Annotated in this window: 46 protein-coding genes (2 of these 46 cut by a window edge); 11 read left to right on the top strand and 35 right to left on the bottom strand. The window is 69.4% G+C overall.

Going from position 1 to position 57,671, the window contains the following annotated elements; translation table 11 throughout:
• From ABZU25_RS08695 to ABZU25_RS08660, 8 genes are all read right to left on the bottom strand, one after another.
• Positions 1-2,044, bottom strand: the 5' portion of a protein-coding gene (locus ABZU25_RS08695; RefSeq protein ID WP_355028713.1) for a hypothetical protein. The gene continues 1,205 nt to the left of window position 1, outside the view; only the first 2,044 of its 3,249 coding nucleotides appear in the window; its start codon is at positions 2,042-2,044; its stop codon lies off the left edge, out of view.
• Positions 2,045-2,046: 2 nt separating this feature from the next.
• Positions 2,047-2,301: a hypothetical protein gene (locus ABZU25_RS08690; RefSeq protein WP_088989350.1), complete on the bottom strand. Its 255-nt coding sequence runs from the start codon at positions 2,299-2,301 to the stop codon at positions 2,047-2,049.
• A gap of 44 nt (positions 2,302-2,345) precedes the next feature.
• Complete coding sequence (locus tag ABZU25_RS08685) at positions 2,346-2,774, bottom strand: hypothetical protein (RefSeq protein ID WP_282303740.1); 429 nt, start codon at positions 2,772-2,774, stop codon at positions 2,346-2,348.
• 17 nt (positions 2,775-2,791) lie between these two features.
• Positions 2,792-3,961, bottom strand: a complete 1,170-nt coding sequence (locus tag ABZU25_RS08680; protein ID WP_355028712.1) for a hypothetical protein — start codon at positions 3,959-3,961, stop codon at positions 2,792-2,794.
• Between the two features lie 79 nt (positions 3,962-4,040).
• Entirely contained in the window at positions 4,041-4,982 is a 942-nt protein-coding gene (locus tag ABZU25_RS08675) for a hypothetical protein (protein WP_355028711.1), read from the bottom strand.
• A 70-nt stretch (positions 4,983-5,052) separates the two neighbouring features.
• Entirely contained in the window at positions 5,053-5,217 is a 165-nt protein-coding gene (locus ABZU25_RS08670) for a hypothetical protein (protein ID WP_355028710.1), read from the bottom strand.
• Positions 5,218-5,358: 141 nt separating this feature from the next.
• Positions 5,359-5,724 (bottom strand): barstar family protein, encoded by a 366-nt coding sequence (locus tag ABZU25_RS08665; RefSeq protein WP_355028709.1) that lies wholly within the window; start codon positions 5,722-5,724, stop codon positions 5,359-5,361.
• A gap of 80 nt (positions 5,725-5,804) precedes the next feature.
• A complete protein-coding gene (locus tag ABZU25_RS08660; RefSeq protein ID WP_355028708.1) occupies positions 5,805-6,254 on the bottom strand; it encodes a ribonuclease domain-containing protein in 450 nt (149 codons plus the stop codon).
• A 747-nt stretch (positions 6,255-7,001) separates the two neighbouring features.
• Here ABZU25_RS08660 and ABZU25_RS08655 point away from each other — a divergent pair.
• Complete coding sequence (locus ABZU25_RS08655) at positions 7,002-7,727, top strand: hypothetical protein (RefSeq protein ID WP_355028707.1); 726 nt, start codon at positions 7,002-7,004, stop codon at positions 7,725-7,727.
• Between the two features lie 142 nt (positions 7,728-7,869).
• On the opposite strand, the gene ABZU25_RS08650 is transcribed toward ABZU25_RS08655, so the two are convergent.
• From ABZU25_RS08650 to ABZU25_RS08620, 7 genes are all read right to left on the bottom strand, one after another.
• Positions 7,870-8,229, bottom strand: coding sequence for a DUF559 domain-containing protein (locus ABZU25_RS08650; protein ID WP_355028706.1), 360 nt, complete (start codon positions 8,227-8,229; stop codon positions 7,870-7,872).
• A 45-nt stretch (positions 8,230-8,274) separates the two neighbouring features.
• On the bottom strand, positions 8,275-8,811 hold the full coding sequence (locus tag ABZU25_RS08645) for a hypothetical protein (protein ID WP_355028705.1): 537 nt from the start codon (positions 8,809-8,811) through the stop codon (positions 8,275-8,277).
• Positions 8,812-8,957: 146 nt separating this feature from the next.
• Positions 8,958-11,093 carry a DEAD/DEAH box helicase gene (locus tag ABZU25_RS08640; RefSeq protein WP_355028704.1) on the bottom strand — a complete coding sequence of 712 codons (2,136 nt, stop codon included), beginning with the start codon at positions 11,091-11,093 and terminating at the stop codon, positions 8,958-8,960.
• Between the two features lie 14 nt (positions 11,094-11,107).
• On the bottom strand, positions 11,108-12,421 hold the full coding sequence (gene brxD, locus ABZU25_RS08635) for a BREX system ATP-binding protein BrxD (RefSeq protein ID WP_355028703.1): 1,314 nt from the start codon (positions 12,419-12,421) through the stop codon (positions 11,108-11,110).
• Entirely contained in the window at positions 12,418-15,147 is a 2,730-nt protein-coding gene (gene pglZ, locus ABZU25_RS08630; protein WP_355028702.1) for a BREX-2 system phosphatase PglZ, read from the bottom strand. The genes brxD and pglZ overlap by 4 nt, the downstream gene beginning before the upstream one ends.
• The gene (locus ABZU25_RS08625) at positions 15,144-18,872 is read right to left on the bottom strand and encodes a hypothetical protein (protein ID WP_355028701.1); all 3,729 of its coding nucleotides are present in this window, start codon (positions 18,870-18,872) and stop codon (positions 15,144-15,146) included. Before ABZU25_RS08625 ends, pglZ begins: the two co-directional genes overlap by 4 nt.
• A 102-nt stretch (positions 18,873-18,974) precedes the next feature.
• Positions 18,975-19,622 (bottom strand): hypothetical protein, encoded by a 648-nt coding sequence (locus ABZU25_RS08620; RefSeq protein WP_355028700.1) that lies wholly within the window; start codon positions 19,620-19,622, stop codon positions 18,975-18,977.
• Between the two features lie 476 nt (positions 19,623-20,098).
• Between ABZU25_RS08620 and ABZU25_RS08615 the strand changes: the two genes are divergently transcribed.
• A complete protein-coding gene (locus ABZU25_RS08615) occupies positions 20,099-21,709 on the top strand; it encodes a hypothetical protein (RefSeq protein ID WP_355028699.1) in 1,611 nt (536 codons plus the stop codon).
• A gap of 30 nt (positions 21,710-21,739) precedes the next feature.
• On the opposite strand, the gene ABZU25_RS08610 is transcribed toward ABZU25_RS08615, so the two are convergent.
• The gene (locus ABZU25_RS08610) at positions 21,740-21,955 is read right to left on the bottom strand and encodes a hypothetical protein (RefSeq protein ID WP_355028698.1); all 216 of its coding nucleotides are present in this window, start codon (positions 21,953-21,955) and stop codon (positions 21,740-21,742) included.
• A gap of 18 nt (positions 21,956-21,973) precedes the next feature.
• Here ABZU25_RS08610 and ABZU25_RS08605 point away from each other — a divergent pair, with 18 nt between their 5' ends.
• Entirely contained in the window at positions 21,974-23,479 is a 1,506-nt protein-coding gene (locus ABZU25_RS08605) for a helix-turn-helix transcriptional regulator (protein ID WP_355028697.1), read from the top strand.
• Positions 23,480-23,518: 39 nt separating this feature from the next.
• Here the strand turns inward: ABZU25_RS08605 and ABZU25_RS08600 are convergent, their stop codons facing one another.
• From ABZU25_RS08600 to ABZU25_RS08575, 6 genes are all read right to left on the bottom strand, one after another.
• The gene (locus tag ABZU25_RS08600) at positions 23,519-23,848 is read right to left on the bottom strand and encodes a hypothetical protein (RefSeq protein WP_355028696.1); all 330 of its coding nucleotides are present in this window, start codon (positions 23,846-23,848) and stop codon (positions 23,519-23,521) included.
• A 65-nt stretch (positions 23,849-23,913) separates the two neighbouring features.
• Positions 23,914-24,534 (bottom strand): hypothetical protein, encoded by a 621-nt coding sequence (locus ABZU25_RS08595; protein ID WP_355028695.1) that lies wholly within the window; start codon positions 24,532-24,534, stop codon positions 23,914-23,916.
• Between the two features lie 80 nt (positions 24,535-24,614).
• The gene (locus ABZU25_RS08590) at positions 24,615-25,865 is read right to left on the bottom strand and encodes a hypothetical protein (protein WP_355028694.1); all 1,251 of its coding nucleotides are present in this window, start codon (positions 25,863-25,865) and stop codon (positions 24,615-24,617) included.
• Positions 25,866-25,921: 56 nt separating this feature from the next.
• Positions 25,922-27,151 (bottom strand): hypothetical protein, encoded by a 1,230-nt coding sequence (locus tag ABZU25_RS08585; protein ID WP_355028693.1) that lies wholly within the window; start codon positions 27,149-27,151, stop codon positions 25,922-25,924.
• Entirely contained in the window at positions 27,148-30,741 is a 3,594-nt protein-coding gene (gene pglX / locus ABZU25_RS08580) for a BREX-2 system adenine-specific DNA-methyltransferase PglX (protein ID WP_355028692.1), read from the bottom strand. Before pglX ends, ABZU25_RS08585 begins: the two co-directional genes overlap by 4 nt.
• A 72-nt stretch (positions 30,742-30,813) precedes the next feature.
• Positions 30,814-31,053: a winged helix-turn-helix domain-containing protein gene (locus ABZU25_RS08575; RefSeq protein ID WP_355028691.1), complete on the bottom strand. Its 240-nt coding sequence runs from the start codon at positions 31,051-31,053 to the stop codon at positions 30,814-30,816.
• A gap of 367 nt (positions 31,054-31,420) precedes the next feature.
• Here ABZU25_RS08575 and ABZU25_RS08570 point away from each other — a divergent pair, with 367 nt between their 5' ends.
• Complete coding sequence (locus ABZU25_RS08570; protein WP_355028761.1) at positions 31,421-31,660, top strand: DivIVA domain-containing protein; 240 nt, start codon at positions 31,421-31,423, stop codon at positions 31,658-31,660.
• Positions 31,654-31,959 carry a hypothetical protein gene (locus tag ABZU25_RS08565; protein WP_355028760.1) on the top strand — a complete coding sequence of 102 codons (306 nt, stop codon included), beginning with the start codon at positions 31,654-31,656 and terminating at the stop codon, positions 31,957-31,959. The genes ABZU25_RS08570 and ABZU25_RS08565 overlap by 7 nt, the downstream gene beginning before the upstream one ends.
• Here the strand turns inward: ABZU25_RS08565 and ABZU25_RS08560 are convergent.
• From ABZU25_RS08560 to ABZU25_RS08550, 3 genes are all read right to left on the bottom strand, one after another.
• Positions 31,921-32,745 (bottom strand): hypothetical protein, encoded by an 825-nt coding sequence (locus tag ABZU25_RS08560; protein WP_355028690.1) that lies wholly within the window; start codon positions 32,743-32,745, stop codon positions 31,921-31,923. The genes ABZU25_RS08565 and ABZU25_RS08560 overlap by 39 nt on opposite strands.
• A gap of 164 nt (positions 32,746-32,909) precedes the next feature.
• On the bottom strand, positions 32,910-33,593 hold the full coding sequence (locus ABZU25_RS08555) for a hypothetical protein (RefSeq protein WP_355028689.1): 684 nt from the start codon (positions 33,591-33,593) through the stop codon (positions 32,910-32,912).
• Between the two features lie 341 nt (positions 33,594-33,934).
• Positions 33,935-34,825, bottom strand: a complete 891-nt coding sequence (locus tag ABZU25_RS08550) for a hypothetical protein (protein WP_355028688.1) — start codon at positions 34,823-34,825, stop codon at positions 33,935-33,937.
• Between the two features lie 478 nt (positions 34,826-35,303).
• Here ABZU25_RS08550 and ABZU25_RS08545 point away from each other — a divergent pair, with 478 nt between their 5' ends.
• Positions 35,304-36,476, top strand: a complete 1,173-nt coding sequence (locus ABZU25_RS08545) for a Shedu anti-phage system protein SduA domain-containing protein (protein WP_355028687.1) — start codon at positions 35,304-35,306, stop codon at positions 36,474-36,476.
• A 28-nt stretch (positions 36,477-36,504) separates the two neighbouring features.
• Here ABZU25_RS08545 and pglW read toward each other — a convergent pair whose 3' ends face one another.
• From pglW to ABZU25_RS08515, 6 genes are all read right to left on the bottom strand, one after another.
• On the bottom strand, positions 36,505-40,926 hold the full coding sequence (gene pglW / locus ABZU25_RS08540) for a BREX system serine/threonine kinase PglW (protein WP_355028686.1): 4,422 nt from the start codon (positions 40,924-40,926) through the stop codon (positions 36,505-36,507).
• 53 nt (positions 40,927-40,979) lie between these two features.
• Entirely contained in the window at positions 40,980-41,642 is a 663-nt protein-coding gene (locus tag ABZU25_RS08535; protein ID WP_355028685.1) for a PH domain-containing protein, read from the bottom strand.
• Positions 41,643-41,963: 321 nt separating this feature from the next.
• Complete coding sequence (locus tag ABZU25_RS08530; RefSeq protein WP_355028684.1) at positions 41,964-42,527, bottom strand: hypothetical protein; 564 nt, start codon at positions 42,525-42,527, stop codon at positions 41,964-41,966.
• Between the two features lie 56 nt (positions 42,528-42,583).
• The gene (locus ABZU25_RS08525; protein WP_355028683.1) at positions 42,584-43,315 is read right to left on the bottom strand and encodes a restriction endonuclease; all 732 of its coding nucleotides are present in this window, start codon (positions 43,313-43,315) and stop codon (positions 42,584-42,586) included.
• Between the two features lie 224 nt (positions 43,316-43,539).
• Positions 43,540-44,163, bottom strand: a complete 624-nt coding sequence (locus tag ABZU25_RS08520) for a TMEM175 family protein (protein WP_355028682.1) — start codon at positions 44,161-44,163, stop codon at positions 43,540-43,542.
• Between the two features lie 73 nt (positions 44,164-44,236).
• Entirely contained in the window at positions 44,237-46,015 is a 1,779-nt protein-coding gene (locus ABZU25_RS08515) for an ABC transporter ATP-binding protein (protein ID WP_355028759.1), read from the bottom strand.
• Positions 46,016-46,109: 94 nt separating this feature from the next.
• Here ABZU25_RS08515 and ABZU25_RS08510 point away from each other — a divergent pair, with 94 nt between their 5' ends.
• Together ABZU25_RS08510 and ABZU25_RS08505 are read left to right on the top strand one after the other, a co-directional pair.
• The gene (locus tag ABZU25_RS08510; protein ID WP_355028681.1) at positions 46,110-46,541 is read left to right on the top strand and encodes a MarR family transcriptional regulator; all 432 of its coding nucleotides are present in this window, start codon (positions 46,110-46,112) and stop codon (positions 46,539-46,541) included.
• Between the two features lie 235 nt (positions 46,542-46,776).
• A complete protein-coding gene (locus ABZU25_RS08505; RefSeq protein WP_355028680.1) occupies positions 46,777-48,561 on the top strand; it encodes an N-acetylglutaminylglutamine amidotransferase in 1,785 nt (594 codons plus the stop codon).
• A gap of 51 nt (positions 48,562-48,612) precedes the next feature.
• On the opposite strand, the gene ABZU25_RS08500 is transcribed toward ABZU25_RS08505, so the two are convergent.
• Both ABZU25_RS08500 and ABZU25_RS08495 read right to left on the bottom strand, forming a co-directional pair.
• Positions 48,613-49,746, bottom strand: a complete 1,134-nt coding sequence (locus ABZU25_RS08500; protein WP_355028679.1) for a glutamate--cysteine ligase — start codon at positions 49,744-49,746, stop codon at positions 48,613-48,615.
• A 69-nt stretch (positions 49,747-49,815) separates the two neighbouring features.
• On the bottom strand, positions 49,816-49,956 hold the full coding sequence (locus tag ABZU25_RS08495) for a hypothetical protein (protein ID WP_355028678.1): 141 nt from the start codon (positions 49,954-49,956) through the stop codon (positions 49,816-49,818).
• Positions 49,957-50,280: 324 nt separating this feature from the next.
• On the opposite strand from ABZU25_RS08495, the gene ABZU25_RS08490 reads away from it, so the two are divergent.
• Positions 50,281-51,603, top strand: coding sequence for an FAD-dependent oxidoreductase (locus tag ABZU25_RS08490; protein ID WP_355028677.1), 1,323 nt, complete (start codon positions 50,281-50,283; stop codon positions 51,601-51,603).
• 112 nt (positions 51,604-51,715) lie between these two features.
• Here the strand turns inward: ABZU25_RS08490 and ABZU25_RS08485 are convergent, their stop codons facing one another.
• Entirely contained in the window at positions 51,716-54,352 is a 2,637-nt protein-coding gene (locus ABZU25_RS08485; protein ID WP_355028676.1) for a discoidin domain-containing protein, read from the bottom strand.
• A 226-nt stretch (positions 54,353-54,578) separates the two neighbouring features.
• Positions 54,579-55,778, bottom strand: coding sequence for an ROK family transcriptional regulator (locus ABZU25_RS08480; RefSeq protein ID WP_355028675.1), 1,200 nt, complete (start codon positions 55,776-55,778; stop codon positions 54,579-54,581).
• Between the two features lie 238 nt (positions 55,779-56,016).
• Between ABZU25_RS08480 and ABZU25_RS08475 the strand changes: the two genes are divergently transcribed.
• Complete coding sequence (locus ABZU25_RS08475) at positions 56,017-57,315, top strand: sugar ABC transporter substrate-binding protein (RefSeq protein WP_355028674.1); 1,299 nt, start codon at positions 56,017-56,019, stop codon at positions 57,313-57,315.
• 70 nt (positions 57,316-57,385) lie between these two features.
• Positions 57,386-57,671: the start of a sugar ABC transporter permease gene (locus ABZU25_RS08470; RefSeq protein WP_355028673.1), read on the top strand. The gene runs 707 nt beyond the window's last position; the window shows 286 of its 993 coding nt (coding positions 1-286); it begins with the start codon at positions 57,386-57,388; its stop codon lies beyond the right edge, outside the window.

Below are 57,671 nucleotides of genomic sequence, written 5' to 3'. Positions count from 1 at the left end.
GCCGCTCGCGCAGCCCCTGCAGCTCGGCGTAGTCGGTGAGCTGGGAGACGATCAACCGCTCGAAGATCGGCGCGTACCTGTCGAAGTGGGTGATCCGCGCGTCGATGCCGGTCCGCGAGCTGAGCAGCAGCTGCACCAGCATGGCCTGGCTGCCGACCATGAACAACTGCCCGACGGCGCCCTTGACGGCGGGGCTGAACGCCTGGACGAAGTGCAGGTTCCAGGACGCGGACGAGTCGATCCAGCCGCCCTGGATCCGGGCGAAGTGCTCGGGCTGGCGGTAGCGGTCCATCACCAGTTGGGCGAGGTGGTCCAGGCGGGGCACCACCCCGGCGAGGTGGCGCAGGAACTGCACGGCGGGCGACGCGACCGGCCGGAAGTCCAGCGGGCCGAGCCCTCCGGAGCCCTGCGGCACGGGCCGGGTGAACGCCTCCCGCTCGGCCGCGCCGACCAGCAGGCTGATCGCCGCGGCCCGCCCGCGCAGCATGGCGGCGGCCTGGAGGCAGAAGTTCGCCGGGTAGCGGCACGGCTCGCCCATCTGGAGCCGGAACGCGATGTCGTCCATCAGCCGGCGCAGCTCGTCGCCGTCCGGGCCGAGCGCGGCCAGTTCGGGTTCGCCGTTGAACGGGGCGCAGGCCCGCAGCTCGGAGTGCTCGCCCGCGACGGCCGGAAACCGTCGGCCCTCGACGCCGGGTGGGGCGCTGGGGCTGCTCGGGTCGAAGACGAACCCGCCCCGCCGAGGCCCGCCGGTGCCGTCCCCACCGACGCCGCCGCCGCCGGAACCGGTGCCCGTGCCATCGCTGGAACCGGTGCCCGTGCCACCGCCGGTACCGGTGCCCGTCCCATCGCCGGTACCGCCCGGTCCGCTGCCGGTGCCACCGCCCGACCCGCTGCCCGCGCCGGACCCCGTGCCGGTGCCGTCGCCGATGCTGCCGCCGGGTGGGGCGTTCGAGTCCGGTGGCGCCGCCGGTCGCTGCTCGACACTGATCGGCAGGAGGTTGGCGGTACCGGTCCAGTGCAGCGTGGCGTCGGTCTCCTCGGTGCCCACCAGCAGCAGCGACACCCCGCCGATGCTGACCGTCACCAGGCTGGTCGGCAACGCCCCGCCCACCGACGCCAGGATCCCGTCGACCCGCCGGGTCACCTCGGCGTCGACGGCCCGCTCGATCTGCGCCTGGTACTCCTCGACGCTCGTCGTCTCGCCGCGCGGCTGGGCGGTCCGAAGCCGCTGCCGGATGTCGGCGCTGAGTTCCTCGTCCACCATGGCCACCAGCGCCGCCCGGTCGGCGACCGGCCGCCGCTGCACCGTCCCGGGCTGGGGGCTGGGCACCCGCGCCTCCACCTCGAAGTGCGGCTGCGGGGTGGCCCGGAAGACCGTCTCGCCGAACGTGTCGAAGGTCAGGTACGACAGCGGGGTGGTGGTCACCATGACCAGCCACACCTGCCGGCCGGTGGGGTCGATGACCCGGGCGATGACCCCCTGCGGGGTGCCCGACGGCAGGCCACCGTGCTGGCGTACCGCCTCGCGGGCCAGTTCGGCGAAGTGACCGACCAGGTAGGTGACCGGCCGCAGCAACCACTGGTGGGTGACCGGGGGCGGTTCGTCGCCGTCCACCGGCACCTCGGCGGCGTCACCACCGTCGTCGTAGGACGGCACCCGGTAGACGGCCAGCAGGTGACGCATCCGAGCCGCGTCGAACACCTCGGCCGCCGGCCGGCTCAGCGGCGCGGCCACCCCGGCGGGCAGTCCCGGGTCCAGCCGCGCCGAGGCGATCACCTCGTCGATGCGCCGGCGCAGCCGGGCCTCGAAGGCCCGCCGGTCGCCCGGGGACACCCGCTCGCCGTCCGCGCCGGTCCACCGGAAGGTCGGCGCTTCGGGGCGTACCTCCAGGTAGCCGCCGCGGGGCGCGACCACCTCGCGGCGGGAGTGTTCCAGCGCGCGGGCCAGGGCCGCCGCGAGCGCCTCGGTCACCACCTCCGGACGTTCGGTCACCGACCGGGCGTCCAGCCGGACCCGCACCGGCACGTGCACCGAGATGGCCACCGTCAGAACCGCCCGTCCAGATGCTCGGCGAGGCGGGCGAGCGCGAGGTCGGCGAGCGCGTCGGCATCGAGGGCGCCGCCGGCCGCGACCACCTCGATCTCCACCGGGAAGTGGTACGCGATGACCGCGCGGTCGTCCTCGGCCACCTGCTCGGCCTCCGCCTCGCTGCCGGCCGCCGGCAGCACCAGCTCACCCGCGTGCACCAGGGCCAGCCCGGTACGGGTGACCCGGGCGGCACGGCCAGCACCGGTCGCCATCTGTTACCTCCGGTTGATCGTTGGCGGGTTGTCGTCCGGCCCGGTCAGGGCAGCACGGACGGGTCGCCGGTCTTCGGGTCGACCGAGGCGGCCAGGCTGAAGCCGCTGAAGGTGGCGGCGGGCGCGCCGGAGATGGTGGCGGTGGTCGGCGTGGCGCTGGTGATCAGGCAGTCCCGCAGGACGAAGGACGAGAACGCCCAGTCGTCGCCGGTGTGCTCCAGCAGCGCGATGTCGAACAGTTCGCCGTCGAGGGCCAGCTTGGTGAGCCGGCCGGCGACGTCCCCGATCGCCTTGACGGTCATCGTGAAGTTCATCGACACCGGCGCGTGGATGACGCCCAGATGGGTCACCTCGCACGAGTGCAGCGCCTCGACGTTGAGCGAGAAGGACGGGCTGAACGAGTCGATGGGGCTGATCAGCACCGTCTCGGTGCCCTTTGTGTACTGCACCGCGAGGCGGGTCTTCCACTCCATGGTCTGGTTCCTCCGGGTCAGAACTTGGCCACGAGCGTGACCAGCAGGCGGCTCACGGCCGGGCCGTACGTGACGGTGACGACCAGGTCGACGGTGCGGTCGGCCCGGGCGGCGGTGACGATCGAGGTGTCGGTGGCGGTACGCGCGACCTCGGGGATGGTGAGGATGTCCAGCACCGGGATCTCGATGCGGTAGTCGTCGATCACCGCCTGCCGCTTGAGTGGGCCGAGGATGCCGTCAACCTGGGTCTTCAGCAGCGTCATCCCCGGTTTGGTGATCCGGGCGTCGCCGACCAGGCCGATCAGGCCGGCGCGCAGCATGAACTCGATCTGGTCGAGGGTGCGGACCAGGTCGACGTGCAGCAGGCTCGCGTCGCTCGTGAACAGCCGCCCGTCGGCGAAGTGCAGGCTCTCCCCGGTGATCAGCGTCGGGTCGATGATCGGCGTGAGGTTGGCCTCGGAGAGGCCCTTGATCTCGGCCGGGCTGTACTGCTTGGCCACCGGGATGGCCACGCCACGGATCTTCTTGAGCACGATGCTGTGGTGCACCGGCAGCCCGGCCACGGCGGCCATCGCGGCGGTGGCGGCGTCGCCGTCCGCGCCCCGGGCGGCGATCAGCACCATCCGGCTGGTGCTGCTCTTGAGCGGGTTCGCGGCGGTGGTGATGTCCGCGACGTAGGTGGGGCCCTTCTCGGTGGCCGGGTTGACCATGGCGAAGCCGATCCGCCGCTGACCGGCCGCCGACATCGTCTCGACGTGCGCCTTGAGCGCGTGCAGCCCGGTGGGCGCGCCCGCACCGGCCGGGTTGCCGACGCCCGACTCGTTGGCCAGCGACACCATTGTCACGTCGTCGGCGGCCTCCAGACCGCCGAGCGCGGCGGCGTAGTCGTCGCCGGCGACCTTGACCCCGTACACCTTGGCCGGGCGTGGGTCCTGCAGGAACGCCAGTTCGAGGGAGTTGTAGAGGGCGTTGCGGACCACGTTGCCGGCCTGCCGGCGGGCGAAGTTCGTGACCGCGTCGTCCAGGGTCTCGATCCGCACCGGCGTGTTCGCCGGCGCCGAACCGCCGTCGGCCGTGGACGGCGCCTTGCCCACCACGGCGATGACGCCCGGTGAGCGCTGGGCCAGCGGCGCCGGTGGCGGAACGATCCGGACCTCGATGAACGGGAATGCTGCTGTCGGTGCCACGGGTCCTCCCGGACGAAGTTGCTGCTGCGGTCGTTGGGCGGCTCCCGCCGCTGCGGTCGTTGGGCGGCTCCAGGCCGTCTCAGGTCGTCAGTGCGGCCAGTCCGATGCCGCTGCGGGCGAGCCACTGGCCGGCCCGCGCGAAGCGGGCCGCCCGCTTCTGTGCGTCGGTGCCGGTGTCGCCGCCGGGCCAGCCGTCGTCGTCGAAGGTCTCGATGGGGACCACCCACACCGCGACCACCCGGTGTCGTCGCCGCACGTCGTCCGGTGCTGGCACATCGAGCCCCAACTCCTCGGCGCGGGCCCGCACCAGCCGGGTCTCGACGAGCAGGTCGGCAAGGGAGAAACCCTTGTCGCGGATCAGCACGGCGGCGGCGAACGGCAGCGGTCGCGGAGTGGGCGGCGCGGCCGACGGCGCGGCGTAGCGCAGCTTCACTGTGGCCCCGGCCGCCTGCCCGCGCATCCGCGTCACCAGGTCACCGGCGTTCACCGCGCCGACGCCTGCGAGCAACCGGTCCAGGTGCGCGTCGGTGAACGCCGCCGGTTGGTGCAGCCCGGCCCGCAGTCGGGCCACCAGCCGGCTCCGCCGCTCGGTCTCCAACTGCGCCGGGTCGGACGGCAACGCGCCCAGATCGGCGATGATCTGCGGGTCGACGTCAAAGGCGGGCACCGCCACGTCGAGATCCTCGACGTGGTCCCGGGCGGCGCTGGTACGCACCACCAGACTGCCCCGCCACAACGCGTCGATGCGCAACGCCGAGCCGCCGAGCCCGTGCAGGCGGATCCGCAACTCGCTGCGGGTGGTCCCACCGGACGCCAGCCACTCCCCCTCGGCCACCGTGACGGGCGCGGCGGCGAAGCCGAGGGTCAGCTCGTCGAAGACCGCCGCGTAGGGCGGCGCGACCGGCATCGCCTCGGTGTCGTACGCGGCCTCGACCAGGTGCGCCAGCGACGCGTCGTCGAAGAGCGCGGCACGGGTGCCCGGATCGGCCAACCGCACCAGCACCCCGTCGACGAAGTCCACCGCACGGCCTCCCCGCTGCCCGCGCCGATGCACCCTGCCCCGGCTCGGCCCGAGGATCGCGAAGGGTCCGTCACCGGACCGTCACCACCACCGTCACCGTGCCCCGGCACCGCCGCGACTGTCGGAAACTGAGCACCCACACAGGCTCGATCCGGCGCGGCGCGGGCTGGCAGCGCGGCGCGGGCAGCGCGGCGGGCTGGCTGGGTTGCTGACGAGCGATATACCTCAGAGTCATCTTTATACCTCTGAGGTATATCGCTCATCGGACTATGTGCCCCCGGACGCCGTCACCCACCGTGAGACCTCATCGACTATGCGGCCGGCAACCGGCTCACCGCGAAGCGGGGCGGGCGGGGAGGGTGTGCGGGGTGAGCGGTCAGAAGGGCGGGGCTTCGCTAAGGACGACGCGCAGCGGGTGGGGTGCGGTGGTGGCGAGGTCGCCGAGCACGGTGAGCAGCAGGGCGTACTGATCGGCCGGCTCGTCGGCGAGCAACTGACCGGCGTCGCCGACAAACAGGGTGAGCGGCCCGGCGTCCAGCCGGTCCCGGAGCGCGTCGGCGAGGGCGTCCCAGGTGTGTCCGAGGTGGGTTGGCAGGGTCAGCGCGTCGGCCATCGCGGCGAAGAGCGCGGGCCGGGTCCGGGTCGCCGCGCCGGCCAGCACCACCGCGCCCGGCGCTTCCTGCGCGTCGTCACGGCACACTGTCAACCAGTCCGGCCATCGTCCGTCGTCCTCGTCGGCCATCACGTGTCTCCTGGTCTGTCGGGCACCGAAACCGCAGGGCCGGCCAGCCGCGAGGCCGCGACCGACCGACCCGGGATCGGTCAGAGCCGGTAGAAGTCGGTGTAGTGGTTGGGTGAGAACCAGGTGACCCCGGTGCTGCGGTTCACCACGATCCGGTACGCGTCCCGGGCGGCGCCCTGGGTACGCGGGTAGACGTCGTACTCGTAGTAGGTGGCGTTGGTCGGCAGTTGACCCTCGTAGTTGTAGAAACGACCACCGGCGAAGTTCGACAGGCCGCCGCTCCACGAGTACCAGGCGCGGCTGGTCGGGAACCCCTTGGCGGCCCACCCGGAGCGGGCGGTGCGGGCGTCGGCGCAGCGGCTGACGGTGCAGGAGCTGTAGACCGCCGCCGAGGCGGAGTCGGCCAGCCCCGGAGCCACCACGGACGGGCCGACAAGCGCGGTGGCGACCATGGTGAGCAGCAGGGCGAGGGTGGTGGTACGCCGGCGGATCGCGCCGAGCGTGGCCAGCGGGGACACGAGGGTGGACACAGGCTGCCTCCAGACCAATCGGGTCATCGATCCGCGTCACTATCGGATCGAACCCAGTCTCACCGTTGCCGGTCGACGACGACAGCCCTCGTCGCCCCAACCGCACCACAATGCTCGGTGAACCCCCGGTGCTCCTCCCCGGGTCGGCGCACCCGGTCGGGAGCAGCGCGAGCATGCCGACGCTGACCCACACGTACGCGTTGGCCCCCACGAGGCCCAGCGGCCCGGCCGACCCGTTGGCGAAGACCCAGACCAGCCCGCTGCAGAGCACGACGTACCCGGCGATGCCGACACGCGCCCGCCGGCGGGCCGCCGCGTCGACCGGCGGCCACGGCAGCGTCGACGCGGCGAGCACCACCAACCCTGGCACCAGCCACACCAGGTGGTGCACCACCCCGACCGGCAGGGCGCCGGCGGCCAGACCGGCCGACGCCAGCAGCGTGGCACCGGCTCCCCCGAGCAGCCGGTACGCGACGACGGTCGGCAGTGTGCGCACCCGGGCAGGATGTCGTCCCCGACTGACCGGCACACGACGCACCGACCATCAGCAAGCGACGACGCGGTGTCGGATGGGTCCGGCCCGTCCCGCACCGGCGTGGCGGCGGACATACCGGTCACCGGTTGTTAGCGTGGTTTGCGGATCCGTGACCGTGGAGGGGTGCCATGACGGACGCCCCCGATGGGAGGCCGAGGCCCGCGGACCAGTGGCGACACCGAGGCGTCCACGGGCTGACCGTCGCCCGCGACGTGAGTGTCCGCGGGTGGCGGTGGTGGGCGCGGAACTGGGATCGGCTGGTCGCCGCCCTCCAGGACGAGGCCCCCGTCGGCTCCGCGGCCGACCCGTCGCCGTCCGGCCCGCTCGTCGAACAACGCGACGCGCCCCGGCTGATCGCGGTGCCCGCGCGAGGCTACGTGTACTCGTTCCACATCCGCGCCACGTTCGCCTGGTCGTCGCCGGTGAGCCTCCGCTCCGAGGTGCTGAGCTGGTACGTGCGGTACTTCCAGCCCACCGCCGTGCAGCGACTGACCCGGCTCGCCGCCGACGCCGCCCGGGACCTACCGCCGCACCGGGCGGGTGACCTGGAGGTGGCGTTGCAGCAGGCGCTCGCCGACGAACCAGAGTGGACCTACCAGCGGGGTGACCTCGTCATCACCTGCCGTCCCGACGCCGCCGTCCGCCTCGACGAGCGGATCATGCCGGTGCTCCAGCCGCACGTCGACCGGATGCTGAAGCTGGAGTACCAGTTCGACGAGCAGCTACGCAAGGCCCGCTACGCCGAGGAACTGAGCCGCCAGTGGGCGACGATCCTGAGCGCCCACGCCGAGGACCAGGACATCGCCGACGCCCGCGACCACCTGCTCAGCACCCAGCGGGAAGCCGCGAGATGGATCACCGAACTCCTCCACCACCACCACGCCGACCCGTCAAGCGCACCGCCAACCCCACCCCACCAACGCCCCACCCCCACCTAACCCCCACTTGCTCCCTGTCCCCGCCCCCGCCCCGCCCCGCCCCGCCCCGCCCCGCCCCGCCCCACTGCATTTCATGATCAATTGATGAAAAGTAGGTCTGAAGCGCTCCTGGGACCTACTTTTCATCAACTGATCATGGGGATCAGGAGCGTGCGGCGAGGATGGCGAGGGTTTCCCGGCGGACCTGGGCCGGTTCTGTGGTGAGCCGGCGATGCGTGAACCGGACCACGAGGATCCCGATGGTCGCCAGAAGGGCGTCGCGGCGGAGGTCGATCTCCCGCTCGGCCGGATCGCCGTGGCTGGTGGCGCCATCCAGCTCGATGTCAACTCGCTCCGCTTCGGCGAACATGTCGAGATAGACGGTTCGGGCCCCGACCCGCACCCGCGCCTGCCGAATGAACGTCGGCATACCAGAGCCGGTGAAGACGTGGTCGTGGCCCCAGATCTCCAATGGGCTGCGGCAACCAGCGGCGAGCCGATCGAGCAAACTCCGCAACGTCACGCGGTCGTTCATCCTCGGTACTTCGGCAAGGGCGGTGACGAGGCGCTACGGGGTGGTCAGCCGGTCATTGACCGCACGGATGAGCGGGCCCGGTCGGTCGACCGGTTCGAGCAGCGGCCAACAGTCCACCAGAGTCCGCTCGAGCCGGGTAACCGGCACTCCCATCCGGGTCACCACCTGCGGCGGTGCAATCGCAAAGTCGGAGCGATGGCGTACCACGAGGTGTGGCCGCTTCCGCAAGCCTGACCCAATGGGGAGGTCGAGATGAACCGGCTCCCCAGGTGGTTGGCGGCGGAAGCCCCACACGTCGAGGGCGGTGAGGCGACTGAGCGCCGCTCGCCCACCGGCATACGCCAGAGCCGCCCGGCGGGCCAACTCGGGCTCAACTCGGGCCAGCATTGGCAGGTCGGCGTCCCAGTCGCGGATCAGCGCGGCGTCAACGTAGATCCCGGGCAGCACCGGAACCAACCGACCCGCGCGCCAGGCAGTCTGGATCGTCCAGGCCGGCGCCACTCGCAGCATGTCCGGTCGGGTGACCAGGCCGTCATGGCGTTCGAGCAGAGCGTGCAGCCTCGGGTCCACGGGCCCACCCTGCCCCCGAGCACTGTCCCGCCGAGGGCTGCTGTGGACAGCGGAGGGCACCTGTGGACAGCGACCCGAGGCGGCACCACTGTGGTACGTGCCCGTCAGTTACACGCGGCCCCGCCTACCAGAGCCGGTGTTTGCAGTCATTTGCCGGATAGGTAAGTCACTCGAGCGGGTTCGGCGAGCACTGCCTGCGCTGCCGGGATGTCCGCCAGCCGAGCAGCCAGTGTGGCGACGGCGAGGCGTTCTGGCAGTGCCGCACTGAACTTGAGGCCGGCAAGTGCCTTGTCGGAGATTTCCGGTAAGCAGATTCGTTCAACCGCGTCTGCCATAGCCGCTCGTGCCGTCCGGCCGTCAACATCCGCTCGCAGTCGTATCGACGCGTCGTCGTATCGCTGGGTCGGGTCGGTCAGTTCGCTCAGGGTGGCGATGAGGGTAGCGTTCGCCCGAAAGCCGGCCCAGGTCCACCATCTCACCTCGCCATCGCCGTCTCTGACGATCACCGTACCCGCAGGATGAACCAGAGGTGTCGCGTCGTTCCGCAGCTCGGCCAGTCTGGTCTTTGCTCGGCTGGTGAGGCTGCCGGGGGGTTCTGCACCGAGTAACACGTCACGCATCGCACGGACCACCTGGTACGACAATCCCTGCGGGGACCCGTTGGTCATCCACAGTGCTTTTCCGCCGCCGTCGGCCGGCTCGACGAAGCATCGGCGACGTTTCCAGTCGATGTAGGTGACGCGCCAACTCCGACCGGCGAGCAGCAGCAGACGGGGACCGATCACCTTCGCCGTCAGCAGCGCGGGATCGGTTCGTCCGATCTCGGTTCGCCCGGACAGCACTGTGAATTGCGGTGGCGCGGTGAACACCGCCAACATGTCCATGAAGTGCCGGCGTCCGAAGCGCAGTTCCGCCTCCGGCCCGATGAAGAACATTCCGGAGTCAACATCCAGGTAGCCATGCTCGACGAGGTGTCGCACGATCACTTCCGCGCTCTCGTCGAAGGGCGCGAGCCCGTTCCACTCCTGCGACCAGAGGTTGTCGCCGACACGATGTTGCTGCAGGGAGAGCGCCAGCATCTGCTGCGCCACGATGTGCCGTGGTTCGGCCGGAGGTACGACTGCTTCGACCCAACCTTGTCCCCAGAGGTTCAGCAGGCCGGCGGCGTGCAGGAGGCCTTCCCCGTCCAGCGCGAGGAAGAGACAGTTGCGGCTGCTACCGGGACGCCGGCCCGTCCGGCCGATCCGCTGCAGGAACGCGGCGACGCTGCGCGGGGCGTTGATCTGGATGACCCGGTCAAGGTCGCCTACGTCGATCCCGAGTTCCAAGGTGCTGGTGGCGACGATGACGCAGTCGCGCTCCTGCGCAAATGCCTCCTCTGCCCGCCGCCGCTCGTCGACCGAGAGAGACGCGTGGGATAGGAACGTCGTCACATTGAGCGCGCGCAGACGTTGACCCAGATCTTCGACCAACGCCCGGGAGTCGCAGAACACCAACCGCTTCTGTCCGTGATGAAGGGCCGCGATGACCTTGGCGGCGTTGTGCGCCGACCCGACGTAGTCCAGCTCGACCTCACCGGCCGGACGGGAAGCGGGCGTCGCCGATGCCGCCGTTGGAGGACGATCAGCCGCCACTACCCGTGCTTGCCGCTGGCCGCGACCCGAACCTTGCAGCCATGCCATCAGTTCGTCCGGATTGCCAACCGTCGCCGAGAGGCCGATTCGCTGCACCGAGCGCCCTGCGACCCGACTGAGGCGTTCCAGAACGGCCAGCAGATGCCAGCCTCGATCGTCGCCAGCGAAAGCGTGCACCTCGTCGACGACGATCGACTGAAGGTGGCCGAAGAACACATCGTGATCGACGGCGGTGCTGACCAGCATCGACTCCAGGGATTCTGGCGTCGTCAGCAGAATGTCCGGCTTCTCTCGGAGGATTGCACGACGCCGCCCCATCGTCACGTCGCCGTGCCAGACGGCCGTTCGACGCCCCAGCCACGCGGTATAGGTCTCCAGCCGGGGCAGGAGGTTGTTGAGCAGCGCCTTCAGCGGACAGACGTACAGAACGGAGGTGCCCGACCAGTTTTCCTGCGCCATTCGGGACAGCAGTGGGAACACCGCAGCCTCGGTCTTGCCACCGGCAGTGGGCGCGAGCAGGAGTGCGTCCTCGCCAGCCAGCAGTGGCTGCACGGCAGCTTCCTGCAACGGTCGCAATGCTGGCCACTGCAACGAGTTGACGACGTGATGCAGTACGACTGGATGCAGCAGTTCAGCGCCGCTCGTCATGATCCGGGCATCCCTCAGAGCTCGAGCGAGATCTCATCGGCACTCGTAGCGTTCCGCTCCACGTCCGTCATCTCGGCCGCGGAGAGGGTGAGTGCATAGTGTCGCCGAGGGTCGAACTCAGGAAACTGGTCCACCCGATCGAGCACCTCCCCCACCAACTTCTTCAGGAAGAGGCGAGGTGCCACCCCGACCTTGCCGCCGAGGCCACCGGCGACTGCCCGTGCCAGCTCACCGAGGTATCCGTCGTCGACCAGCGCCGACACCCGCGCCGGATCGGCAGACCCGTCGGCGTAGAGGTCCCGGACCCGTCCGCCGAGCTCGACGAGGGACTCGACGGTGAAACCCGACAGTCGAATCTGCACGGCGCGCGGGTTGTCGAATCGTGGGTCGGTGCTGAAGTCCACAGCGAGTCGCTGCGCCAACGGGGCGAGCCGCTGGACGCCCTGCGGGCCGTCGTAGAACGCTGGTGTGCCGGTAATGACCAGGTAGAGACCGGGGAACCGCCCGGAGTGCACCTCGTCGATGAGTTGCCGGAGGGCGTTGAGCGCCTTGTCCCGGGCATCCGACCTGACCCGTTGCAGGGTCTCCACCTCGTCGAGCACCAGGAGCAGACCGGGATGCCCACTGTCCTTCAACACCGCAAGCAGACCCTGCAGGAAACTGAGCGCCGCGAAGTGATCCAGGTCGCCGCGTACACCGGCCGCCCGGCGCGCGGCGGCCGCGACGTGCGGCTGCCCGCCGAGCCAGGCGAGCACCGCGTCCGCGGTCGCCGCGTCTCCGCGCGCCGCAGCCGCCCGATAGCCGCGCAAGGCCGCTGCGAAGGCAGGAGCGCTACGGCTCACTGCCGCCAGCCGCTGGTCGAGCAAACTCTCGACGGCACGGTCAAGGCCGTCGGCGTCATCGCCGGCGACCAGCCCGGCCGCCAAAACGTCCTCCTCGAGGGCATAGAACCAGCCGTCCACGATCGGACGCAGAGCGCTGGGCGGGAACGTCGAGGTGGTGAGCCGTTCGGTGAGCCGACGATAAACTGTCTCGAGCTTGTGCAACGGTGTCTCGTTCTCCGAGATCTGCACCTCGGCGACGGCGAGGTTCGCCTGCTTGGCCCGCTCGGCGATCCACCGAGCGAAGAAGGTTTTGCCGGAGCCGTACTCACCGCGGACCGCCTTGAAGACGGACCCGCCCGCGGCGACGCCGTCCAGGTCGTCACCGATCGCGGCGTCGAAGCGGTCCAGTCCCACAGCGAACAGGTCCAGGCCGGCCGATGGCACGGCACCGCGTCGTAGCGCGTCGATAACCTCGCGACGACGAGCCGGGCTGACGGTCGTCACGCCGACCGCCCGGGCAGGTGGAACTGCTCCCGAAGCAGACGGAGGTCCAGCCGGACGGTCCGAGTGTTGTCCGTGAGCGACAGCACCGGATAGTTGTCCACGTTGAAGATCCGTTGAAGGGTGGTGGCGAAGCCGACTGCCCGTACCGGCGCCTCGCCGGCTCGTTGAGCCAAGACCGCCACAGGGAGCACGCCTTTGGCCTCGATCAGTGCTCTCATCGCTGCCTGGATCTTCTTCAGCTCAACCCGGCGAGGTGTCAGGCTGTGCTGCGCCTTGAACAGGTCGGTGGCCAACAGCGCGGCCACCAGATCGCCGTCGGCGGCTGACGGCACAGTCTTCGCTTCCGGTACGTCGAAGAGCGCATCTTCGGCCATGGCGGGTGCCTTGCGGCGCGGCTTCGGCGCGGACGTCGGCTGCGCCGAAGAGATCTGCTCAGGTTTGATTGTGTTTTTCTGCCACCACTCCGGTGCGCGCTCCTCGACCGGCGTCCAGCCGCTTGGCGGTTCGGTCACATTGGGTAGCAGGTAGGCCAACAGTGGAATGGTCACCTCGGCCAGGGACGCGCCGCCGTGGTAGCCCGCCCGGCTCGGACGGTGACGCAGCAGCGGATCCCACAGCGCGATGATGCGATTCCCTTCTGAGACGACCCGCGGGCCGGCCAGTTCCACCTCACCGGGTCCGGCCGGGCCGGCCCCGGTCCGGTGCCGGGCGGACGCGGCATCCGGGGTCTTGAGGTGCTGGCCGCCGCGCTCAAGCACGTGTCCGTGATCGCTGGTGATGATAACGGCTCTGCCGGTGGACCGAGCCTGGTCGAGCAGGCTCCGCAGGAAGCCGAGATCGCTGAGCTGCCATCCGGCTTCGTCGCCCTCCCGACCGTGGGCCAACGAGTCGTCCACCGTGTTGATGACGACGGCGACCACAGGAGACCGGCTTGCCACCGCGTCGGTCAACTCGGCGGCGATCACCTCGCCAGCACCGCCACGCGCCGGACCCTTGTGGAAGATCCGCGAGTCCCGACCCCACCGCCCGTCGGCGAAAAACCTCCGCTCAAGATCTTGATTGCCGGAACGTAGCGCCCCGGCGAACAGCGACGTGCGGGAGACCGCGGTGAGCGTGGGCAGCGCGGCGACAACACCCCGACGCCGCGCCGCTCCCGATCCTGCCAATGGGTCGTACTCCACCCAGTGCGGGGCCAACTGGTCGGCGAGCTGCACCGCGACTGCCGCGCTCATGCCGTCGAGGACGGCGAGCAGTACGGGGCGGCCGGCGCGGATCAGCGGATCGATCACGCGCGGCAGGAGGTTCTCGACAGTGAGCAGCTCACCGTCACCTCCTGGCCCGGCGGTGGCCCACGCCGCGAGTCGCCCCGCGAACGCACCGTCGAGTTCACGCCGCCGCTGCTGCGCCAGCTCATGGATGTCCCGGTACGCCCGCTGCAGCTGCGGATGCGTTTCCTCCCCGGCCCAGACATGGTTGAGCGCCTGGTCCACCCATCCCCACTCGGCGATGTGGCGGTCCACGCCGTCCGCGACGCTCTGCGGGGGCACCACCGTCGTACCGAGCCAGCGCACGAGCCGTTGGGCCATCTGGGCCCGGCGTACCCGTTCTGCCTCGGCCTCGGCGAGCCGGTGCCCCGCAAGGTGTTCGACCGCCGGATCGAGTGCCGGGTTCGTTGGGTTCCGCAGCCCAGCAAGTAGTGCTTCCGCCGCGGCACCAAGACGGTGGGTGAAGCCGGTCCGCAGGATCGGACTGTGGCCCGCGCTGTTGGCCGCGGAGAACTGGATGAGCAACTGCTCCGCGCGGTCGAGGATGGCGTGCCCGTCCCGCCGAACCGCCGCGGCTGGCGCGTCCAACAGCGCGGTGACCACCTGTACGGCCGCCGCCGCGAAGCCGCGCACTGTGGCATCGTCGTTGAGGTTGCCGAAGTACTGATCGATGCGGCCCTGAGCGCGCACCGCGTTTGCGCCCTCCGCGCTCCAGATCGCGTCGCAGATCAGCCCCAGCGGCAGTGCATCCGCACCGTGCCCGGCGTCTACCAGCGCGAAGAGTGCCCTTGCCGGTCGGCCGAACTGTTCCAACAGCCACCGAGAAAGTCCGACCCGCTCGCTCTCTCGCAACAGTCCGTACGCTTCCACGGCACCGGGTTCCGCGCTCCAGCGCAGCAGGGCCGTCACATCCAGGTCATCCGGACCGAGATCTTGACGGTCGAGACCGAGCCGCACCGCCGCGAGATGCCGCAGAGCCATGTCCCGAGTCAGCACCCGCGTGGCGAGCCTCGGCCAGCCGCCCGGTGGCATCGCGTCGAGCAGCGCCTCCCCGGCCCACGCCTCGCGCTCCAGTGCGGCATCAGGCACGTGCGCGCCGAACGCGTCGACGACCAGATCCCACGGTTGCACGGTGATGACGTGCTGACGAAAGATCCGACTGCGCACTCCGTGGTGCAGCACCGACTCCGGAACGTCGGTGAGCAGCACCAGCACCTCCTCGCCGCGGTCGGCGACGAGGTGCTCCCAGACGGCCAGCGGTGAGACGCACGGCACCACCCGGACCGGGCGTCCGTCGGGCAACAGCACCGTCGGGTCGTGCGGCCACGCTGGTTCGGCGCGGATCACCAGCACGGGGTACGCGTCGCCGTTGCGGTGTCGCTCAAGCTGTTGCGTCACCTTCTGGCGCAGCGCCACCGGACTGATCCGCAGTGCCTGAGCCGGGGCAGGTGCCTGAGTCACGTGACGATTCTCCAGGTCACCTCGATGGTCTTGTCCGGGTGGGCTGCTACGTACTGGCGGAGCTCGTTCACGGCGTCCTCGGGGAGCCCGGCCGAAACGACCGCCTTACCCGCGATGGGCGGGGACGGGGGCGGCGGGGGCGGCAGCACAGGAGGCAGCGGCGGGGGTGGGAGCGGGGGTTTCTTGGTGGCACGCCGGATCAGTGCCAGGGCGTCGGACTGTGCCCGCCGGAGAGCCGGGCTCAGTGGCCCGGTCAGCTCGTCGGCCTGGGCGACGCGGCGCAGCTCGCCGAGGATCGCAGTGGCCTCGTGCGCGTATGGCTCATCGAGACCGGCGATGATCTCGAAGTTGTCCCAAGCCGCGCTGGCCACGTCGGCAGACACCTGCGCCGCACTCTTGATGCTCTTTCCGGCCCGGTCGGCCGGGCCGCCGAGCTCCGCCTGAGCCAACCGCTCGATGGTCTCCACCGCGGTACGGCTGGTCGCCAACCGTTCCAACAGGTCGGCAGCCGCGCGAGCGGTGGCAAGCCGGCCCGACGGCGATGCCTGGTCGATTCCCAGCCATTTGTCGTGCTGCTCAAGCCGGGCGGTCAGGCCGTGCGCCGCTTCCCGGTAGCGCGCGGCCTCGTTTTTGAGGTCGCGACCGAACATCGCGACCAGTCGACCCCTGCGCAGGTTGAGGGCGTGCACACCGAAGATCGCCCCAGCTCGGGCGCGTGCCTCGGCCCAGTCCTCCTCGCTGGGCAGCCGCTCCTCCCGCAGGGCGTGATCGGCGGTGATCCGGCCCGGCTCGGGAGCGGGCGTGACAGCGCTGCCGTGCAGGTAGAAGGCACGGTCGGTCTGCTCGGCGAAGGTGGCGACAACCAGCTGCGCCACGATCGAGTCAAGACCGTATGAGCTGGGTTCGTCGATCCAGCGCAGGAGATCGGCGACGCGTAGCTCGCCTGCGATGCTTTCGGCGGCAGCCTTGTGATGGAAGTGCTGAGCCCACTGACCCTCGACGACGAACGCCGCCTCGTGCATCGTGCCGAGCCCGAGCGGGTTGGCGATCCGACGCATGGTCTGCCGATGCGCCCGCTCGACCTCGACCCGTCCCTCCGGCGACTCGACCGCCCGCCGGACGTGGTCGAGCACGACCTTCACCTCCGGCAGGCGCACGGGCTCGCCCTTGCGGTCCGGGTCGAAGTCAGGATGGGCAGGGAACTGCTGGCTGAGCATCTGGTCGCCGAGAGTGCGCAGGGCGTCAGCGAACGTCGCACCCATTGGCAGCTTCGGCTCCAAGGCGCGGGTGAGCGCCTGCAGGTGGTCATCGAACCCGAGCTGCACATCCGAGGGCTGCTTACTCGCCAACCCGTACGCCTGGCGCAGCACCGACTGCATCTTGTTCAGCAGCGCCGTGCGCTGGTTGGTAAGCGCCGCGTGTGCTCGCCTACGGTCGTCGGGGTTCAGGTGCCCGGCATGACTGTCGAACCGCTGGCCCTCGAGCAGCTTGTCGATGATCGCGAGCTTGCCCAGCTCATTACGACGCTCGATGGTCAGTGCGGCCGGGATCCAGCAGACCGTGCGAGGGCTCATCCGGCCACTCAGCTCCTGGACCCGCTGCCGGTCGTCGGCTGGCCCGTGACTGCCGTCGTCGAACGGGTAATCGATGATCAGTCGCCAGCCGCCCGGGTCGTTGGGCGGGAATGCCTCGTCCCGGATGTCGTGCGGGTCGCGGACGTTGCCGTACACCAGCTCGATCGTGCGACGACTCCCCCGCCAGGTCAGCGCGGCCTCGGCGAAGAACGAGTCGCTCCACGGCACGCCGAGCTGCTTCCAGAGCAGCCGCTGGACGAGGTGTTTGCGGGCGCCCTCGTTGTCGTACTGCTTGGCGGTGGCGAGCACGCTGTCGACGTCGACGCCGACCAGCTCCAATGACACGGTGGGGTCGTCACCCTCACCGATACGGATCTCGGCGAACCGGGGGGCCCAATCGGCCAGCTTCCGACCGACCTGGGCGACCTCGCCTCCGGGAATCGGGCTGGTGATGCTCCCGTGGTTGAGCGCCGAGAGCCGTCGTGCGGTGAGATTGCGCAGCGCGGGGACGCTGGGCGCCAGCGCGGCCAGCAACAGGGTCTTGATCAGCCGGTCGTCTCCGGTGAAGGCGCGGATGCGTCCCGCAGCTTCGCCCGGCTGTGTGTCACCGCGTCGAGCCGCGTCCAGGTCGTCGTCGGTGAGGTCGTACTGGCTGAGCAGGTAGGGGCGCAGCTTCAGGTCGTAGAGCTTCTGGGCCATCTCGAACTCGGCCTTGAGCTTCTCGGTGAAGGGTTGGTCGCCGCCGGTGCTGATGACGTCGTAGAGGTCACCCAGGGGCACCAGCTGGCCGAGTCGCAGGGTGTCGCGCCGGTCCACCAGCAGCTGGCGCATCAGTTTCAGCGCGGTCCGAGACCGTTGCAGCGCGCTGGAGACATGCACCAGCGTGGAGAGGAACGCCGGGCTGAACGGATATGTGGAACGGAAGGCGTCGATGTCGGCGCCGCTGCCGGAGTCGGTGCCGAGCAGGGTGTCGAAGACCTCCCGGCGTACCTTTGTGGTGGCGTCGAACGCGCGGGAGATGGCCTCGCCGGCCCCGGGTCTGTCGTGGCGGGGTTTGAGCAGCCGGCGGCGGGCGATCTCCGGAAGGTTGCGGTCCTCCAGCTTGATCACGTCGAACCGGCCGCTGGCCAGGTTGAGGGTGTCCTGGTAGCTCAGCTCGTTGGCGCCGGTGACCTCCTCGCCGACCAGCTCACGCAGGTCGCGCTGGCGGGCGATGAAGCTGACCACCGGGATCGGCCGGCGGGTGTCGCCGCCCTCGACAAAGTTGGTGATCTTCTGGATTTCCCGAGAGACGAACTGCTGGTCGCCAATCGAGTTGGCCAACCAGAGGATCAGCTCGTCGAGGAAGAGGATCAGCCCGTGGTAGCCAAGCTCCTTGGCGTGCCGGCTGATCTCGGTCAGACCCCGGTCGAGCGAGACGAACGCCTCCGCGTCCTCCCTGGCGTTGCTGAAGAAGCCGACGTTCCAACTGGTCAGCAGGTCGTTGACCAGCTTGCGGCGCAACTCGTCGGAGTACGCGCCAGCGAACGCCTCATCCAGGCGCTCCGGCGTCCAGAACGTCTCGCTGTCGCCCCACTCGTCCTCGGCGTCCCCTCCGGGCAGGCCGTCGATGAACTGCTTGTCGCCGATCTTCTCGCGCAGCGAGGCCGCCTGCTCCAGCAGTGCGTCGGTGCGGTGCACGGCCGGGATGGGCGCGTCGGGGTGCAACGCACGGACCCGGTCGACATAGCCGCCGAGCACCCGCTGCTCGAGTGAACGAGCGTCGAGCAGGTGGTACGGGATGAGCAGGAACTTCCGCCCGTCCAGCCAGACGCTGTGCTTCGCCACCAGCGGGGCCAGCTCGTCACGGCCGCGGGCCGCTGATTCGCCCCGCAGCAACGCGTGCAGCACGGCCATGAAGTGTGACTTGCCGGAACCGAAGGAGCCGTGCAGGTAGGCGGCCTTGGAAGCGTGCCCCTCGACGGCGGAGCGGATCAGCCCGAGTGCCTCGTCGAAGTTACCGAGCAGCCTTTCCGTCACCACGTAGTCGCGCAGGGTGGCATCGGCGTCGGCGACGCTGTCGGCAAGCTTGAGCACGAAGTCGCTCGTGCTCGTGCGCTCAGGAATGTCGATAAATTCCCGAAGCAGCGGCGCGGGGCTGGGCGAAGACATGCTCGATACCGTATCGGGCGACCTACTCACTGCGGCGGCCCTGGCACCGGCGTCGCGACAAAATCGGCCGTCCGGACGGCCACGAACCGGCCGTGTTGTCGATCAGGCAGAACGTGCGTCCGACCAGGCAAGGGCAAAGAGCCGCAGGCAGAGGTCATACATCGGACTTGACCGCCGGAACACCAGGCACGGGGAATTGCGGCCGTGCTCGGTGTCCTGGTACACGGTCAGATAGACGACGTTGTCCGTAGCGATGATTCGCCCGAAATGAGGAAGATTGTAAAGCCGAATCTGGATCTCGGTCCGACCGGCGGTCCGCACGCGAAGGTAGTCGATGTTCGCCCTGACCTGACGCGCAAGGAGCCCTCCCCCAAAGCCCGGGTCATGCTCGCCCACCTCCAGATCGCGCCTGGCCAGCCAGGAGTCCGCATCGGCAACCTCCGGGTCTGGGATCAGCAGGTCGACCTGGACAGGCTTGCTACCGCCCGCCCAGAGTCCCGAGAAGCTGTCCCTCGTCAACTCGTTGCCACGGCTGACAAAGGCGCGGATCCACCGGGCCTGCCGCAGATCATTCTCAAGCGCTGCATTGGCCAGCGACTGGGTCGCGTAAATCCGTACGACGCCGACACCCGTCAAGCGAGACAGCCAGGCGACCAGCCAGCCACGGACCCGCTGCGAGCCGAACCAGACGGCTACCACTCCGATCAGGCTGGCCACGAGCGAACTGAGCACTCCCCACAGGAACTCCACGCACACCCTCCTACCTGCTGGCACTCGCTCGTGTATCACAATGGCGGAAGTCATGAACCGTCTACACTTTGACGACTTTCATCCTCCTCGGCGGCGCAAGGCCGGACAGGTCGCAACGGCAAGAGCGGTGCCATGCATGACGGCCGGCACGTCAACGATGACAGGGCGCACGAGCCCCAGAGCGGACCGGGCCTACTACCACGATGGACGACACCCCGAGTTTCGAGCAGTGCCGCCGCGCTGCCCGCAGCGTTCGTGCAGCCTCATTGGCGACCGACGCCGTTCGAGTGATCAGACCCGGGGGACAGGGCATGCATCGCTCGCGACCGCCGTTATCCGTGGTGCTTTACCTGGCCGGGAGGGAGAGTCGACTCGTCTGGGAGTCAGAGGACGCGTTCGCCGTCGTTGAGCCACCGACGGCACGCGTCCAAGAATGGTCCAGAGGGTCGAAAGCGCCTCGGGGACTCGCGCTCGTCGTGCGTTGGTGGGATCTGGCAATCCTGGGCGTACCGGCGATGCTGCTCATAGCTGTGGCCGTGCCAGTCGCGTTCACCCCCTGGGGCAAGACGGCGGCACTGGTGATGGGACTGGCGGCGATGGCCTACGTGACGGCTCAGATGAGCGTCGGCGCGCTACGGCTGATGTGGTCGCTTCTCCGCCGATTCAGCTACCGTCGCGGCGCCGGCCGCGACTTCCTTGTTGACGAACTGCGCAGTTACCACTGGGTCGTCACCCTGCTCCACAGCCCACGCCCCGAGGCCGTTGAGGGCCTGTTGGAGCAGACAGCAAATAGGGCTGCTGCGCTCGATGCCCAGTTAACCGCCAATGCCGCGTACGGCACGACTCTGCTGGCCTGCAACGCTCGTTGCGTTACCGACGCGGCCGGTCGGGAGGTGCTGAGAGCATCTTCTCTGCTCCGCAGGGTCGATGAATCGGACTGGTACGTCAACCGTCCGACCCGAAAGGTCAAGCCGCCGACCACCAACGCCATCGAGCCAATCAGCGCGCTGCGGTTGATGGGCCTGGCCACAGTGCTGGTGCTCGGCATGCAGGCCAATTTCATCGCTGTCCTCGAGCGACGGAGTTGTGGGGACGGGAGTTGCTCGCGCCAGCCAGTCACCTTCCTCCAGGCAGCGGAGTGGTTACTGCACCGCCTCAGCTGGCAATCCTCGTCCTTCGAGCCTCTCACCTGGCAATCCCGCAGCCTCGGTGTGGCAACCATGTTTCTGGGGCCGGTGTTGGCGGCGTGTGTGATCACCGGGCTACGGCGCCATCTCCGCTATCAAGACGAGCAAAAGAAGATGATGTACGCCCACCTTGATGAAGAACCTGCCGCACGCTCTACAGTTTTGCTGCTCGTGGTCAACGAGACGGAACGGGACGCCGCCATCGCGGCCGTCTGCCAGCAGAGCGGGTGCACCGAACCGAGAACCGAACAGGTGGACCTGCACACTGTCTTCCGGCTCGGCGCACTGGGCTCGAACGACATCGTGCTTGCGCACAGCGAACAGGGCACGGTGAGTTCCCACGGAATGACGACCACCGCCGGGGCACTCCTCAACCACCTGTCCCCGGACGCGGTGATCCTCACCGGCGTCTGCTACGGCCTGAAGTCACGCAAATATGACGGGGGCGACCAGGAACTCGGCGACCTCATCGTCTCGACGCAACTGAGGGCGGTTGACCACCGCAAGGTGACGGTATTGGACGGGGAACGTCATGAGATCAACCGCGGTCCCCGGCCCGAACCGGCCATCCCGCTGCTGAGCAGAGCGCGCGCAGCGACGCACGGGTGGACCGGCCCGCCCGTGCGTTTCGGGGCCGTTCTCTCCCTCAACACTCTGCTCAACGACCCGGAGGAACGTGGGCGGCTGCAGCGTCAGGACGAGGAGGCGATCGGCGGAGAAATGGAGCTGGCTGGGCTCTACGCTGCAGCCGCCCGCACCAAGACCGACTGGCTTTTGGTGAAGGGGATCTCCGACTGGGGCCGGGACAAGGAAAGCGCCCCACAGGCGCTGGCGGCCCGAAACGCGGCAGACTTCGTCGTCCGGCTACTGCAGTTGGGCGGTGCGAAGCTGGCGCGGTAGGAAGGGCCCGACGAGCCGGAGCTGGCGACATCATCGCCGATCATCCGGACGAGTGTGGCTGGCGGCGAGGCCGGCCAGCGCAGTGAGAATGACTCCGACGGCGGCCACCGCTGCGGTCGCCGTGCCTTCATCGCCAGTGAGTGCTACCACCAGAAGTACGGCGATGGAGGCAGCGCCGAGGGCCAGGGTTCGACCGACGAAGGTAGCCGGACGGTCGTCCGGCACCGAGTTCTCCGAGTCGCCCATGGTGCCTCCCAGCAATTGATGTCCGCCACGTTCAGCACAGCAGGGACTTCCGTCTTCGGTCACCTGGCGCGTCGGATTGCGAAAGCATCTTGCGTGAGACGCCATTCACGCAGCACAGTTGGCCGAGGTAGAAACTGGGGCCGGCTGGAGGCCGCCATGGCTGCGGACCGTCGATGGTATGAGCTGCCGGAGGCCAAGCAGGCGGCGTCCACGGGGGACTTCGGCGTGCTGCTTCGGGTCGCCCGCACTGCTGCTCGGCTCACCCTGGCCGAGGCCGGTCAGCGGTGCGGATACTCGGCGGCTACTCTCTCTCGGATCGAGCGAGGCCGCCAGCCGCTCACGGACGTCACGGTGCTGCGTCGACTCGCCGAGATATTCGACATTCCGCCGGAGCTGTTCGGACTTGCGGGAGGAGAGGCCCGGACATTCAACCGTCTCGGTGGCTCACTGGATAAGGTCCACGGTGAAGAGCCATCGCGCGAGGTGGGAGATGGTCCGGTGCGACGACGTGACGTGCTCGGCGGCTTGGCGGGGATGGTGGGCGCTGCCCTCCCCGTCACCGATGACGGACCGGCTGCGATACCTGGCCGAGTCGTCAGCAGCCTGGAAGACGCACTGCTGGGGAACGACCCGCCCCCGACTGGTCCTGTTGACACCACTCGGCTGCGTGCGGCGCTCGGCATCGCGTGGTGCGACTTCCACGCCTGCCGGTACACCAGATTATCGTCACGGCTGTCGGGGCTGGTATCGGCGGCAACGGCTGCGCACACCACCGCCGACATTGACAGTCGGCCGACGACAGCCAGCGCCCTGGCCGAGACCTATCACCTGACCACGCAGGTGCTCATCAAGCTGCACGAGGACGGCATGGCGTGGTCAGCCATGGACCGGGCACGCCAGGCGGCACGCGAAGCCGACGATCCACTCCTGACCGCAGAAACGGCGCGGATCTCCGCGATCGTGCTACGACGTACCCGGCACCGAGTCCGGGCAGAGCAGACGGTGATCAGCGCTGCCCAGGCCCTCGACGCGGCGACCGGCTTGGTTTCGATCGAGCAGGGTTCCGCGTACGGACGATTGCTGGCGACAGCCGCGTACACGGCCGCTCTTTCGGACCGCCGTGACACCGCCTGGGAGCTGCTGGCGGAGGCGGATGAGGCCAGCCGTCGGGCCGGACCCGACAGTGGCTTCGCGGGGGTGGACGTCGCGCTCTACAAAATCAGCGTTGCCCGGACACTGGGTGACTTCGGCGCGGCGGTCCAATACGCCCGCGCACTGCGTCCGGAGCGGCTGGGCAACGTGGAGCGGCGGGCGCGGTACTGGGAGGACGTCGCGCTGGCCCTGTTCGGCCGCGGCGCCCACGCGGAGGCGTACCAGGCGCTGCTCGCCGCCGAGCAGACGGCTCCCCAGGAGGTCCGTTATCGGCCCTGGGCTCAGCAGCTCACCGGTGCGCTACTCACCGCCGACCGGCGCCAGGCGCTACCCGGGCTACGAAGCTTCGCCGCCCGCACCGGCGTCACCTGACCGCGCCGGCTCGGACCAACTCGAATACCCGCCTCACGCTCAGACTCGCGGGTGTGCGTCCTCGATCCGTTCCACTCCCAGGTACGCGAGGAAGTTGGCCTGGTCGGTGCGATCGAGTGCCCCGAACGCGGCGTAGGCCCTGCCTCGTGCGTGCGCGGTCTCCGCGGCCAACAGGCCGGTGATTGCCGCCCAGGCGAGCGAGACCAGGTGAAATGCGCGGTCTTCGCGCAGGGCCGGTAGCCGACTGAGCTGGTCGAGCCGGGTGGCCGCATCGTCGTCGGAAGGGGCCCGACCGATCAGCTCGAACAGTGCCTTGCCCCGATACGGAGCCCTACCCGCGGCCAGATCCGTCAACTTCTCATTGGTCATCTGCCGTACCGGCGGAACTGGGAGATTGGGCGGGGGCGGCGCGAACACGGCGTCGGCGCCATGCTTCATGCCGACGCCGAGTCCGCCGGTTGGCGCATTGCGGGGATGTGTGGAACCGCACCACGTCGACTGAGCAGGCGAAAGCCGAGGTGTTGTGCCAGCGGAGCCCACCGGGCGGACCCCACCAGTTGCTCAACGCTGTTGGACTTCCGTCCGTTCGCGAGCCGGGGCACGAGGACCGTGTCGAACGCCGAGGACTCGACCCAGTCGATGGTCCTGGTGAACCCGCACACCATGTCCGCCCCGGTCTGCTCCAGGATGTCGTGGAGGGTGGACTCGGGGACCCTGAGGATGGTGCCGCAGTCGAAGTAGAGCAGCTTGCCGGCGCATCGCCCCTGGATCCAGCTCATCACCTCTGCGAGATCCAGCTCGTGCCGGTTGGACAGGCGCAACGTGCCCGGCCCACCGTCGATGGCAAGGATGCCGACGCGGTACGCCGCGTACTTGTGGGACAGCCACTGATCCAGATAGAAGCGCAGCTCGCCGGGTGTGGCCACGTCCCGGTGGATGAAGCGAATCCGCCGTAGCCGCTCCAGCAGCTCCAGTGTCGGCAGCACCGACCCGCGCTCAGCCAGGTCGTCGCCCCACTGGCCTTCCACACAAAAGACGCTGCCAGGTTTTCCCACGTCGCATCCCCTCGCACGCCACGGAAGCATCACCCTACCGAACGTGACAGGTGCTCAGCAGTCCCGAAATGGGTCAGCCGTCAGGCGGTGACGGCAGGGAACACCACGATCGACCCGTCGCTGCCTCGTTCGATTTCGATCGCCACGTCGGCCTGGTGACTGCCCACGGCAAGCCCATCACCCCAGGCGCGCAGGCGATACGCCGCCTTGAGCAGCTCGTCGACCTCGCCCTGGGTGAACATGATGTTGCGGATGCCGCCGTGACGCCTCAACTCAAGAGTCGACAGTCGGAGCAGGACCGAGTTGATGCCGGACTCCAACTCGTCGATGCGGCGCTCATCCTCCTGCAGGCTCACGACGAAGCTCTTGAACGGATTGTCCGCACCCGCCAGTTGGGCATGCTCCACCGCTTGAAGCACGAGCACTCGGCGCTTGAGCGCGATGGCGAGTCGCGCCAACTCCAGGTGGGCGCGGAAGGTGCCACCCTCCTCGTTGATGCCGGGGAACGACTTCGTCAGCACACCGAGTTCCATCGGACCCTCGGGCAGCGCAGCAACCGCTTGTTGCCACTTCATAAGCCGACGCTTGGTTCCCTCGATCGCCGTGTTGATCGCGTACGACGACGAATCCAGCCCCAACGACAGGCCGACGCGGCCCTGGTCGAGGAGGACCGACGTCGCCTTGTCGATCGCGTCCCGGCAACCGTCCAACGCGTTGCGTTCCCGCTCCAGGCTGTCTTCGTGCAACTGCTCCAGGAGGTCGGTGATCCGCTCGATGGCCTGCTGACGTTGCTGATCGGCGTAGGCGCTGACGCCGACTGCGACGGCCATCAACACGAGTGGCGCGGCCACTGTCAACGCTCCCGCACCGACCGCAGCCACACCCGCCGTGGCGGCTGAGCCGGTCGCCGCCCCGGCAACAGCGGTCTTGCCAGCAACGGGCACAAATGTGGCGTGGGCTGCAATGCCGGTGGAGTTGACCAACGCGCTGCGTACGCCTCCCGCAGCTACCCTGGACGCCATGGGTTGGACGAGTCCCTTACCAACCTGCGCGGCGACCTTCGCCGGCACCACCATTCGGTACAGCACCTCACCTGAGGTGGCCACATTCAGCGGCGGCGCTGACCTCGCCGTCTGAGTGACGAGCTGCGACAGCTGCTGAGCGAGTGGGCTGGTCGCGTGCAGCGGGATCCCGCTGCTCCGGTCGCGTCTGGTCGATACCGGGTGCGCCTCGAGCGTGGCGATGGGGGATCTCGCAAGGGTGGCCAGGGCCGTTCTCAGCTCGGCGAGCCGGGCTGGCGTCATGCCCTCCTCGCTGAGCACGTCCGGCACATGCTCAGCCTCCGTGGCCAGTGTCCACACCGGCACCTGCGCCGTCTCAACAGTGGTCACGTCCTGTCCCTCCCCAAGCTGACATCACCATCGGCACGATCAGAGCCCCACGCCGCGGATCGAAGACTCGCCGCCCAATCCGCAGCATCCTCACCCTGCAGGAGGACGACCTGGTTCTCAGCGCAGATATCCGACCAAGCCGTGTCCGTGTACCTCGAGACGACCAGTACGGGCGTCGCGACAACTCCGCGGGCCGTGAGGCGATGACGGTATTCGAGGACCTGACCCAGGCCCAGCCGCAGCTGCTCCGCCTCGTTGTCCCCGACCACGCTCTTCACCTCGGCGACGAACTGCCGCCCGTCGGCGTCGCGCCACGCCAGATCCACCAGTACGTCGTGCAGTCCCGCACCGGCCCGTACCCCCTCGGCGTCGAGGTGGTCGATCAGCGCCCGGCACAATCGATCGTGCTCAGTGACGCCGGCGCGGTAGGCGTCAGCGTCGAACGACCGCTGCGCCGGCAGCTCGACCGGCGCGGCTGATCCCGCGTACTCCCGGTCGAAGCCACGATTCCCGCAGGCCGCAACGGACGCGGCACCGGCGGCCAGGTGCTCGGCAGCCAGCCAGGCACGGCCGGCAACCTCGGGCCGGTACCGGCTCTCGAACGGGAACGGGCCAGCCGCCACCCAGGCGTTGAGCATCCGGGCTGCAGCCAGCACGGGTGGCTGCCGCAGCAGCCACCGCGCCGTGTCGATGTCGGGGCAGGTGAGAAGCAACTTCTCCTCGGCGAGGGTCTTCGTCCGGTCCTCTGCCACGTCGATGCCGCGCCGTCCCCACTCCTCCAGGTCGGCGGCCCCCGCGTCCATGGCAAGGCCGATCGGTGCCGCCGCCACTCGCAGCCACACCTCCTCGCCGGACTCGTAGACGCCGAGGGTTTCCAGCACTCCTACGGTGAGCCGCAGCAGTGGAGCGTGGCCGTTCTGCAACCGCGACAGCAGCCAGTGCGTGCCGACGGTCGGCGCCGCCTCGGGCACCGCCATCCGGGCCACCCACCCGGCCAGGGCCCACGCGGCGCGCTGCCGCTCGTCCAGCCCATCGGCCCAGTCGCCATCGAAGACGGCCGGCGGTGGGTTCAGCGGCGCGGGCTGCGGGTCGGCGTACACCCACGCCGCGAGGTCGGCCGGCTGGGTGAGCTGCCACAGCCGGGAGCGGCGCGCCGCCAGCATCCCGGTCAGCTCCGCAACGTCCTGGGCCGACCACACGCTGGTCGGCACCGACTCGGTCGTCACACCTTGGCCTTGCGGCCGCGGGTGGCCTTGACCGGACGCCACGACGTGAGCGCCTCGTCGGTGAGGTGCAGGCGGTTGGTGGTCTCGGCGAGGAAGCCGTCGTAAATGTCGGCCGGCGACGCGCCCCACTCCGGGTCGAACTCGCCGTGCCACTGGCGTACCCAAGGGAGGATCTCGCGCAGCCCCGCGACCAGCGGCAACAGCCGGTCGTCGGCCCAGCCGTCCTCCTGCTCGCGGGCCACGATCAGGGTGGCCAGGGCCTGGGCCTGCTCGCGGTGGTTCCAGCCGGCCCAGCCGACCAGCAGCGACGGGTCACCGTCGCGGCTGGCACCGGGGTACGAGACAAACCGCTCCTTTGGTACGTCGAGCTTGCCCCGATGCCTCCAGAAGCTGGTCTTGAGGAAGTCCGCCGAGGTGTACTTCGGCGGCACCGGGATGCCCTTGCGGAACTCCCGCTTCGCCGCCTCGTCGGGCAGCGCGTCCTCCTGTCGTTGCAGGTCCCACACCTGCTCCCAGTCGGCGCGCTTGGCCAGCCCGGTGTCCTTGTAGCGCAGCGCGGCCAGGTGCGGCACGTGCTCGTCGGCGACCAGGTCGGCGATCACCTTGCCGACATCCTGACCGGGCGCGTAGAGGTTGGCGACGGTAAGCACGTCGGCGTCGCGGCGCAGCTCGTCGGCGAGCTGTGCGGTGGTCAGCGGGCGCGGCTGTTCGAGACCGTCGACGTGCTGGTACCACAGCTCCCGCGCCTCGCACCGGTCCAGCAGCCAGTCCCGCAGCGCCTTCTGCTGCAACGCGTCCCAGCCGTCGGTGGCCCAACGTCGCTTGCACTCCGGCCGCTCGATCAGGCCGATGTTGCGGTTGCCCTCGATGACCTCGATCCGCCGCTCGACGATTGCCCGGTACTCGTTCGACCAGTGCGACGGCAGTTCCGTGATCGGCGTCGACCCGTGCCGAGCGAACCACTGCGTCTCCGCCTCACCGGCGGCCACCTTGCGGGCGAGCACGATCTCGAACGCCCGCTCCCCCAGACTGAGCATCGGCGGCCGGACGCGCTCCGGCGCGGTCAGCTCCTCGTCCAGCAGCCCGTAGAGCGAGTAGACCTGCCAGTCCAACTCCTCCTGCAAGCAGATCATCTGGCCTCGTACGGCGTGCCACTCGTAAGCGGCTGACTCCAAGCGCTCGCGGGTGGGCACACCAGAGGCCGCGACCGCCGCCGGGCTTAGCGTGGCGAGCCGCTGCGCCAGACCGTCAATCTCGCGGCTCAGTTCAAGGGGGTACGCCGACGGCAGCGGGAATCGTAGAACATTTGTTGCATTGAATGCGAAATGGTTCTTCCAGTCCTCGCTACCCATTGCCGCATATCCGGCATCGACTCGAGCGCCCCCACCCTCGCCTTTGTTGTGGCATACCTGCTTGAGCCAGAAACAGGCGGTCGAACTGTTGAGTACCGCAACCAACCTCTGGTGGTCATCCTTCGACGCCCCGTGCGGCAACTTAATTACAGGCGCGGTCTGCTTGAAGACCTTTCCACCCCGGTCCAGCACGAAGTGGTTATGCGTCGCGACCTCGGCGAACGCGATAGATAGCGGCGTCCGATACCGGTTAGTGAAAAACATCGAATATTCGAACCACTGAAGCCCACGAGCCAACTGATCGTTGCCGTAGGCAACTCGGTCGATGAGAATTCGACGAAGCGGCCAGAGTGCGGTCAGTACGACCGAGTCAACGACCGCTTTAAGAGTACCTTGGTCATAGGGCCAGATCGACTCGACCGGGTTATTCACCATCCAGTCGCGAGTGACATCACCCTCGACTATCGGTCGCCGGTGGGCCTCGGGCACTCCTTGTCTGCGAAGGAACCCGCCGCCAACCATAAAAGCGCTGTCTTCGCGGGTGACGGCTCCGGAACCAACGTTGTCCGCTACCAGAGCCAAGGTCATGCTTCCCGTCGACTCGATCGACATCTGCAGGTCACCTGCCCCGCCACCTGCGAGACTCCACGGATGTGTATTGAAGGAGGTGCGACCGATGTCCGCCACGCTAACCCATTGGTTTTCCGAGCCGGGGCGATCGAGCTGACTCACAATGGCCCGCCAGACGAGTCCCTGACTCGGGTTCGCTGGCGCACTCGGTTCGCCACGGATGCCCATGACGCTGCGGATGCTGCCCTGCCGGTTCCGGTTGGTGTTGCGACCGACTAAAATAACGGTCGGGGTGCCATGGCCGGGAATGAAAGCACCAGAAGTGTCGATGACGTGGGTTAGGTCGACACGCAAGGCGAACAACTCCTGGATCATCTTCTTGCCAAACTCGCGTTTCATGAACGAGTTTGCTGTGATCTGACCGACCTGCCCAGCGCCCCTACCCTCGCCGTTACCGTTTTTGGCCAGTTCGAAGAAACGCTGCGCGAATGGCACCGACAACGCATACTCGCGGTAACAAGTGTCGTACATTTCCCGGTATGCGTTGGCGACCTTCCGGTCCTTTACGGTGATGTAGGGCGGATTTCCGACCACCACGTGGTAGGTGCCTGGGCCAAGGATGCCCGGGTAATCCTGCACGTCCTCGGTCGCGTAGGCGAACTCCACCATTGGGTCATCGCCGAACAGGGTTCCGGCCCTGTGCTTGATGAGTGAATCGCCAACCGCCAAATGCATCGGGAAGACGTAACCACCGGCGTCGGCAAGCGTCTTGACGCCGGACGCCCCGAGGGCGGCGACGAGGAGGCGAAAGCGGGCGACGGCTACTGCGAACGGATTGATGTCGACGCCATGGACAGCGTCGAGAGCGAGGCGTACCCGCTCGTGGGGGTCGCGGTTTGGGGCGTGTTGCTCCCACTCGTTGAGGAGGCGGTGGAAGGCGCCGAGGACGAAGTGGCCCGAGCCGCAGGTCGGATCGATCATCTTGACCACGTCGTGGCCGAACTCGTTGATCGCCGGAGTCAGGGTCAGGTCGAGGATGAACTCCTCGACGAACTCCGGGGTCTGGAGCAGGGCGTAGGTCTTGCGGGCCGCCTCGGAGAGGTCCTGGTAGAGGTCGCCGAGGAAGCGGGTGTCCCACTCTGGGTCGGTGAAGTCGTGGACCAGAAGTCCGGTCTCGCCGCGCCGACGCCAGAAGGCGATGAGGTTCTTTGCCTCGTCGTGCGACAGCCGGATCTGGTACAGCGGATTGTGCCGCTTGTCGAAGAGCGACTTGCCCGCCTGGGCGCTGGCGATTGCGTCGAAGCTCTTGTGCAGCCAGTCACGGAGGGTCTTGTCGGGCTGCTCGCGAAAGAACTGCGCCTCGGCTTCCTCGGCGAGGACCAGGCGGTCCCCCGGGCCGGCCAGGTAGGGGTCGGGCAGCAGGCCGTTGTCCTCGCAGAAGCGTACGAAGACGGTGCCGAGCACCCAGGCGACGGCGGCTTGGGTGACGCGCTCGTCCCGCCAGGCTGTCCAGGTGGCGGCGGTGCGTCCGACCTTGAAGGCGTGGTCATACTCGCCACGCAGGCGGAGGCGCACCTCCTCGACCGACTCGACCTGCTCCCGCAGGTCCTTTTCCAGGTTCTTGACCTGCTTCTGCAGGTCGGACAAGAGCAGTTTCCGGTCGATCACGCGCCGACTCTAGTCGTCCCGCCGACGGGACGGGGGTACCTAAAAGGCTCGTATAGGTAGCCGGCCCGCTACCTACGGCTCCCGCATCCAGATCTTCGGGTCGGTCACGAAGACGCCCTTGCCCTGCTGCCGTCGGATCACCCGCAGCGCTTCGAGTCGAACGTAGGCCAACTGCACGGTCCCATAGCTGACGCCGTAGTCGGCGCGTGTCTCGGCTACCGACGGCAACCGCTCGCCGGCCTTCAACTTCCCCGACCTCACGTCGGCCATGACGTCGTCGGCGATGCGTAGATATCCTGCTGATTCGGGCATGTCACTCCTCGCGCGGCAACCCGAATTCGATCACAACTCGAATGTCTTAACAACGTTCTTTGACTTCCCTGTGTTCCCTAGTTATGTTGGAGCTGAGCCGCTCCTCGCGTGGCAACGAGTTCGGCTCATCCCCTGGTCGGGGCGGGTGCGTGTGCCCGTCCCGACCCACCAGACTGCTCTGCTGTCGTACCGCTGAATTGGGCTGCGGCGGCGGAGCGGGCGGGTCGCCCGCGGCCCCCGAGCGGACGGCCCGCCCTTCCAGACCCACCGCAAGGACCTTCCGCGCTCCCGCCTGCCCTCAGAGAGGATCGTCGTGGCTCAGGTGTATCGAGGTGGTCAGCCCTACCCCGCCGGCTACCCAAGCCGGTTGACGCCGCACGAGGTGCGGACTCGCGAGTTCGCCGCGTGCCGACGCGGCGTCGACCCCGATGAGGTACGCGAGTTCCAGGCCCGGGTGGGCGACGAGCTGGCCATGCTCAACGAGACGGTACGGCTGCTCAGCCAGGAGAACGACCGGGTCAAGCGGGCGCTGCGTGACTGGCAGGCCATGCACGCGCGGGAGTGCTCGTCGGCGCAGGGGCAGGGCCGCAACTCTGGCCACTGGTGACCGCGCGCCCCTCCCCCGGCGACCTGCTCGTCATTGACGGCCGCGCGTCGGTGCAGTTCGCCGGGGATCGCGCGCTGACCCTGCGCGTCGTCTCAGTCTGCGACCGACCGACGTACGAAGGTTGGGTCTGGTTGACCGGCTACGTCCTCAATCGCCGGGGTAACGCGACAGCCAAACGCGAGGTCTTCGTCCAACTCGCCGGCCTCCACCCCGCGCCCGAGCCGGTGACCGAGCGGGGTGCGACGCCGGGTCGGGGCAGGTCACCCGATCAAGTCAGGGTCAGAAGCGCCAGTCGTTGAGGGAGATGGCATCCGTCCAGTCAGACCCGACCAGCGTCCCATCGGGAAGGCGGTGGCTGCCTCGTCCAGCTCAAAACCGGAGTCGAGAAGCTCGACGACCGAGTCGTACAGACCTGACAGCTCCCCCTGGCTTGCCTGCTGAACCCTGACGGCAATGTCCCGGCGCAGGCCAACACGAAGGTCGAGCAGGCCAAGACGGGAGGCGAGGTAGCGCTGGTCCCGTACCTGCGGAGTTCCTGCGGCGATGGCGGCGAGGAACGGTTCGTAGTACGCCAGCATGTATCGGTCCCGGTCCAGGTCGACGTCGACCGGTTCGGGTCCTTCCTCGTCCGGGTCCACCGCGGTGATGGACAGCTCGTGCCGATGCGGCGGAAAGGCCGCGACGCAGCCCAGGGCGAGCCAGGGGCGTTTGCCGGAGATGGACTTCACCGAGCGCTTCTGAGCGACGAGGGTGTTCGGTAGGGCCGGTTCCATGCCGTTGGAGCGTCCCTTGGCCTCGGCGACCACCCAGCCTGTCGGTGACAGGCCGAAGAGATCTGCCCGCTTCTTGGTGGCCGCGAAGACGACCCCCCACCTGCTTCCGTAGCGGTCAATGTGCAGCAGGTGCGTCACCCCCAGTTTTCGCTCGCAGAAGATCCCGGTCAGCGCTTGCCCGAGCGAGTACGACAGCGTCCCCTTCTCCGAGCGATCCAACTCCCTGGCAAGGGCCGACTTCACCAGCGCGCCGCCGCGGGTCCTGCGCACGTACGCCGGAATGAGCGAGGTGCGATGGACGAACTCCCACACGGATGCCCACCCATGGCGTACCTCGTCGCCCGGCGCCCTACCGGTACTGAACAGAGCATGGGCGAGATCGTCCGTACTGAACTCCAGAACCGCGTTTGGTGAGATCAGCCCTGCGGGAAACGCAATGGCGCGGCAGGAGGCCGTGAACCTGTTCCGATGCGGCATCAGGCACCCACCACTTCCGCCGCCGTGGGCTGCACCTGGTCGACCTGCACCGCCAGCCAGCGGAACTCGCCGTTGCGGCCGTCCAGGCGGGCGAAGTCCCGCCAGATCAGCGGGTAGTCACCGAGCAGGTCGCGCTGATTCGCCGCGAAGTAGCTGCCCTCGGTCCCCCAGCGAAGCCTGCCCCGAAGCCTGCGTCCCTCGTGCAGGCGGAACTCGCCGTCCCGCGTCGGCCGAGCGCCGGCCGGCGGGCTCCACATCCCACGGTCGTTGGTGAGCAGAACGGCCAGACCGTTCATCGGGGCGGGGCCGGGATGGCAGAACCGTTCCAGCCGGGCGACGTCGACCACGAAGCCCAGCCGGGCCAGATCCGGGGCGCCGTGGTGACGCAGCCGGAACTGTTCGCCGCTGCGAGGGTCGACGCCGTCCCAGAGTGCGGTGAAGTACTTGAACTCGATCGCCGTCCGGCCCTTCGGACCGAAGCAGAGCAAATCCAGGTACGCCTTCTCCTCCTGCCGCACTTCCAACCTCACCTGGACCTCGTTGTCCAGGCGGTGAACAGCCCAGGCGAAGGCGTGCTGGAAGTCCGCCTCCGAATGGAAGACGGTCCGCGCGGCCCGCAACGCGTCCATCACCACCGCGAGCGGGAGCGAACCTGCGATCCGCACTTCTGCCTGCTGATCCACTCTCGTCCTTCCACATCTCCATGCGGCACCGTGCGCCTACGCTGCATGACGCCGGCACCCAGCCAGGATCCGCAACTCGTCCATCGACACACTCCCATCGCACGTAGGCGATCCGTGGTGACCGAGAGGACGCGGGAAAGTCCTGAAATTCATGCCGAGTGGACACTGACGTTGAGCCACGCTCATCTTGCGGCGAGTGGAGACTCACCGTACGGAGTCCCACAGTTGGCATCAAGGGTCTTGACTGAGTCCTCTCGTCCGACGGGGCCAATCCGTTCTGTCTCAGGCGGCTCAATGATCAATGCGGCCCCGACTGCTCACCCTGATGCCGCCGGACGGCGTCACAGGGCCGGTTCGGTGCCCTTGCGCTGCCACCACGCCGTGAAGAGAGTGATCACCTGCGCTTTGACGTCCTCCGCGACGAACCCTTGGGCATCACCCAGGAGGGGCACGACAGCGTGCTGGTAGACGTCCCTGTGCCGTTCGACCGACGGGCACGCGAACACGGCCAACATCCGCAGGACGCGCACGGTGTCGGCGCCCAGCAGAGGGAAGTGAGCTTCGAGCAGCCGCGTCAGGGCCGCCCACACCTTGTCGACGACGATGTCGACGACAGCGTCCTTCACCATCTCGGAGATGCGGGACGTGAAGTGATTCGACAACGCGTTCTTGACGGCCTGCTTGGCCGCGTCGGTGAAAAGGCCGATGACCTTGTTGATCCGCTCAATCAACTGGATCAGCGCTACCAGGAGGCTGCACCAGCCGTGACTGGCCAGACCCTTCTTGATCTCCCGAGCGGTTGGCTCGTTCTGAACGAGGTGGTCGATGTCGCGCGATATCTCGTCCCAGGGTTCCACCATGATCGCATCGGCGAGGAGGTTCATCCGCCCGTTGTCGAACTCCACCGCCGTCCGGTCGCCGACCTCGAAGTCACGTTCAAGCCTGCCCTCGGTCCTGGGACGCGGGTCTGTGGCCCACAGGTGCCCAGCGATGCCCACACGGGCAAGATCGAGGGAGAGCTGTCGGTTCTTCGCGTTGGTCCTCAGTTCCCCGGCGCGGCCATTCTGGATGTCGTCGTTGAGCGCGCGCCGCCGCTCGTCGCGTACGGCCGGGCGCTCGACGGCGAGCGTCGCCCAGCCATCCCAGCCATGCAGCGAGCCACCACAGCCGGAGCACTTGCAGCCCGGATTTTGAGCATTCGCGCAATTCGCTCGATGCGTGTTCACAGCCATCCGCAGTCCGCCAATCGGCTCGCCGTCGCTTGGGGTGAAGCACTGATAACCCTAAGTACGTGGCTCGCCACTGCCAACCAGGCCCCGTCGCTGAAGATCAGGCATTTTGCCGCTCTAGCGAGATTGCCTCGCTGCCAGACGGATGCGCGCCTTACCTGCACCTATTGATGCTGTCGGATTTCTGATGGACGTGGTCCAGACGATCTGCAGGTTCGGATGGCTGGCAAGTTGGCCATGCTCGACGAGACGACACGGCTGGTCAGCCAGGAGAAGGACCAGATCAAGCGGGCGCTGCGCGACCGGGACCATGCACGCGCGGGAGTGCCCGTCCCCCAAGGATGCCTTCGTCCAGTTCGCCCAGCCTCCCGTCGCCGGTGGGCGACCGTAAGTGGCTTCGAACCGGCCAAGCGTCAAACGGCCCTGTCGGGTGCCCGTTGCATGATGAGCGTCCTGCTGGAAGACGACGTAAGAGGTGCAGATGCCGACCCGGTCCGACCTAACCCTTCGACTTTTCCTCGAAAAGATCATTGAGCTCGGCGTCTCGGATCACGTCCGCAGTCTCCTCGACGATGCACTGCGGCACATGGGCAAGCGCAGCCCGTACCGCGGCGGGAGGGACCTAGTTGACCTCTTGCGATACGCGGGATCCGCCGCCAAAAGCGAAGATGACCTTCACGCAAGTAAGCGCATCGAGGACGCATTAGCGTACTCGATGTACGTCATGCTGCGTCCGGATCTCGAGATCAAGTACCAGCTCTTTCCTGGAAGTCGACTGAGGTATCTCGGCTACATCCGAAGCACTGTTGAGGACTTCGGTCAGCTCTTCCTGACGTCTTTGAGGCAGTTCAACGCTGACCAGCCGGATGCCTCTCCAGACGAGATCTACCATTTCCTGGACGGGCTTTTCGCGTCCGCACGATCCATCGAAGAGGACGAGCAGGAGCCGGGCCGCTACCGGATGATGCGTGGCCCCCGGGAGTCGTCGGCATGGCTGCGCGAGGCTCTTCTCGACCGGCTCGATATTGAGAATCTGTCAATAGCAGTGGGCGTCGCTGCCAACCACCACCAATCTGGCTCAGCCACACTATCGCTGGCGGAGTTGGTTCAGCTCTCGCAGCTCAAGATCCGATCGGACGCACTCCAACACCTGAGGTGCGTCGTGCAAAACCCGCACAGCACAGAAGGCGACCTCCAGCACGCGCTCGCGCGGAACCTCTGGATCTTCGGGGGTTCGTACCTGCAGGAACTCGGCCGCCGTCGACTCGTTCCGGGAAACGAGTTGGACATTTCGCTCGTCAGACCAGACGGCTCCATACACGTTGTAGAGCTGAAGCGAGCAAACCTCGGGATCGTCACACACCAGCGCGGCAACGTGATTCCCAACAGCCAGGTACATCGCGCAGTCGGACAGACCATGAACTATCTGCTCGCACTCGATGAGGACAGGCCGCGCATCCTCAACCAACACGGTGTCGACGTTCGGCGTGCCGGAGCAACCGTTATCATCGGGCATCCCGACTTTCAACCTGATGTCGAGGAATCAGAACTGAACGATGTTCTGCGCACCTACAGCAGCCATCTTGCCCGCATTGAGGTGATCACGTACAAGCAACTGCTCGACGGGGCGGCAAGGGCACTTGACTTTAGCTGACAGCGGCCCGCAACGACGGTTTGGTGCGTCAAGCGGTGACCGCGCTGCGGTGGGCGTTGACGACCCAGGCGTCCGGCAGCGCGATCCACTCGTTGTCGCCCACCCGCACCACCACACCGTCCAGCTTGGGCAGCAGCGCCGGGTCCTCCATCGGGCAGAGCACCCACACGTCCCCGGCCCCGCCCCGCGCCGCATCGGCCAACTCGTGCAGCCGGTCCATCGCCCGGTACCGGGCCAGCACCGCCGCGTCGTGCAGCAGCACCGGCCCCTCCGCGGCAGACAGCGAGGCGTGCAGCGACGGCACGGTCAGCTGCCACGCCTGCTCGACGTACTCCCCCAGCTTGATCGCCGCCCGGGACCCCTCCTCGGCGATATCCGCGCCGAGCACCGTTTCCCACGTCGGCTTCGGGCGGGCGTCGACCAGGGCGTGCAGGTGATCCAGGAAGTGCGCCGCCACGTTGACCGGTCGGGCGTCGAAGCGTTGGGCCAGCTCCTCCCGGGCCAGGTGATACCGGTTGAGGCGTACCGTCAATGCCCGGAACCCGCCCGCGGACCGCGCCCCTGCCAGCCGCTCCTCAGCCCGCATCGCGGCCGCCAGTTCCGGCGACTCCGCCGTCCACCGGCTCGGCGCCGCCGTCACCGACGGGCGCCGCTGGACGATCGACACCGACGACGATGCCGCACGCGGCGGCGGCGACACGTAGCGGTCCCGGTCCCAGCGCAGCTCGAAACCCGCCTCGGCGAGCAGCCGGTCCAGTTTAGGGTGGCCCGGCAGCGGGTCCAGCTCCGGGAAGCGGGCGGTCACCCGGTCGGCGACGTGCGTCGGGGTGAGCGCACGCCGGCCATCGACCGCGCTCGTCAGCGACACCAGGCCGGCCTGGGCCAGCCGCAACGCCCGCACCGGGTCGAGGTCACGCGGGTAGAGCTCCAGTCGCGCGGTGGCGGCGGCCCGCTCCGAGGCCACCGCGGCGAGCATCACGCGACGCCGTTCGTCGAACGCGTCGGCCGCTCCGCCGGGCGCGGTCACCGCCGCGAGGGTACGCAGCACAGTCGCCGGGCTGGGCAGCACCTCGCTGGCGGCGAGTTTGTCGGCGGCCTTGCCAAGTGCGTCGGCGTAGTCGAGCAGCGCCGGCGCGGCCGGTGTGTCCGGCGCGTCGTCCTCGCTGACCTCCAGCGCCACCAGCAGCCGGTCGCCGCGCGGGTGGGGCTTGCCGTCGATGTCGGCGCGGGAGTGCCGGCGCAGCAGCAGGCGCGGCTCGTCGGCGAGCGCGTCGACCTCCACGGCGGCGCGTACCGCAGCGACGGCCACCGCGAGACGCAGGGCGTCGCCGGTGCGCACCGAGCCGCGGCTGCTCAACAGCGCCGCGGCCAGCTCGGCGACGCCCATCACCCGGCCGCCGTCGTGCAACAACTCGATGATCTGGGTACGCACGCTGCTGACGACCGGGATGTCCTGCCAGCGTTTGCGCTGCTTCCCGAGGATCTGCGCGACCCGGCCGGCGGTGACGCCCAGCGCGCTGGCCACCTGCGGCTGCTGCGGCCAGAGCTGCAAGGCTGGCAGCTCCCCCGACTCGTCGGGCAGGTGCAGCAGCAGCCGGGTGCCCTCGATCTCGGTGGCGTTGCGGCCGTTCTTGGCGGGGATGAGGAGCGTGGCGATGGCGTCCAGGCCGACGCGTACCAGATCGGTGTCGCCGTGGCCGGCGGTGGCCTCGGTGGCCGCCTCTTCGCTGGCCGCCTTACGGGCGGCGGGCGTGGTGGGCAGCGTTTCCCGCTCCCCCAGCCGCTGGCGCCACTCCTTGACCCGGCGTTGCAGCTCCTGGCGGGTCTTCGCGCCGAGACCGGGCAGGTGCGCGAGCTTGTTCGCGACAGCGAGCAGCTCGGCGACGGTGGTGGCCTCCAGGCGGTGCGCGGCCGAGACCGCCCGTGGGGTGAGACCGGCGGCCTCCAGCGTGGTGGCCCGGGTGGCCTTGCCAGCGGCCTCGTCGCGGGCCGTCGCGGCGATCTGCTCGTCCGGCTCGTCGACGTCCGGGTGTTCGGTGCCGACCGGGGTGCTCGCGTCGGAGCGGCGGAAGACGTCCTGCCAGGCGTCGCGCACGTCCTTCAGCGACGCGTGACGCTGCCGGTGGTCACGGTGCAGCGCGCGCTGGAAGAACTCCACGAGCCCGTCGCGGATGGCCGGGTCGAACGCCTCGGCGGCCAGCACCGGTGGGCCGTCGGTGAGCTGCGGTTCGGTGCCCCCGTCGCCCCAGACCGGCAGTTCCCCGGATGCCATCTCGTGCAGGGTGACCGCCAGCGCGTACCACTCGGCGTGTTTGTCGTAGACGGGACGGTTGGCCGCGCCCAGGAAGGGGTCCAGGTAGCGGGGCGTCCCGGCGCTGATCTCCTTGACCGAGACGCCAGCGAGGGAGAAGTCGAACAGCACCAACTGCCGGGTGCGATTGGGCCGGATCCGGATGGCGATGTTGTCCGGCTTGATGTCGCGGTGGTAGACGCCCTCGCCCTCCAGATAGTCGAGGGCGCCGAACAGGTAGTCGCTGTACGTCTCCAACTCGTCGACGGTGAGCCGGCCGTCGTCGCGCAACTTTCGGGCCAGAGTGTGGTCGCCGGCGTGCTCCAGGACCACGACGGTGCGGTTGCCCAGTTGCAACGGCTCGGGCCGCGCCAACCGGATCACCCGGGAGTCGGTGAGCGGGCTGAGCACCCGGGCCTCGTGGGCCAGTCGGGCGCCCTTCTCGTCGGACAGCCCGACCTTGAGCACCTCTTCCCGGCGGGTGCGCTCGTTGAAGCCGAGGAATGCCCGGCAGGTCGAGCCGGTGCCGAGGCGGCGGACGATCTTCCACTCGCCGACCCGGTCCCCGCCGCGCGCTTCCAGCGGGTCGGCCTGCTCGGGTTCCGGGTCCTCAGGGTGTACGGAAGCAGGGGGTGGGGTGGTCAGCTCGTCCTCGACGCCTTGGAGCATCTCGACGAAGTCGGCCACCGTGGTGAGCCGCTGGGTCGGAACCGGTGCGGTGGCGGCCTGGATCAGCTCGTCGGCGAACTCACTGATGCCGTCGGCGACAGCCGCGGCCCGCAGACCGTTGTCGCGGGCCAACCGGGCGAGCAGTTCGGGACGTTTCGCGGCCGGCGGTTGACCGGTCAGGATCAGATACGCCAGCGCGCCGAGGCCGAAGACGTCCATCGCCACCGCATCGGGCGTCGGCGCGGTCAACTCCGGAGCGAGGTACGCCTCGGCGGACCGCTCGATGTGCGCCGCCGCGTGCGAGGAGAGGGTCACCGGATCGCCGCTGCTGCCCCCGGCGCTGTCCACGCCTCGGGTCGCTGCCTGCCAGTCGCTGATCTTCAGTTGCGGTGTGAGCCAGGCTTCGTCCTCGCTGCCACCGCGCCGCGTCGCGCCAGGGTTGACCAGGACGCTGCGGGCGGACAGGGCCCGGTGGTGCAGACGCCGCCGGTGCGAGTACGCCACCGTTTCGGCGAGCTGGCGGATCATCGCGAGTCGGCTCAGCGCGTCCAGGCGGTCGCCGTACTGGGCCATGTAGTGGTCCAGGCGCACCGAGCGGGGGTCGTACCGGAAGATCAGTGCCGGGCCGGCCTCGTGCGACTCCATTGAGTCGACCTGCACGATCCCCGGGTGGTTGATGCCGTGCAGGGCGAGCATCTCCCGCTTGGCGGCACGTTCGATGCTGGCCCGCTCGGTCTGTACGGCATTGCGCTCGACCAGGTAGATCCGCACCCGGCGGCGCTCGCGCTCCAGGTCGCGGTGCCGCGCCTGGTGGTCCTGCCAGGTGGGGCCGACATCGAACGGACGAGGTTCCAACTCCCATGCGCCGACCTGGTAGTGCCGTCGGCTACGGGCGATGCCCACCGCGTCGAGCAGGTCGGGCAGTGCCGCGGACACCTCCTTGGTGACCCGCTGCCGTTCGTCCTGTGGTGGTCGCTGCAGCAGCGAGCTGATCGTCGGCAATGGCCCGGGCTCACGACCCGCAGCCGGCTCCGGGCCGAAGATGCCGTGCAGGTGATGCTCGGACAGGTCCACCCGCAGGCCAGGCTTGGACAGGAACACCGCCGCCTGCACGAAGGGGATCCTGACCTGCTGACCCTTACGTCGTGCGGCGGCTACCTGGAGTAGCGACTTGAGCTTCTTGGCCTTGCCGTCGGCCAGGTGCAGCGGGTTGTCGAAGGTACGCGTGCCGTTCGGGCCCTGGAGGATCCAGTTGGAGCCGCTGGACTTGAGCCGGCCGTTGAGGCTCTTGATCTCGATGAGGTAGAGGCCGCCGGGGGCGGCGACCAACAGGTCGACCTCGTAGGGATGCCCGGTCTGGGCGGTGAAGGTGAAGTTTGACCAGGCACGGTAGGGCTCGCTGTCCGGCAGCAGCGCCTGGACGTGCGCCAGCGCCTCCCGCTCGTGCGCGAACTGCGACGGCGTGATCGTCGTCCACCGGCCCTCCTGCATTCCAGAGATCCTAGAGGCAGGGTGTCGAGTCATCGGTGTGTCCCGCCCTGTCGTCAGAGGCGGGCAAGAATCTCCGCCTTCTTGGTGGCGAACTCGTCCTCGGTCAGGATGCCCGCATCCCTCAACTCGCCGAGTTGCCGAAGCTGCGCGATCGGGTCGACCACTGACGCCGCTGCTGCTGGTGCCGGTGCCGTCGGCGGAGGCCCAGAATAATGGTGGGTGTTCACGCGCTGCTGTTCGACGAGCCGGGCCGCCTGCGCTGTCTGGTTGATGACAGCAACTGCCCGGCGGGGATCTGGAAGGTCGTCAAGGACAACCAGTTCCACGCCGCTCGCACGCTGCACCTTCACCACAACGCTTCCGAGCCCACGGGCCTTCTGAGTCATCGACTGCCGCAGATCAACGTCGGCCACGTGGGCGATCGGCACCTGCTGGGCGTTCGTGGAGAGGACTCCCCGCTCGAAATACAGCATGGTCGCCGTCAGCTTGTAGCGCCCGGCACCGATTCCGGTGATCGGTTGGCCCACGGCGGACCACAGCACGCCGGGCTCCTCGGCGGGAGGCATCCGAGGGGCGGTGGGTTCGGCCGGAGGAGGCGAGACAGCAGCGGGAGGCTCGGGCCGCGTTTCGGCCACCACCGGCATCAGCGATTCCGTCGGTTGTCGAACGGCAGGCAAATTGTCTTGCACCTGCGGCTGGCTGTCGTCAACAAACAACTGCCACCCGGCCGGCGGCGCCGGCCACAATGGATCAGGCTGCCAACCGGCTGGTGGGAGCCAACCCTCGGGGGCGGCTGGCCAACCAGGTGGCGTATTGAAACGCATAGCCATTTGAGTGCCTTATCTAATGAAACGCCGTCGTAATGTTGCGATGAATATACCGGTAGTTGATCAACCCCGCGTCGCCGAAAAGACCCTGCCGGTCAGGCCGAAAAGGCTCAGGTTTTCGACGGACGCGGGTGGTGGCCGCCGTTCGACCAGGCTCACCATGCCCAGGAATGCTGCACGCACCCCCGGAATGCCGCTCACCATCCGCCGTCACGAGCCGGGTGCGGCAACGGGATGCTCACGCATCGCCTGCCGCAGCGCCGCCGACTGCTCCACCGACCCACCTCGTACGCCGAGGCTCCGCCGGGCCGCCCGGTAGTAGCCGTCGCGGGCATCATTGATCTGGATCAACAGATCGGAGATGTCCGTTGGCACCTCGGTCACCCGGCGGGCAAGCCTCTCGACCTGCCAGATCGCGTCGCGCCAAGCAGCGGCGGCAACGACCGTCGGTTCGTCGCCGAGCAGCAGCAGGTTCTCCCAGACGATGGTGCGCTTGGCGTCCGACTCGGCCAGCTGGACGAGGCCGTCAGCACTGTCGATCGGGTGGCTGCGCGATCCCGGTCGTAGGTCGGCCGTCATCCGCATCGCCACCATGTGACTTTCCTTGAGGGCGTGCGCGTACTCGACGTACGCGTCGAGGCGTCGTTCGTCCCAGCGGACGCTCTGGCTGCGCCGCCACCGGGCGCGGTCGACCAGTGATGTGGCGAGGATGGTGCCCAGGGTGCCGACCAGTACGCCGAGGAGTGCCGGAAGTTGCGTCAGAAGGGTGCCCACCCCGTCGAGGCTGCCAGCACTGGCAAGCCCATCGAATGTCTACCCGGCCTTGCACATCAACGCATCCCGCCTGCCCCGAGCGCCACCAGCGGCGGTTTCCCCGTCCAAGCCCACATCTCCAGCGCCTCCCGGTCCACAAGCGTGATGTTGAGCTGTTGGGCCATCCGGATGCCGTCGCCCGCGGTGAAGAAGCTGTTCGTCACGAGCATGCAGACCTCACCGCCGTGGATGTCCCGGCAGGTGCCGGCGAACCGCTGGATCGCGGCACTGCCCACCCGGTTGCTGATGCTCTGCCGCTTGCACTGCACCACGACGTGCCGGCCGTCAGGAGCCCTCGCCAAAACGTCCGCTCCCCGGTCACCCGAGCCGCCGCAAACCCTCACGTTCCAAAAGCCGGACGCGACCAGGATCCGGGCGAACCACTGCTCGAACTCGGGTCCGCTCATCCCGTCGGTGACCGCGATCAACCTGTCACGGTGGGCTTGGTCTGCCCGCTCGCGGGCGCGTTGCTGTGACACGAGAAGACCCACGGTGATCGCCCCGGCGACGATGAGGGTCACCAGGAACCCGGACCAGTAGGGGTGCCGCCGCACGAGGTCGACGACCATGCCGAGGAGCACGAAGCCGACGACGGCAACCAGCGCCAGAAACCAGCCGTTGGCCGGCCTGCCGCCACCGGAGACCCGGCGGACCGTCGACCTCCGTCGAACGCGCCCGGAACGCCGCCTGCGGTAGTGCGCCCGAACCCGCGCGCCATTCTTCCTGGTGTGCGATCTGACGAACGGCACGAGGCGCCTCCCCGGTCGCGGAAGCCCCAGTTTCGCGCTTCCGTCCGACAATTCGCGCGCACGACCTTCGACAGTGTCGGGCACCCGTCAGTTACGAGACTCCACCAGCCGCTGTGCCACATCGGCGCGCTGCGGCCGACGCCGTCAGCACCACCAGGGGCAGCGCCGGGTCGACGGCAGGCACGGACGGCAGATGGGTGTATGGCGGATGTGCTCCACTGGCTCTACTTGGGTCGGTCGGCGTCCGTGTTGTTCTCGCCGTACTCGCCCCGGATGGGTAGGTAGTAGGCGGGTAGGAAGCCGGCGATGATGGCGACGCCCGCGATCGGCACGAACGCGCCGACGAGGATGCCGGAGCCGATCCAGATCAGCGCGAGCGCGAATCGGCGGCCGATGGCCCGGACGCCGAAGGTGCCGAGGGTGGGGGCCAGCAGTTTGGCGCGGCGCAGATAGAACCAGATGATGTTGAACAGGGCCGCGGCCATCCACAGTGTGCCGCCGTAGACGAGGACCGCGGTCCGCAGTCCGTGCTCCGCGCGCAGCGCGCCGGCGAGGAGCGACGTGGAGAACGGCAGGAACGCGATGACCATCAGGAGCAGCGTGTTGAGGAACAGGACTCCACGGTCGACGTGTCGGACGCAGTCGAACATGACGTGATGGTTGACCCATACCTGCCCGATGAGCAGGAAGCTCAGCGTGTAGGCCAGGTACGACGACCAGAGCGCCCCGAGGCCCCGCAGGAGGTGCCCGAAGTCCGGTGGCGGTTGGATCTCCAGCACGAGCAGCGTCACGGCGATGGCGAAGACTCCATCGCTGAAGGCCACCAACCGGCCCGGCTGACGGGTCAATGGCGAAGTAACCCTTTGGGCGTCCACGCACCAATCATGCTATATGCCCCTTTCACCCATGGCCGGAGCCGGCTCAGGCGGCGAGGGTGGCGTAGCGGCCGTTGCGGTCCAGCAGGCTGTCGTGGGTGCCGGCCTCGACGATCCGCCCGTGGTCGAGCACCGCGATCTGGTCGGCGTCGCGCACTGTGGAGAGCCGGTGCGCGATGCTGATCGTGGTACGCCCCTCGGCGAGCACGTCGAACGCCCGCTGCACGGCCCGCTCGGTCTCGGTGTCCAGTGCGCTGGTGGCCTCGTCGAGGACCAGGATGCGGGGGTCACGCAGCAGCGTACGGGCGATGGCGAGCCGTTGCTTCTCACCGCCGGAGAACCGGTGGCCGCGGGAGCCGACCGTGGTGTCGTACCCGTCGGGCAGCCCGGCGATCAGGTAGTGGATCTGGGCGGCGCGGGCGGCGTCCTCGATCTCGGTGTCGGTGGCATCCGGGCGGGCGTAGCGCAGGTTCTCCCGGACGGTCGTGTGCAGCAGGTACGTCTCCTGGCTGACCACGCCGACGATCGCGGCCAGGTCGGCCAGGCGCAGGTCGCGCAGGTCGACACCGTCGACGGTGACCCGGCCGGCGGTCGGGTCGTGCAGGCGGCTGACCAGTCCGGCGAGGGTGCTCTTGCCGGAGCCGGTCTCGCCGACCAGGGCGAGGCTGGTGCCGGCGGGCACGTCCAGGGTGATCCCGGCGAGGGCGGATGTGTCGCTGCCCGGGTAGCCGAAGGTGACGTCCTCCAGGCGCAGGTGTCCGCGTACCCGGGTGGGGTCGAGGCGGACCGGCTCGGCGGGGTCGGCAACGTCGACCGGCAGGTCGAGGTATTCGAAGATCCGGGCGAAGAGCGCGAGTGACGCGGTGAGCGAGACGCCCACGTTGAGCAGGCCCATCAACGGCCGGAACAGGCCGCCCTGCAGGGCGGTGAACGCGACCAGGGTGCCGATGCTCAGTGTGCCGGCGGTGCCCGGTAGCCCGGCGGCGAGGTAGATGACCGCCGGTACGGCGGCGAAGATGATGCTCATCGAGGCCATCCGCCAGCGGCCGGCCAGTTCGCTGCGCAGTTCCAGGTCGACGAGTCGTTCCGAGGAGGCGGTGAACCGGTCGATCAGCGCGGGGCCGGTGCCGAGGGTCTTGGCGAGCTGCACCCCGCTGATCGACAGGCCTTCCTCGACTGTGACGTTGAGGTCGGCGAGTTCGCGTTGCCGCTGGGCGGTGATCTCGCGGCGCATCCGGGCGACCCGGCGGGTCAGCCAGATCGCCGGCGGCAGCACCACGAGCGAGACCAGGGAGAGTTGCCAGGAGAGCGCGACCATCGCCACTGTGGTGGCGACCACTGTGGTGAGGTTGGCGGCGACGGCGGTGGCGGTGGAGGTGACCACCGACTGCATGCCGCCGATGTCGTTGGTGATCCGGGACTGCACCTCGCCGGTGCGGGTGCGGGTGAAGAAGCCGAGCGACTGGCGCTGGAGGTGGCTGAAGACGTCGGTGCGCAGCCGGTGCATGACCCGCTGCCCGACCTGGGTGGAGATCCAGGTCTGCACGACGCCGAGGGCGGAGGTCACGGCCGCGACGGCGACCATGCCGAGGACCAGCCAGACCAGCAGGGTCACGTCGCCCTGCGGCAGGGCGCTGTCGATCACGGTACGCAGGAGGAAGGGAGTCGCCATCGCGATGATCGAGGAGAGCACGATGATCACGGTGACCACGGCCAGCGCGGGCCGGTGGGGGGTGAACAGGCGGCCGATGCGGCGTAGCGACACCTGGCGGGCCTGGGTCTTCTCTTCGGCGCTGGGGGCGCGGTGGCCGCGGTCGCGGCCCATCGGGGTGGGTTCCAAGGGGCCCTGCCTCTCATTCGGATATGCTGAGGTTACCTCAACATGAGGGAACAACCGCATTGGCTGCTACGGTATTCCGGTGACCGAGGACACCACCGGGACTGGCGACGACGACAGCCTGGCCGAGACGTTCTGGGCCGTGGCGTCCCGTCTGCGGCGGCAGACCCGCGACTCGTTGGCCCCCTGGGACATCTCCCCCAGCCAGTCCCGAGCCCTCGGTGTGCTGGGCCGCCACGGTGAGGTGCGCCCCGGCACGCTCGCCGAGCACCTGCGCATCGCGGCCCGCTCGGCAACCGAGGTCGTCGACGACCTGCAGGCCCGTGGGCTCGTCGAACGCCGACCCGACCCGGCCGACCGGCGGGCCACCCTGGTCGCGCTCACCGAGGAGGGCGAGCGCCTCAGCGCCGCCATCCGGACCGCTCGCCGGGCCGAGGCGGACCGCTTCTTCGGCCACCTCAACGGCACCGACCGAGCCGAGCTGGCCCGCATCCTGCGCACCCTGCGCGCCTGAGCGACGGCGATCCCGCCAGGCCCGCGCGGCGGCAAAACCGCCCGCACACGCGGGAATAGCCGCCTCGCGCCCGCTGCGGGTTTCCCACCCGCGCACGCAGCCGGTTTGCCCGCCCCGCGCACGGGTAGCCAGCGGCCCCGTCCGGTCGGCGGGACCGGCCCTCACCGGCCGGGGGGCGAGGTGACAGGAGGATGCTCGTGCCGCTGGTGCCACACCCGAACCACCGCCCCGGCTGATGTGCGGGATCAGCGGGGAGGCGCGCTTCGACGGCCGGTCACCCGACGCGGCGGCGGTCACCCGGATGACCGAGGCGATGCGCTCGCGCGGCCCGGACGACGAGGGCCTGTTCGCCGACGGCTGGGTGACCCTCGGGCACCGCCGGCTGACCATCATCGACCTGTCCGACGCGGGCGGGCAGCCGATGGTCCGCGACGATATGGGCCTGGCGCTGGTCTTCAACGGCTGCGTCTACAACTATCCGGAGCTGCGCGAAGAGTTGCAGAACGCCGGGTACGCCTTCCACTCCACAAGTGACACCGAGGTGATCCTGGTCGCGTACGCGCACTGGGGTGAACGCTTCGTCGACCACCTGGTCGGCATGTTCGCGATCGGGCTGGTCGACCGGGTGCGGCGGCGGCTGATCCTGGCCCGCGACCGGCTCGGCATCAAACCGCTCTATCTCGCCGAGTCCCCCGGGCGGCTGCGGTTCGCCTCCACCCTGCCCGCGCTGTTGCGCGCCGGCGACGTGGACACCGGCGTCGACCCGGTGGCGCTGCACCACTACCTGTCCTGGCACTCCATCGTGCCCGCGCCGCGGACCGTGCTGCGCGGTGTGCGCAAGCTGCCGCCCGCCACCCTGCGGGTGATCGAGGCGGACGGGCGCAGCCGCGAGGAGGTGTACTGGCGACCCGACTACGTGCGGGAGCCCGCCGACGCGGGAATGGACGCCGCGGACTGGCGGGCCGCCGTGGGGGACGCGCTGCGCACGGCGGTACGCCGACGGCTGGTCGCCGACGTCCCGGTCGGCGTGCTGCTCTCCGGTGGACTGGACTCCAGCCTCATCGTGGCGCTGCTCGCCGAGGCCGGCCAGCAGCACCTGCGCACGTTCAGCATCGGCTTCGACAGCCGGGACGGCGAGTCCGGCGACGAGTTCCACTACTCGGACCTGGTGGCCGGCGCGTACGACACCGACCACCACCGGATCCGGCTGGCCGACGACGATCTGGTGCCCGCGGTCCGGCGTGCCGTGCTGGCGATGACCGAGCCGATGGGCAGCCACGACGTGGTCGCCTTCCATCTGCTCTCCGAGCAGGTGGCGCGGCATGTCAAGGTGGCGCAGTCCGGGCAGGGCGCCGACGAGGTGTTCGCCGGCTACGGCTACCACCAGCCGCTCACCGAGGCGCCCCGGCACAGCGCAGCCGAAACGTTCGCCGCCGCGTTCTTCGACCGCGACCACGACGAGCTGCGCGCCATCGTCGGCCCGGCGTACGCGCTGGAGCACGACGCCAGCCGGGAGCTGCTCACCGAGCACCTCGCCGCGCCCGGGGCACAGACCGCGCTGGACGCGGTGCTGCGCCTGGACACCCACCTGATGCTGCCCGACGACCCGGTCAAGCGGGTGGACAGCATGAGCATGGCGTGGGGCCTGGAGGTGCGCACGCCCTTCCTCGACCAGGACCTGGTCACCCTGGCGGCGCACTGCCCTCCGCAGCACAAGGTCGCCCAGGGCGGCAAGGGCGTCCTCAAGGAGGTCGCCCGGGAGGTGCTGCCCGCCGAGGTGATCGACCGCCCCAAGGGCTACTTCCCGGTGCCGGCGCTGCGCAACGTGGACGGCCCGGTGCGCGAGATGGTCGCCGAGGCGTTGCAGGCGCCGGCCGCGCGGGAGCGAGGGCTGTTCCGCCCGGAGTACGTGGCACGTCTGCTCGCCGAGCCGGACCGGGCCGAGGCGGCGGCCGGCAGCAACAAGCTGTGGCAGCTCGGCCTGCTGGAGCTGTGGCTACAGACGCACGACATCCGCTGAGCCGCGCCGCTCGCCGCCGGGTCGCGGGCCGCCGGTCAGCCGGCGACCGGTTCAGCCGGCGGCTGTGCGGGCGGCCAGGTCGTCGAGGACGGCACGCAGGTCACCGGTGCGCTCAAGCACCCCGCGCTGCCGGGTCGCGCCGGTGCCGTCGCGGCGCAACCGGGCCAGTTGCGCCAACACGTACCCCAGGTCGCCGTGGCGCAGCAGGGCCGGCGCGATCACGGCCATCATCTCGTCGACAAGCGCCCAGGCCGGTCGGGTGCCGCCGGCGCGCAGGTCGATCAGTTCGCCGTCGAGGCCGTCGTGGGCGGCTCGCCAGTGCGCGGCGGCGACCAGACAGTCGCGGACGGGCGGGGCGGTCACCCCGGCGCGCACGTCGTCGGCGAGGGTGGCGACGAGCGACCGGACCAGCGCGGCGACCAGCACCGCGTCGTCCACCTCGGTGCAGACGTCACCGACCCGCACCTCCACGGTCGGGTAGGCCGACGACGGTCGGGCGTACCAGTAGACCATCGCCGCGTCGAGCATGATGCCGGCGGCGATCAGCTCGTCGACAGTGCGGTCGTAGTCGGCGACCGAGTCGAAGTACGGCGTCGGACCGATGCTGGGCCACCGTTCCAACTGCATCGAACGCCAACTGGCGTGTCCGGTGTCGTCCCCGTCGTGCAGCGGCGAGTTGGTGGTGATCGCCTGCACCACCGGCAGCCACACCCGCAGGTGGTTGCAGACCTGCACAGCCAGTTCCCGGTCGCGCAGTCCGACGTGCACGTGGCAGCCGCACACCGCCGGGTCGTGCGCCACCGGCCCGTACCGGCGCGACATCGCGTGGTAGCGCGGTGCGTCGGGGACCGTCCGGTGCGGTTCGGCCACCGGGGTGGCGCCGACCGCCACCAGTCGGGCCCCGGCCGCCGTGGCGGCCTCGGCGGCGGAGCGGCGCAGCGCCACCAGGTGCGCGCGCAGTTCGGCGAGGTCGGCGCAGACCGGGGTGACCATCTCCACCATGCTGTGCCGGAACTCCTGGCGGCTCTGGTCCCGGGCGGGGCCGCGCAGCGCGGCCAGCACCTGGTCGGCCACCGGCAGATTGCGCCCGCTGTCCGGGTCGAGCAGCAGGAACTCCTCCTCGACGCCGAGCGTGAGGGTGGACAGGTCGGGCACGGTGCCGGCGGTCGCCGAACGGTACGCCATGGCGCCTCCCCCTCCACTGCTGCGGCCGGCGCCTCGGTTTCCCGGCCCGGACCGGCGGCAAACGCCCGCTCAGGGGGCCGCCAGGGCCGCCGCGCGGGCGGTGAGGAAGGCCCGTTCGGCCGCGTTGTCCGTCAGGGCGACAGCTGTCCGGTACGCCTCGACGGCCTGCGTGTCCCGACCGAGCCGGGCGAGCAGGTCGGCGCGGACCACAGCTCGCCCTGGGGCTGGTGCATGCTGAGCAGGTAGAGCGTCATGGTTCCTCCTCACGGGCGGCCGGCCTCGCACCGGCCTCTCATCCTCCACACGATCGGCCGCAGCCCGGATCGACAGGCCGGCGGAAAATTGTCGGCACCGGCCCGGCCCGGTGTTGGCGCCCCCTTTGCTCTGCACCCATGGAGGCGACGGTGCGCCGGCCCGGGGTGTCGCCTCGGTGGGTGCAGAGCAAAGGACGAAGGACAGGGGGTACGTACGGTTCGCCGGTGCCGCGACCGGAGCCGGTAGTCATGCCTGCGACGGTTGTGGGTAGACCCCGGTGTGGCCGACGGCTTGCGGGTGGTCGTGGTCGGCGCCGGCTTCTCCGGGCTCGCCGCCGCGCTGGCGCTCACCCGTGCCGGTGCCCAGGTGCGATTGCTGGAGGCCCGCGACCGGGTGGGTGGTCGGGTGCTGACCCGCTGGCTGCCCGAACTCACGCAACTCGACCTGGGCGCGCAGTGGATCGGCCCGACCCAGGACCGGATGTACGCGCTGGTCGCCGAGCACGGGCTGGCCACCTTCGCCTCGGCATCGGTCGGCGGGCCCACAGTGCTCTGGGCCGGTCAGCGCCGGGCCGAGCCGCCGGCGCAGGTCGGCCGGGTGCTCGGCCTGCTCGACGAGTACGCCGCCCGACTGGACCCGGCGGCACCCTGGGCGACGCCGGAGGCCTCGCGGTGGGACCGGACGACCCTCGGCGGGTGGCTCGCCAGCACTGCCGGGGACGACGATACCGTCGACTACCTGGGACGACTGCTCGCCGGCGGGCTGCTGGCCACCGGCGCGGATGAGCTGTCCCTGTTGCACCTGCTGTTCTACCTGCGCAGCGCCGGCGGGACCGGGCCGTTGCTGGGGATGGCCGGCGGCGCGCAGCAGGATCGGATCGTGGGCGGGCCGTCGGCACTGGCCGAGCGGATGGCCACCGCCCTGCCGCCGGGCACGCTGACGCTGGCCGCGCCGGTAAGGGCCATCGAACAGACAGTCGACGGCGCGACCGCGTGGACCGACACCGGGCGCGTCGACGGCGATGCCGTGGTGGTCGCGCTGGCCCCGGCACTGGCCGGCCGGATCCGGTACGACCCGCCGCTGCCCCCGCTGCGCGACGGGCTCACCCAACGCATGCCGATGGGGTCGGCGCTGAAGGTGCACGCCGTCTACCCGGAGCCGTTCTGGCGTGCCGACGGGCGTTCCGGGGTGGCCACCAGCAGCGCCGGGCCGCTCACCGAGACGGTCGACAACTCCACCCCGACCTCGCCGCTCGGGGTGCTGACCGGGTTCAGCTACTCGACCGACGCCGCCGCGCTGCGCGGCCTGTCCCCCGCGCGGCGTCGGCGATGCCTGTTGGAGGCGTTCGCCAGCGTGGTCGGACCGCGCGCCGCGGATCCGGTGGACGTCATCGAGTACGACTGGTCGGCCGAGGAGTGGACCCGCGGCTGCTTCTCCGGTGCGCTCACCCCGGGCACGTGGCGGACGTACGGTCCGCACCTGCGCGCGCCGGTGGGGCGGGTGCACTGGGCGGGCACCGAGACGGCCACCCGCTGGAGTGGCTACCTGGAGGGCGCGGTGCGAGCCGGTGAGCGGGCGGCGGCCGAGGTGCTGGCCGGTTGAGATCGCACGACCAGGGCCGGCCCGGTCTCGGCGGGACCGGGCCGGCCTCGGCCCACGGTGCGACCCGACCGACCCGGTCCGTCAGACGGCCGGGCCGGCGCGGGCGCCCCGGTCAGGGGTAGGTGGTCAGGTACACCGTCTGGTTGGCCGCGTTCGCGGTGCCACCGGCGTTGTTGATCACCCGGTTGATGGTGCCGACGCCACCGAGCGAGACGGTGACCATGTTGGTGAAGCGCACGTTGGGGTTGGTGGGCACCTCGAAGGACCGCTCCTCGACCACTGCGGGGTTGACGTTGAAGTAGCTGTAGCTGCCCAACCCCCATGCCTGGTGACTGGTCACCGAGTCGGCGACCTTGTACGCGGCGTAGCCCCGGGTCGACCCGTTCATCCAGGCCGCCTGGTTCGGCACGTCGTACGGCAGCTCGTTCTGGTAGAAGTACGTCCGGCCGCCGTTGCCGTTCCAGGTGGTCTGGTACTTCTGGTAGTGCTCGACGAAGAGGCCGTACATGGTGACGTTGTCGCCGTTGACGGTGAGCCCGGTGTCGGCGGTGTTCAACGTCCACCCGGTCGGTACGCCGCTGGCGGCGTGGTCGGCCCGCCACAGCCACATGTGGTCACCGATCACGTTGTCGCTGTTGACGGTCAACGTGTTGGTGGCCTTGCCGACGTGTGGCCCGCCGATTCGGAAGAACACGTCGTGCAGCGAGGTCGGGTTGCTGGCGTGGCTCGCCGACGAACCGGACGGCCCCACCTCCATCAGCACCGGCGAGTTGGTCGTGCCGGCCTCGAACATCAGACCGGCGACCTTGACGCCGTCCACATCGGCCACCCGCATTCCGACGCTGCCGTTGTCGGCCTGGATGGTGGCCAGGCCGAGGCCGAGGATCACCGTGTCGGCCCGGTTGACCTGGATCGGCTCGGTGACGTGGTGCACGCCCGGGGTGAAGAGCAGGTGCTTGCCCTGGGCGAGGGCCGCGTTGATGGTGGCGGCGCTGGTGCCGGCCTGGACGACGAAGAACTGCGACAGTGAGATCGAAGAGCCGGCCGGGGTCTTGTTGTACCAGCTGGTGCCTGTCGCGTTGGTGCGCAGCGCCGGCACGAACACCCGGTACTCGCCGGTGCCGTCGACGTAGAGGAAGGGCTTCTCGCGTACCTGTGGGGTCTGCGCGATGACGGTGTGCGACGGGTTGGGGAAGCTCGGTGCCGGTGCGCCGGTGACGCCCTGGAAGACCATGTTCCACACCGAGCCGGTCCAGCCGTTGCCGAACTCGCTGTTGCGGGAGTACCACTGCTGCTGCGAGCCGGAGACGACCAACCCGTCGATGCGGGTGTCGGCCAGCAGTCCGCCGCTGGACCAGCCGTCGCCGCCGTTCCAGAGTTGGATCTGGTTCTGCCCGCCGCGCAGGTGCATCCGGCGGTACGGCGCGGCCTGGGACACCGCCCACCGTTCCACGGTCTGCCCGGCGGGCAGGGTGACCGAGAGGTTCTCGGCGGCCCGCCAGAAGTTCTGGGTGGCGTTGCCGCCCATCCAGAACGCCTCGGTGCGGACGTGGCCGTTGAGGTTGACGTCGTCCGGGCTCATCCCGAGGCCGGCGACCTGGGTGAAGAAGCCGAGGTTCACGTCGGCGGTGTAGGTGCCGGGCTTGAACAGCACCGCGTAACGCTGCGGGCCGAACTGGTTGGTCTCCTGCTGGGTGAAGAGGGTGTTCAGCCGACTCTGGATGGTCGACGTCGGGGTGCTCGGGTCGAAGACGAACGTGTTCGGCCCGAGGTTCGGGTTACGCGGGTCGGTCCCGTCGACCGGCGGCTCACTGGTCCCGCCGCCGGTGGTGTTCACCGCCAGCTCCCACAGCGAGTAGCCGTAGGCGGTGGCTCGCGCGGTGCCGTACATCCGCAGGTATCGGCCGCTGCCGCTGACGGTCAGCGACTGGGTGCCCCCGGCGCCGGTGGTGGTGGAGTAGACGGTGGTCCAGGTGGCGCCGTCGGCCGAGGTCTGGAGCTGGAAGGCCCTCGCGTACGCGGCCTCCCAGGTGAGCACCACCCGGCAGATCGTGCGGGTGCTGCCCAGGTCGACGCGCAGCCACTGCGGGTCGCTGGCGGCGCTGGCCCACCGGGTGCCGGTGTTGCCGTCGACGGCGGCGGATGCCGCGAGGCCGGCATCCTGGGTGGACGACGCGGTCGCGGGGCTGCCCTGCGCGACGTTGGTGCTGCCGCAGGTCGGCGTGCTGCCGCCGGTCTCGCCGTAGACCTGGAACTCCCAGAGCGAGTAGCCGTAGCCGGTCCCCCGGGCGGTGCCGTTCATCCGGACGTAGCGGCCGGCGCCGGTGACGGTGAGGTTCTGCGTGCCGCCGGTGCCGGTGGTGGTGGAGTAGACAGTGGTCCAGGTGGCACCGTCGTCGGAGGTCTGGAGCTGGAAGGCCCGCCCGTAGGCGCCCTCCCAGAGCAGGTTCACCTGGCTGATGGTGGCCCGGCTGCCCAGGTCGACCTGGAGCCACTGCGGGTCGCTGAACGCGCTGGCCCAGCGGGTGCCGGTGTTGCCGTCCACTGCGGCGCTGGCGGGGGTGCCGGCGTTCTCGGAGGACGAGGCGGTGGCCGTCCGGCCCTGCGAGAGCAGGGTGGGCGCGGCCTGCGCGGGGGTGGTGGGACCGGCCGGCGTGAGCGCCGCGACCAGGGCCACGGTGAGCCCGACGAGCAGGTGTCGAACGGCCCGTCGGGGACGCGGGCGTACGGATGTTGCACGAGATTTCATGACATCGCCTGTCGATAGGGGGCTACGGATGCCGCGAGGGTGGGATCGGGCTCGCCCCGTGGTGCCGTGGATGGTGCCGCCGATGCGGCGCCGCGGGTCGGAGAGCGCTCTCGTAGGAGTGTTGCGGCGAGATTGCGGCGGCGTCAAGACATCGATCTATAAGACTGTTATTTATCCCGAGGATTCTTTTTGTGTAATTTGCCGTCGGCGCTGCCGTCGTCTCCGCTCAGCGGCGGACGCCGCCCTCGGTGAGGAAGCGGGCGATCGGCAGCGTGGCGGCGCCCAACGCCACCGCGTCCACGCCGAGGCGACACAGCTCGATCGACGCCTGCTCGAACGGCTGGCGCAACGCCTGCCGGCCGGCGGCCTCGCGGACGGCCGGCAGCAGGTCGCCCAGCGCCATCGCGGCCCAGCCGCCGAGCACCACCCGCTCCGGGTTGAACAGGTTGATCAGGTTGGCCACGCCCGCGCCGAGATAGCCGGCGGTCTCGTCCAGCACCCGGCGCGCGGTCACCGAGGTGTCGGCGGCGGCGACCAGCGCGGCGAGCTGGGACTCCTCGTCCTCGCCCGGCACCTGTCGACCCCGGCGCGCCTCCCGGTAGCGGTCGATGATCGCCTCCGCGCCCACGTACGCCTCCAGGCAGCCGCGCGCCCCGCACCGGCAGGCCCGGCCGCCGTACACCAGGGTGGTGTGCCCCCACTCCCCCGCGCTGCTGGACGCGCCCCGGTAGGTGGCGCCGCCCGTCACCACCGACGCGCCCACGCCGGAGCCGACAAGCGCGAAGACGGCGTGCCGGGCGCCCCGGCCGGCGCCGAACCACATCTCGGCCTGGCCGAGGGTCTTCGCGCCGTTGTCGATGTGCAGGGGCAGGTCGGTGCCCGCGCTGATCAGCCGCTCCAGCGGCACCCGGTCCCAGCCGAGGGCCTGGGCGTGCACGACGGCCTCGACGCCCTGCTCCACGACGCCCGAGACACCGATGCCGACGCCGAGCACGTCGCCGGGGGCGACCTGCGCCTGCCCGGTCACCGCGTCGATGCCGGCCAGCACGTGCCCGGCCACCAGGTCAGGCTCGGTCCGGGCCGGGTCGAGCGGGTACTCGATGCTGGCCAGCAGGGTCATCGCGAAGTCGAACAGCTCCACCCGGACCCGGGTCTCACCGACGTCCACGCCGACCACGAAGGCGAAGCGGGGCGCGATCCGCAGCAGCATGCTGGGTCGGCCGCCGTCGGACTCGGCGGCGCCGGCCTCGGCAACCAGCCCCTCGTCGATCAGGTCGGCCACCACGTTGCTGACCGCCGGCTGACTCAGCCCGGTGCTGCGCACCAGGTCCTGGCGGGTGAGCGGGCCGTCGAGGAAGAGCCTGGTCAGCAGGGCGGACCGGTTGCGCAGCCGCACGCTGCGGTTGGTGGCACGCGCCAGCTCCACTCGACACCTCGTTCCCGTCGGCCGTTCGAGGCGACTGTAACCGCCTCGTGCTTGACGACCCACCGACCAGCCACTTTAATGACGACATAATTTAAGCCGTGATGTAACTCCCGGGAAACGCCGACGGACCCCGACGGCGCACCCCCGAACCCTGTCCGCAGCCGGCCGCCCGTCGCCTTCGACCCCTATCGGCGACGGAGGTCGGCGGACCCCCACCACGCACCGGAAGGGCTGACCCGTGTCGAGACGACACCTCGGGATATTCACCGCCGCCGTACTGGCCGCCGCCTCGCTGACCGCCTGCGGCGGCTCCGGCGACGACTCCGCCGCATCGCCCAAGACGCTCACCTACTGGGCCAGCAACCAGGGCGCCAGCCTGGAGGCCGACAAGACCATCCTCCAGCCCGAGCTGGACAAGTTCGAGAAGCAGACCGGCATCAAGGTCAGCGTCGAGGTGGTCCCCTGGTCGGACCTGCTCAACCGGCTGCTCGCCGCCGCCGCCTCGGGCAAGGGCCCGGACGTGGTCAACATCGGCAACACCTGGTCGGCGTCGTTGCAGGCCACCGGCGCGCTCGTCGAGTTCGACGACGCTGCCCTGACGGCCGTCGGCGGCAAGGACCGGATCGTGCCCGCCGCGCTCGCCGCCGCCGGCGCCCCCGGCAAGCCGCCGGCCGCCGTGCCGCTCTACAGCATGGCGTACAGCCTGTACTACAACAAGAAGGCGTTCGCCGACGCCGGCATCACCGCGCCGCCGACCACCTGGGAGCAGCTCGCCGAGGACGGCAAGAAGCTGAGCACCGGCGGCAAGTGGGGCCTGGCGATCGAGGGGGCGAACCCGTCGGAGAACGCCCACCACGCGTTCACCTTCAGCCAGCAGTACGGCGGCGAGTGGTTCGACTCGGCCGGCAAGCCGACCTTCGACACCCCGCAGAACGTCTCGGCGATCAAGCGCTACGTCGACTTCATGGCCGCCGACAAGATCACCAACCCGAGCAACGCGGAGTACGCGCAGAACCAGTCGGTCTCCGACTTCGCCAACGGCAAGGCCGCCATGCTGCTGTGGCAGTCCGCCGGCTCGAACCTCAAGACGCAGAACATGCCGGCCGACGCGTACGGGGTGGCCCCGGTGCCGTTCCTGGCCAACCCGCCGGCCGGCGGCAAGAAGGTCAACAGCATGGTCGCCGGCATCAACATGGCGGTCTTCAAGCACACCAAGAACCGCGACGGCGCGCTGAGCTTCGTGAAGTTCATGACCAGCGACGAGGAGCAGACGCTCCTGAACAAGACGTACGGCTCGCTGCCGGCGGTGAAGACCGCGGGCTCCGACCCGGCGTTCAGCGCCACCGAGCAGAAGACCATCCAGGAGACCCTGGTCACCACCGCGGCCCCGCTGCCGCAGGTGCCCGAGGAGAGCACCTTCGAGACCCTGGTCGGCACCGCAATGAAGGAGCTGTTCGCGGACGCGGCCAGCGGCAAGCCGGTCACCGAGGCCTCGGTGAAGGCGAAGCTGACCGACGCGCAGCAGAAGATGCGCTGACCCAGGCGTCACCGGTGGCCGTGGTCAGGTGCTGAGCCTGGCCACGGCCACCGCCTCCGAGAGGACCCCGATGGCAACCAGCACCACCGCGCCGGACGCCGACCGGCGCGAACCCCGGGCCGGGTCACCGGCCCGGGGGCCGGCCCGCCGGCCCCGCGGCCCCCGCCGCTCACTCCTGCCGTATCTGCTGCTCGCCCCGGCCATCGTGCTGGAACTCGCCATCCACGTGATCCCGATGGTGGTCGGGGTCTGGATGAGCCTGCTGGAGCTGACCCAGTTTCACATCCGCGACTGGTCCACCGCGCCCTTCGTCGGGTTCGAGAACTACCGGGCGACGCTCGACCTGAACAGCGCCG

It is taken from the genome of Micromonospora sp. NPDC005215 (assembly GCF_040607915.1).
Taxonomy (GTDB): domain Bacteria; phylum Actinomycetota; class Actinomycetes; order Mycobacteriales; family Micromonosporaceae; genus Micromonospora.
Note: the sequence above shows the minus strand (reverse complement) of the source record. Positions and strands in the feature narration are given on the sequence as shown.

Bases quoted from the DNA above. Each gene is read 5' to 3' on its own strand.
- ABZU25_RS08670 (WP_355028710.1), bottom strand. From the start codon at position 5,217: ATGACTCTGAGGTATATCGCTCGTCAGCAACCCAGCCAGCCCGCCGCG.
- ABZU25_RS08640 (WP_355028704.1), bottom strand. From the start codon at position 11,093: ATGACGAGCGGCGCTGAACTGCTGCATCCAGTCGTACTGCATCACGTC.
- ABZU25_RS08600 (WP_355028696.1), bottom strand. From the start codon at position 23,848: ATGACCAATGAGAAGTTGACGGATCTGGCCGCGGGTAGGGCTCCGTAT.
- pglW (WP_355028686.1), bottom strand. From the start codon at position 40,926: ATGCAGGAGGGCCGGTGGACGACGATCACGCCGTCGCAGTTCGCGCAC.
- ABZU25_RS08690 (WP_088989350.1), bottom strand. From the start codon at position 2,301: ATGGCGACCGGTGCTGGCCGTGCCGCCCGGGTCACCCGTACCGGGCTG.
- ABZU25_RS08500 (WP_355028679.1), bottom strand. From the start codon at position 49,746: ATGGCGTACCGTTCGGCGACCGCCGGCACCGTGCCCGACCTGTCCACC.
- ABZU25_RS08665 (WP_355028709.1), bottom strand. From the start codon at position 5,724: ATGGCCGACGAGGACGACGGACGATGGCCGGACTGGTTGACAGTGTGC.
- ABZU25_RS08605 (WP_355028697.1), top strand. From the start codon at position 21,974: ATGTCCGCCACGTTCAGCACAGCAGGGACTTCCGTCTTCGGTCACCTG.
- ABZU25_RS08550 (WP_355028688.1), bottom strand. From the start codon at position 34,825: ATGGCTGTGAACACGCATCGAGCGAATTGCGCGAATGCTCAAAATCCG.
- ABZU25_RS08485 (WP_355028676.1), bottom strand. From the start codon at position 54,352: ATGAAATCTCGTGCAACATCCGTACGCCCGCGTCCCCGACGGGCCGTT.
- ABZU25_RS08575 (WP_355028691.1), bottom strand. From the start codon at position 31,053: ATGCCCGAATCAGCAGGATATCTACGCATCGCCGACGACGTCATGGCC.
- ABZU25_RS08515 (WP_355028759.1), bottom strand. From the start codon at position 46,015: ATGGGCCGCGACCGCGGCCACCGCGCCCCCAGCGCCGAAGAGAAGACC.
- ABZU25_RS08545 (WP_355028687.1), top strand. From the start codon at position 35,304: ATGCCGACCCGGTCCGACCTAACCCTTCGACTTTTCCTCGAAAAGATC.
- ABZU25_RS08505 (WP_355028680.1), top strand. From the start codon at position 46,777: ATGTGCGGGATCAGCGGGGAGGCGCGCTTCGACGGCCGGTCACCCGAC.
- ABZU25_RS08625 (WP_355028701.1), bottom strand. From the start codon at position 18,872: ATGTCTTCGCCCAGCCCCGCGCCGCTGCTTCGGGAATTTATCGACATT.
- ABZU25_RS08610 (WP_355028698.1), bottom strand. From the start codon at position 21,955: ATGGGCGACTCGGAGAACTCGGTGCCGGACGACCGTCCGGCTACCTTC.
- ABZU25_RS08685 (WP_282303740.1), bottom strand. From the start codon at position 2,774: ATGGAGTGGAAGACCCGCCTCGCGGTGCAGTACACAAAGGGCACCGAG.